This is a genomic window from Streptomyces antnestii (assembly GCF_004005495.1).
Classification (GTDB): domain Bacteria; phylum Actinomycetota; class Actinomycetes; order Streptomycetales; family Streptomycetaceae; genus Streptomyces; species Streptomyces antnestii.
Genome location: NZ_RZYA01000017.1, coordinates 114,727 through 171,705, shown reverse-complemented (window position 1 = coordinate 171,705; position 56,979 = coordinate 114,727). Strand labels below are relative to the sequence as shown.

General features: G+C 70.6%; 50 protein-coding genes and 1 pseudogene (2 of these 51 cut by a window edge). 32 read left to right on the top strand and 19 right to left on the bottom strand.

Features of this window, described 5'->3' with window-relative positions; all coding sequences use genetic code 11:
• The 4 genes from EOT10_RS29670 to hutH all read left to right on the top strand — a co-directional run.
• Nucleotides 1-1,002 carry the 3' portion of an adenylate/guanylate cyclase domain-containing protein gene (locus EOT10_RS29670; protein WP_127831430.1) on the top strand. The gene continues 111 nt to the left of window position 1, outside the view, so the window shows 1,002 of its 1,113 coding nt (coding positions 112-1,113); the start codon falls outside the window, past its left edge; its stop codon occupies nt 1,000-1,002.
• 40 nt (nt 1,003-1,042) lie between these two features.
• Nucleotides 1,043-1,831, top strand: a complete 789-nt coding sequence (locus EOT10_RS29665) for an enoyl-CoA hydratase/isomerase family protein (protein WP_431313336.1) — start codon at nt 1,043-1,045, stop codon at nt 1,829-1,831.
• A 65-nt stretch (nt 1,832-1,896) separates the two neighbouring features.
• Complete coding sequence (locus EOT10_RS29660) at nt 1,897-3,048, top strand: GGDEF domain-containing protein (RefSeq protein ID WP_127831429.1); 1,152 nt, start codon at nt 1,897-1,899, stop codon at nt 3,046-3,048.
• 38 nt (nt 3,049-3,086) lie between these two features.
• Nucleotides 3,087-4,631 (top strand): histidine ammonia-lyase, encoded by a 1,545-nt coding sequence (gene hutH, locus EOT10_RS29655; protein ID WP_127831428.1) that lies wholly within the window; start codon nt 3,087-3,089, stop codon nt 4,629-4,631.
• A gap of 1 nt (nt 4,632) precedes the next feature.
• Here the strand turns inward: hutH and EOT10_RS29650 are convergent, their stop codons facing one another.
• On the bottom strand, nt 4,633-4,914 hold the full coding sequence (locus EOT10_RS29650; RefSeq protein WP_127831427.1) for a hypothetical protein: 282 nt from the start codon (nt 4,912-4,914) through the stop codon (nt 4,633-4,635).
• Between the two features lie 109 nt (nt 4,915-5,023).
• Here EOT10_RS29650 and EOT10_RS29645 point away from each other — a divergent pair, with 109 nt between their 5' ends.
• The 6 genes from EOT10_RS29645 (at nt 5,024) to EOT10_RS29620 (ending at nt 13,599) form a co-directional block, all read left to right on the top strand.
• A complete protein-coding gene (locus EOT10_RS29645) occupies nt 5,024-5,377 on the top strand; it encodes a hypothetical protein (RefSeq protein WP_189492226.1) in 354 nt (117 codons plus the stop codon).
• A gap of 262 nt (nt 5,378-5,639) precedes the next feature.
• Entirely contained in the window at nt 5,640-6,911 is a 1,272-nt protein-coding gene (locus tag EOT10_RS29640; RefSeq protein WP_189492223.1) for a L,D-transpeptidase, read from the top strand.
• 134 nt (nt 6,912-7,045) lie between these two features.
• Nucleotides 7,046-8,500, top strand: a complete 1,455-nt coding sequence (locus tag EOT10_RS29635; protein ID WP_127831425.1) for an ABC transporter permease — start codon at nt 7,046-7,048, stop codon at nt 8,498-8,500.
• A gap of 50 nt (nt 8,501-8,550) precedes the next feature.
• A complete protein-coding gene (locus EOT10_RS29630) occupies nt 8,551-9,237 on the top strand; it encodes an ABC transporter ATP-binding protein (protein ID WP_127831424.1) in 687 nt (228 codons plus the stop codon).
• A gap of 137 nt (nt 9,238-9,374) precedes the next feature.
• On the top strand, nt 9,375-12,701 hold the full coding sequence (locus EOT10_RS29625; RefSeq protein WP_223281289.1) for a S8 family peptidase: 3,327 nt from the start codon (nt 9,375-9,377) through the stop codon (nt 12,699-12,701).
• A 127-nt stretch (nt 12,702-12,828) separates the two neighbouring features.
• Complete coding sequence (locus tag EOT10_RS29620; RefSeq protein WP_127831422.1) at nt 12,829-13,599, top strand: group II truncated hemoglobin; 771 nt, start codon at nt 12,829-12,831, stop codon at nt 13,597-13,599.
• Nucleotides 13,600-13,614: 15 nt separating this feature from the next.
• Here EOT10_RS29620 and EOT10_RS29615 read toward each other — a convergent pair whose 3' ends face one another.
• A complete protein-coding gene (locus EOT10_RS29615) occupies nt 13,615-14,637 on the bottom strand; it encodes a helix-turn-helix domain-containing protein (protein ID WP_127831421.1) in 1,023 nt (340 codons plus the stop codon).
• 138 nt (nt 14,638-14,775) lie between these two features.
• Between EOT10_RS29615 and EOT10_RS29610 the strand changes: the two genes are divergently transcribed.
• The 4 genes from EOT10_RS29610 to msrA all read left to right on the top strand — a co-directional run bounded on the left by EOT10_RS29610 (nt 14,776) and on the right by msrA (nt 17,546).
• Entirely contained in the window at nt 14,776-15,828 is a 1,053-nt protein-coding gene (locus tag EOT10_RS29610) for an NAD(P)-dependent alcohol dehydrogenase (RefSeq protein ID WP_127831420.1), read from the top strand.
• Between the two features lie 158 nt (nt 15,829-15,986).
• Nucleotides 15,987-16,343 (top strand): DUF1330 domain-containing protein, encoded by a 357-nt coding sequence (locus EOT10_RS29605; protein ID WP_127831419.1) that lies wholly within the window; start codon nt 15,987-15,989, stop codon nt 16,341-16,343.
• A 69-nt stretch (nt 16,344-16,412) separates the two neighbouring features.
• Entirely contained in the window at nt 16,413-16,844 is a 432-nt protein-coding gene (locus tag EOT10_RS29600; protein ID WP_127831418.1) for a helix-turn-helix domain-containing protein, read from the top strand.
• Nucleotides 16,845-17,033: 189 nt separating this feature from the next.
• Entirely contained in the window at nt 17,034-17,546 is a 513-nt protein-coding gene (gene msrA, locus EOT10_RS29595; RefSeq protein ID WP_127831417.1) for a peptide-methionine (S)-S-oxide reductase MsrA, read from the top strand.
• A gap of 274 nt (nt 17,547-17,820) precedes the next feature.
• Here the strand turns inward: msrA and EOT10_RS29590 are convergent, their stop codons facing one another.
• Nucleotides 17,821-18,930: a hypothetical protein gene (locus EOT10_RS29590; protein ID WP_127831416.1), complete on the bottom strand. Its 1,110-nt coding sequence runs from the start codon at nt 18,928-18,930 to the stop codon at nt 17,821-17,823.
• An 89-nt stretch (nt 18,931-19,019) separates the two neighbouring features.
• Between EOT10_RS29590 and EOT10_RS29585 the strand changes: the two genes are divergently transcribed.
• Entirely contained in the window at nt 19,020-20,192 is a 1,173-nt protein-coding gene (locus EOT10_RS29585) for a cystathionine gamma-synthase (RefSeq protein WP_127831415.1), read from the top strand.
• Nucleotides 20,193-20,198: 6 nt separating this feature from the next.
• Here the strand turns inward: EOT10_RS29585 and EOT10_RS29580 are convergent, their stop codons facing one another.
• The 3 genes from EOT10_RS29580 to EOT10_RS29570 form a co-directional block, all read right to left on the bottom strand.
• Nucleotides 20,199-20,450, bottom strand: a complete 252-nt coding sequence (locus tag EOT10_RS29580) for a hypothetical protein (RefSeq protein ID WP_127831414.1) — start codon at nt 20,448-20,450, stop codon at nt 20,199-20,201.
• Complete coding sequence (locus EOT10_RS29575) at nt 20,447-20,926, bottom strand: sigma factor-like helix-turn-helix DNA-binding protein (protein WP_189492220.1); 480 nt, start codon at nt 20,924-20,926, stop codon at nt 20,447-20,449. The genes EOT10_RS29580 and EOT10_RS29575 overlap by 4 nt, the downstream gene beginning before the upstream one ends.
• A 104-nt stretch (nt 20,927-21,030) precedes the next feature.
• Entirely contained in the window at nt 21,031-21,531 is a 501-nt protein-coding gene (locus EOT10_RS29570) for a MarR family winged helix-turn-helix transcriptional regulator (protein ID WP_127831446.1), read from the bottom strand.
• Between the two features lie 167 nt (nt 21,532-21,698).
• Here EOT10_RS29570 and ilvA point away from each other — a divergent pair, with 167 nt between their 5' ends.
• The 3 genes from ilvA to EOT10_RS29555 all read left to right on the top strand — a co-directional run bounded on the left by ilvA (nt 21,699) and on the right by EOT10_RS29555 (nt 24,993).
• A complete protein-coding gene (gene ilvA / locus EOT10_RS29565) occupies nt 21,699-22,928 on the top strand; it encodes a threonine ammonia-lyase (RefSeq protein ID WP_127831413.1) in 1,230 nt (409 codons plus the stop codon).
• A 200-nt stretch (nt 22,929-23,128) separates the two neighbouring features.
• Nucleotides 23,129-24,142: an ATP-binding cassette domain-containing protein gene (locus tag EOT10_RS29560; protein ID WP_127831412.1), complete on the top strand. Its 1,014-nt coding sequence runs from the start codon at nt 23,129-23,131 to the stop codon at nt 24,140-24,142.
• A gap of 29 nt (nt 24,143-24,171) precedes the next feature.
• Nucleotides 24,172-24,993 (top strand): ABC transporter permease, encoded by an 822-nt coding sequence (locus EOT10_RS29555; protein WP_127831445.1) that lies wholly within the window; start codon nt 24,172-24,174, stop codon nt 24,991-24,993.
• Between the two features lie 89 nt (nt 24,994-25,082).
• Here EOT10_RS29555 and greA read toward each other — a convergent pair whose 3' ends face one another.
• Both greA and EOT10_RS29545 read right to left on the bottom strand, forming a co-directional pair.
• Nucleotides 25,083-25,580, bottom strand: coding sequence for a transcription elongation factor GreA (gene greA / locus EOT10_RS29550; protein ID WP_127831411.1), 498 nt, complete (start codon nt 25,578-25,580; stop codon nt 25,083-25,085).
• A 177-nt stretch (nt 25,581-25,757) separates the two neighbouring features.
• Entirely contained in the window at nt 25,758-26,162 is a 405-nt protein-coding gene (locus tag EOT10_RS29545; protein ID WP_127831410.1) for a DUF4307 domain-containing protein, read from the bottom strand.
• 191 nt (nt 26,163-26,353) lie between these two features.
• On the opposite strand from EOT10_RS29545, the gene mca reads away from it, so the two are divergent.
• Both mca and EOT10_RS29535 read left to right on the top strand, forming a co-directional pair.
• Nucleotides 26,354-27,214 carry a mycothiol conjugate amidase Mca gene (gene mca, locus EOT10_RS29540; RefSeq protein WP_189492229.1) on the top strand — a complete coding sequence of 287 codons (861 nt, stop codon included), beginning with the start codon at nt 26,354-26,356 and terminating at the stop codon, nt 27,212-27,214.
• A complete protein-coding gene (locus EOT10_RS29535; RefSeq protein ID WP_127831408.1) occupies nt 27,207-27,461 on the top strand; it encodes a hypothetical protein in 255 nt (84 codons plus the stop codon). The genes mca and EOT10_RS29535 overlap by 8 nt, the downstream gene beginning before the upstream one ends.
• A 428-nt stretch (nt 27,462-27,889) precedes the next feature.
• On the opposite strand, the gene EOT10_RS29530 is transcribed toward EOT10_RS29535, so the two are convergent.
• The gene (locus tag EOT10_RS29530; protein ID WP_127831407.1) at nt 27,890-31,093 is read right to left on the bottom strand and encodes a tetratricopeptide repeat protein; all 3,204 of its coding nucleotides are present in this window, start codon (nt 31,091-31,093) and stop codon (nt 27,890-27,892) included.
• Between the two features lie 189 nt (nt 31,094-31,282).
• Between EOT10_RS29530 and EOT10_RS43215 the strand changes: the two are divergent.
• Nucleotides 31,283-32,131 (top strand): annotated as a pseudogene (locus tag EOT10_RS43215) (recombinase family protein); the annotation flags it as partial.
• A 554-nt stretch (nt 32,132-32,685) separates the two neighbouring features.
• The gene (locus EOT10_RS42175; protein WP_127831405.1) at nt 32,686-34,710 is read left to right on the top strand and encodes a thioredoxin domain-containing protein; all 2,025 of its coding nucleotides are present in this window, start codon (nt 32,686-32,688) and stop codon (nt 34,708-34,710) included.
• A gap of 7 nt (nt 34,711-34,717) precedes the next feature.
• Here the strand turns inward: EOT10_RS42175 and EOT10_RS29515 are convergent, their stop codons facing one another.
• From EOT10_RS29515 to trhA, 3 genes are all read right to left on the bottom strand, one after another.
• On the bottom strand, nt 34,718-35,332 hold the full coding sequence (locus tag EOT10_RS29515) for a TetR/AcrR family transcriptional regulator (RefSeq protein WP_127831404.1): 615 nt from the start codon (nt 35,330-35,332) through the stop codon (nt 34,718-34,720).
• Between the two features lie 5 nt (nt 35,333-35,337).
• Nucleotides 35,338-36,879, bottom strand: a complete 1,542-nt coding sequence (locus tag EOT10_RS29510) for a DHA2 family efflux MFS transporter permease subunit (RefSeq protein ID WP_127831403.1) — start codon at nt 36,877-36,879, stop codon at nt 35,338-35,340.
• Nucleotides 36,880-37,002: 123 nt separating this feature from the next.
• Nucleotides 37,003-37,692 (bottom strand): PAQR family membrane homeostasis protein TrhA, encoded by a 690-nt coding sequence (gene trhA / locus EOT10_RS29505; RefSeq protein ID WP_431313335.1) that lies wholly within the window; start codon nt 37,690-37,692, stop codon nt 37,003-37,005.
• Between the two features lie 205 nt (nt 37,693-37,897).
• Between trhA and EOT10_RS29500 the strand changes: the two genes are divergently transcribed.
• Nucleotides 37,898-39,730, top strand: a complete 1,833-nt coding sequence (locus EOT10_RS29500; protein WP_127831401.1) for a phosphoenolpyruvate carboxykinase (GTP) — start codon at nt 37,898-37,900, stop codon at nt 39,728-39,730.
• A gap of 183 nt (nt 39,731-39,913) precedes the next feature.
• On the opposite strand, the gene EOT10_RS29495 is transcribed toward EOT10_RS29500, so the two are convergent.
• Both EOT10_RS29495 and EOT10_RS29490 read right to left on the bottom strand, forming a co-directional pair.
• Entirely contained in the window at nt 39,914-40,327 is a 414-nt protein-coding gene (locus EOT10_RS29495; protein ID WP_127831400.1) for an SCO4983 family protein, read from the bottom strand.
• Nucleotides 40,328-40,397: 70 nt separating this feature from the next.
• Nucleotides 40,398-41,609: a pyridoxal phosphate-dependent aminotransferase gene (locus EOT10_RS29490; protein ID WP_127831399.1), complete on the bottom strand. Its 1,212-nt coding sequence runs from the start codon at nt 41,607-41,609 to the stop codon at nt 40,398-40,400.
• 135 nt (nt 41,610-41,744) lie between these two features.
• Here EOT10_RS29490 and EOT10_RS29485 point away from each other — a divergent pair, with 135 nt between their 5' ends.
• A complete protein-coding gene (locus tag EOT10_RS29485) occupies nt 41,745-42,578 on the top strand; it encodes a hypothetical protein (protein ID WP_127831398.1) in 834 nt (277 codons plus the stop codon).
• Nucleotides 42,579-42,738: 160 nt separating this feature from the next.
• A complete protein-coding gene (locus EOT10_RS41420; RefSeq protein ID WP_189492217.1) occupies nt 42,739-45,381 on the top strand; it encodes a WD40/YVTN/BNR-like repeat-containing protein in 2,643 nt (880 codons plus the stop codon).
• Between the two features lie 31 nt (nt 45,382-45,412).
• Here EOT10_RS41420 and EOT10_RS29475 read toward each other — a convergent pair whose 3' ends face one another.
• Nucleotides 45,413-47,026, bottom strand: coding sequence for an N-acyl-D-amino-acid deacylase family protein (locus EOT10_RS29475; protein WP_127831397.1), 1,614 nt, complete (start codon nt 47,024-47,026; stop codon nt 45,413-45,415).
• A 219-nt stretch (nt 47,027-47,245) separates the two neighbouring features.
• Nucleotides 47,246-48,544, bottom strand: coding sequence for an amino acid deaminase (locus EOT10_RS29470; protein ID WP_127831396.1), 1,299 nt, complete (start codon nt 48,542-48,544; stop codon nt 47,246-47,248).
• A 244-nt stretch (nt 48,545-48,788) separates the two neighbouring features.
• On the opposite strand from EOT10_RS29470, the gene EOT10_RS29465 reads away from it, so the two are divergent.
• The 4 genes from EOT10_RS29465 (at nt 48,789) to EOT10_RS29450 (ending at nt 52,716) form a co-directional block, all read left to right on the top strand.
• On the top strand, nt 48,789-49,868 hold the full coding sequence (locus EOT10_RS29465; RefSeq protein ID WP_127831395.1) for a sugar kinase: 1,080 nt from the start codon (nt 48,789-48,791) through the stop codon (nt 49,866-49,868).
• Nucleotides 49,865-50,695 carry an IclR family transcriptional regulator gene (locus EOT10_RS29460; protein WP_223281288.1) on the top strand — a complete coding sequence of 277 codons (831 nt, stop codon included), beginning with the start codon at nt 49,865-49,867 and terminating at the stop codon, nt 50,693-50,695. Before EOT10_RS29465 ends, EOT10_RS29460 begins: the two co-directional genes overlap by 4 nt.
• A complete protein-coding gene (locus tag EOT10_RS29455; protein ID WP_127831394.1) occupies nt 50,692-51,102 on the top strand; it encodes a RidA family protein in 411 nt (136 codons plus the stop codon). The genes EOT10_RS29460 and EOT10_RS29455 overlap by 4 nt, the downstream gene beginning before the upstream one ends.
• Nucleotides 51,103-51,231: 129 nt before the next feature.
• Nucleotides 51,232-52,716 carry a GntP family permease gene (locus tag EOT10_RS29450; protein WP_127831393.1) on the top strand — a complete coding sequence of 495 codons (1,485 nt, stop codon included), beginning with the start codon at nt 51,232-51,234 and terminating at the stop codon, nt 52,714-52,716.
• A 63-nt stretch (nt 52,717-52,779) separates the two neighbouring features.
• Here the strand turns inward: EOT10_RS29450 and EOT10_RS29445 are convergent, their stop codons facing one another.
• Nucleotides 52,780-53,136: a hypothetical protein gene (locus EOT10_RS29445; RefSeq protein ID WP_127831392.1), complete on the bottom strand. Its 357-nt coding sequence runs from the start codon at nt 53,134-53,136 to the stop codon at nt 52,780-52,782.
• Nucleotides 53,137-53,290: 154 nt separating this feature from the next.
• Here EOT10_RS29445 and EOT10_RS29440 point away from each other — a divergent pair, with 154 nt between their 5' ends.
• Together EOT10_RS29440 and EOT10_RS29435 are read left to right on the top strand one after the other, a co-directional pair.
• Complete coding sequence (locus EOT10_RS29440; RefSeq protein WP_223281287.1) at nt 53,291-53,803, top strand: hypothetical protein; 513 nt, start codon at nt 53,291-53,293, stop codon at nt 53,801-53,803.
• A 158-nt stretch (nt 53,804-53,961) separates the two neighbouring features.
• Nucleotides 53,962-55,356: a cellulase family glycosylhydrolase gene (locus EOT10_RS29435; RefSeq protein ID WP_431313337.1), complete on the top strand. Its 1,395-nt coding sequence runs from the start codon at nt 53,962-53,964 to the stop codon at nt 55,354-55,356.
• Here the strand turns inward: EOT10_RS29435 and EOT10_RS29430 are convergent.
• Together EOT10_RS29430 and EOT10_RS29425 are read right to left on the bottom strand one after the other, a co-directional pair.
• Nucleotides 55,353-55,544, bottom strand: coding sequence for a hypothetical protein (locus EOT10_RS29430; protein WP_127831390.1), 192 nt, complete (start codon nt 55,542-55,544; stop codon nt 55,353-55,355). The two genes, EOT10_RS29435 and EOT10_RS29430, sit on opposite strands and share 4 nt — an antisense overlap.
• Before the next feature lie 11 nt (nt 55,545-55,555).
• On the bottom strand, nt 55,556-56,407 hold the full coding sequence (locus EOT10_RS29425) for a helix-turn-helix domain-containing protein (protein ID WP_127831389.1): 852 nt from the start codon (nt 56,405-56,407) through the stop codon (nt 55,556-55,558).
• Nucleotides 56,408-56,646: 239 nt separating this feature from the next.
• On the opposite strand from EOT10_RS29425, the gene EOT10_RS29420 reads away from it, so the two are divergent.
• A protein-coding gene (locus EOT10_RS29420) for an ATP-binding protein (protein WP_127831388.1) crosses the window boundary here: on the top strand, nt 56,647-56,979 show its 5' portion. Its footprint extends 57 nt past the window's final position; only the first 333 of its 390 coding nucleotides appear in the window; it begins with the start codon at nt 56,647-56,649; its stop codon lies off the right edge, out of view.

Genomic DNA, 56,979 nt, shown 5'->3' with positions numbered 1-56,979 from the left:
CTTGGTGCCGAGCGGCGGTATACGCCCTTCCAGGCCGCCCGCAGCGCCGGTGTCTCCATGGAACTCGCCTCCCGGTTCTGGCGGGCCATGGGGTTCGCGGACATCGGGCAGGCCAAGGCCCTGACCGAGGCTGATGTGCTTGCCCTGCGGCGGCTCGCCGGGCTTGTCGAGGCCGGGCTGTTGAGTGAGGCCATGGCCGTTCAGGTCGCTCGGTCCACCGGGCAGACCACGGCGAGGTTGGCCGAGTGGCAGATCGATTCGTTTTTGGAAGGGCTTACTGAGCCGCCCGAGCCCGGGATGACCCGTACCGAGGTCACCTATCCGTTGATGGAACTGCTCCTGCCCGAGTTGGAGGAGTTTCTGGTCTACGTGTGGCGGCGGCAGCTTGCCGCGGCCACGGGGCGCGTGGTGCAGGCCGCCGATGACGAGGAAATGGTCGACCGGCGGCTCGCTGTCGGGTTTGCCGATCTTGTGGGGTTCACGCGGCTCACCCGGCGCATGGAAGAGGAAGAGCTCGGCGAGCTGGTCGAGGCCTTCGAGACCACCGCCGCCGACCTTGTCGCCGCCAATGGGGGGCGGCTCATCAAGACCCTCGGTGATGAGGTGCTGTACGCCGCCGATGACGCCGGGATCGCTGCCGAGATCGCTCTGCGGCTCATCGAGACCATGGCCAATGACGAGACCATGCCCGAGGTGCGGGTCGGTATGGCCTTCGGGACCGTGACTACTCGCATGGGTGACGTTTTTGGGACGACTGTGAATCTTGCCAGTCGGCTCACATCGATAGCGCCCCGGGACGCCGTGCTGGTGGACGGTGCCTTTGCCGAGGAGTTGCAGCGGTCCGGTGAGGCGCCGGTGAGTGAGGCGGAGGCTGCTGCTCTCGCGGAGAAGGAGGGCGAGGACGCGCCCTCGTACCGCTTCGCCCTGCAGCCCATGTGGCAGCGGCCCGTGCGTGGGCTCGGGGTTGTCGAGCCCTGGCTTCTTACTCGGCGGCCGATCTAGGATTCTCCCGCTGTTAACTGTCGTTAACCGGGAGGTCGCTGTGAGCCGGTTCGGAGAGTTCGTTTTGGTGCGGCGGCATGGATTTGTCGCCGAGCTCGTTCTCGATCGGCCCAAGGCCATGAACGCCGTGTCCAGTGCCATGGCTGTGAGTGTGGCCGAGGCTTGTCGGGCTTTGGGCGGCGAGCGTGATGTGCGGGCTGTTGTTTTGTCTTCTTCGTCCGATCGGGCTTTTTGTGTGGGGGCCGATCTGAAGGAGCGGAACTCCTTTTCCGATGCCGAGCTCGTCCGGCAGCGGCCTGTGACGAGGGCTGCTTATGGGGGTGTTCTTGAGCTGCCCATGCCTGTTGTCGCCGCCGTGCACGGGTTCGCTCTGGGGGGCGGCTTCGAGCTTGCTCTTGCCTGCGATCTCATCGTTGCTGACGAGACCGCTGTTGTGGGGCTGCCTGAGGTGTCTGTCGGGGTTATTCCGGGGGGTGGCGGTACTCAGCTGCTGCCTCGGAGGGTGGGGGCTGCTCGGGCTGCCGAGCTGATCTTTTCCGCGCGGCGGGTCGAGGCCCGCGAGGCGCTGGAGCTGGGGCTCGTCGATCAGGTGGTGGGGGCGGGGGACGATCGGGAGGCCGCCTTGGAGCTTGCCGGGCGGATCGCCGGGAATTCGCCCGTCGGGCTCCGGGCTGCCAAGCGGGCGCTGCGGGTGGGGTACGGGCTTGATCTGCAGGCCGGTCTCGAGGTCGAGGATGCTGCCTGGCGGTCTGTGGCGTTCTCGGGGGATCGGGCTGAGGGTGTCGCCGCCTTCAATGAGAAGCGGGCGCCTCAGTGGCCCGGTGAATGAATATTCGTAGCCTCGTATGCGTCCTGAATGTATCGAGGTGGGCTTTTCACTCCTAATCTTGGGTTATGGGAGAGGAAGTCCGATTGCGGGCCGTGGTCGCGATGGCGCAGGGGATGGCCGCGGCGCAGTCTCCGCGTGAGTCCTGGCGGGCGGCGGCGCTCGGCGCCTGCCGCGCGTTGTCCGGCACCTTCGCGGCACTGTCCGTGTGGGAGCGCGAGCGGGGGCGGCTGCGTGTCCTCGTGAACGTGGGCGAGCGGGCTGAAGGGGAGGTCGAGTTCCCGGAGGACGAGACCTATCCCGTCCACCAGTTCCCGGAGATCACCGAGTTCCTGCACGAGCAGTGGGTGGGCGGGGGCGCTCCGCGTGCCTGGGTCGAGACCGCCGGGGGGACCGTGGAGGGGGGTGGTTACTGCCATCAGCGCGTCGCTGCCCTGCGCCGGCGCGGGCGCGGGTGCTGTGTCGTCGCCCCGATCGTGCTCCACGGGCGCGCCTGGGGGGAGTTGTACGTCGCCCGGCCGGAAGGCGCTGAGGTCTTTGGGGCTGGCGATGCTGCCTTTGCGACGGTGCTTGCCAGTGTTGCTGCTGCGGGGATTGCTCAGACCGAGCGGCTCGAGGAGGCTCGGCGGCTTGCTTTTACGGATGCCCTGACCGGGCTTGCCAATCGGCGTGCCGTCGACATGCGGCTCGATGAAGCCATTGAGCGGCATCGGGTGGGGGGTGATGTCGTTTCGCTTGTTGTCTGTGATCTCAATGGGCTCAAGCGCGTCAACGATTCGTTGGGGCATGCGGTTGGGGATCGGTTGCTGGAGCGGTTCGGGTCCGTGCTGTCGTTGTGCGGGGCCATGCTGCCCGGAACTCTTGCCGGGCGGCTCGGGGGCGACGAGTTCTGTCTGGTGACCGTGGGGCCCGACGCCGACGACGTGGTGCGGGCCGGCGAGGAACTGTGCCTGCGCGCCTCCGAGTTGGAGTTGGGCGACGGGGTTGCTTGCGGCATTGCTTCTACCGGTGATCCGATCGGTGACGTGTTCACTGCTCGGCGGCTTTTTCGGCTTGCCGACGCCGCTCAGTACCGGGCCAAGGCCCTGCGGGCCGTGAAGCCCGTGGTGGCCGGGCGCGACGGGCCCGACGATCCCGTCGTGCGCCTCGCCGACTCGCCCCCGCCCGCCCTCGGCGGCGGTGAACGGCGGCGGATCCGCGGGCGGGACACGGGGGCCTGAGGGGTCTGAAGGGTCTGAGGGGTCTGAAGGGTCTCGACATGGATGTGCGTCTTGTAGTGGTGGGGGCTTCCGGGGTCAGTGCCGGTGATGTCGTCGCCGTCGCTCGGGGTGACGCTCGTGTCGAGATCTCCGCCGAGGCCCTTGGCGCTCTTGGCGCCGCCCGCTCGGTCGTGGACGCGCTCGCCGCCGGGCCCGAGCCCGTGTACGGCGTCTCCACCGGGTTCGGCGCCCTCGCCACCCGGCACATCGGCCAGGACCTGCGCGCCCGGTTGCAGCGCAACATCGTCCGCTCACACGCCGCGGGAATGGGGCCGCGCGTGGAGCGGGAGGTCGTGCGCGCGCTGATGTTCCTGCGGCTCAAGACCCTTTGCTCGGGGCGTACGGGGGTGCGGCCCGTCGTCGCGCGGTTGATCGCCGACGTGCTGAACGCCGGCATCACGCCCCTCGTGTACGAGTACGGGTCCCTCGGCTGTTCCGGCGATCTCGCGCCGCTCAGCCACTGCGCCCTGACCCTCGTGGGCGAGGGGGAGGCGGAGGGGCCCGACGGGGTCGTCGCGCCCGCCGGTGAGCTTCTTGCCGCCCATGGCATCGCCCCTGTCGAACTGCGCGAGAAGGAAGGGCTCGCCCTGCTGAACGGCACCGACGGGATGCTCGGCATGCTTGTACTGGGTTTGGATGATCTGGAGGGGCTTTATAAGGCGGCTGATGTCGCTGCTGCCCTGTCGCTCGAGGCTCTGCTGGGGACGGAGCGGGTGCTCGCGCCCGAACTGCAGGCCGTGCGGCCTCATCCGGGGCAGGCCGCCAGCGCCGCCAACATGCTGGCCGTGCTGAGGGGTTCGGGGCTCACCGGGCACCACCAGGACGACGCGCCGCGCGTGCAGGACGCGTACTCCGTGCGCTGCGCCCCGCAGGTCGCCGGGGCCGGGCGGGACACCATGGCCCATGCGCGGCTCGTCGCCGAGCGCGAGCTCGCCGCCGCCATCGACAATCCCGTGGTCCTTGCGGACGGGCGCGTCGAGTCCAACGGCAACTTCCATGGCGCGCCCGTCGCTTACGTCCTTGATTTCCTGGCGATCGCCGCCGCCGATCTCGGGTCCATCGCCGAGCGGCGTACCGACCGACTCCTCGACAAGAACCGGTCCCACGGCCTGCCCTCGTTCCTCGCCGACGACCCCGGCGTCGACTCGGGCCTGATGCTCGCCCAGTACACCCAGGCCGCCCTCGTGAGCGAGATGAAGCGGCTGGCTGTGCCGGCTTCTGCGGACTCCATTCCGTCTTCCGCCATGCAGGAGGACCATGTGTCCATGGGCTGGTCCGCCGCCCGCAAGCTGCGGGCCGCGGTCGACGACCTGACACGGATCCTCGCCGTCGAGCTGTACGCGGCCACCCGCGCCATCGAGTTGAGGCAGGGGCTCGCCCCCGCCCCCGCGTCGCGTGCGGTCATCGAAGCCCTGCGCGCCGCGGGAGTTCGGGGGGCGGGGCCCGACCGGTTCCTCGCGCCCGACCTCGCCGCCGCCGAAGCGTTCGTACGGGGCGGGCATCTCGTCGCGGCCGTGGAGGCGGTCACGGGGCCGCTGGTTTAGTTCAGTACGCCGTGCGGCCTCTTCTGACCGAGTACGTCAGGAAGCCCGCGCCGATGCCGAGGAACGCCGTGCCGCCGATCAGGTACGGGGTCGTGTCGACCGTTCCCGTGTCAGCCAGGCGCAGTTGGCTGTCGGACTGTGTGTGCACCGCTGTCGCGGTCTGCTGCTGGTCTGCCTCCGCTGTCTTCTCGGGCGTCGCGTTGGCGGACGGAACGAACCACAGGGCAGCCAGAAGCGTCCCGGCTGCGGTGGCGGTGAGCAGCGATCGTCGTGCGGCGGACACGGAATCGATCCCCCTTGTGGTGCTGGCGAATTGGCCGTGTGAGCCGATGTTAGTGAAAGGTGCGGGTCACAGGAAAGTCACGGGAGGCCCGAGGCTTACGCTCCGTCGTATGAGCACCCCTGAGACATCACGATTTGTTCGGCTCCAGGTCGATTTGGTCCTGGAGATCGAGGACGGCACGGCCATCACCGGGGCCGCGTTGCAGCGCATCGCCGAGGACGTCGACATGCCGGCCGACGAGCGGTCCCACGCCGAGTCGGCCGTCAACGAGGACGAGGCGGAGGCACTCGCCTATCTGGTCGACCCCTTCGACCTGGTCGGAGACGTTCCCGGGGCGGAACTCGTCCAGGCCTCCTGGTCCAGTGAACAGGTCGACTACGACCCCGATTCGCCCGACTGGGACCTCGACGTGGATGATGACGAATCCGGCGACGATCTCGACGACGACGCGGCGCGGGGGTAGACGGCGACGGTTCGGACTGCGTGATCGGGGAACCCCGGTCGGCAACCGCCGGCCGGGGTTTCGTCGTCTCACAGGGGGTACCAGAACAGTTCTGTTATCACTGGTGCACGCCTGGTCACGGGAGTTTCCGACGTGGCGTCCCCCACATCGGGGGCCGAAAGGGAACGGGACGAACCGGTCATGGCGTTACATGGGCTGCGGGGATTCCTGCCAGGGATCGGGGCCCACCGGTCTTTTGGGGTTGTTGGGGAAATTGGCGACGATGGAGAAGCGTGTGATGACGGACAGTAAGCGGCGCAAGGGTCTGATGGCCGCGTCCGCTCTGGTCGGCGGAGTGCTGGTGCTCTCTGCGTGCAGCGGGAGCGACGGCAAGGCCAGCGGGGCCGAGGGCGGCGGCAAGAAGTCGTCACAGGCCCAGGTCGACGAAGCCGCCGCGCAGAAGACGTCGGAGGCGCTGATCAAGATCGCGCCGAAGGACGGCTCCGACAACGCCAGCATCAACAACGCCGCCGCGGTCACCGTGCGCAAGGGCACGCTCACGAACGTGACGATGACGACCGTCGACGGTACGGCCGTGCAGGGGCAGATATCCGCTGACAAGAAGAGCTGGAAGCCCGCCGGCCAGCTCCAGCGCGCCACGGTCTACAAGATCGCGGCCGAGGCCAACGACTCCAGCGGCCGCACGGCCCACGAGAACGCCTCGTTCACGACGGTCTCGCAGGCCAACAGCTTCATCGGCAACTTCACGCCCGAGGACGGCTCCACCGTCGGCGTCGGCATGCCGGTCTCGGTCAACTTCGACAAGGCGATCACGAACAAGGCCGCTGTCCAGAAGGGCATCACGGTCACCTCCAGCAGCGGCCAGCAGGTCGTCGGCCACTGGTTCGGCAACCAGCGTCTGGACCTGCGTCCCAAGGACTACTGGACCGGCGGCTCGACGGTCACGCTGAAGCTGGACCTCGACGGCGTCCAGGGCGCGAACGGCGTCTACGGCGTGCAGCAGAAGACGGTCACCTTCAAGGTCGGCCGCAACCAGGTCTCGACGGTCGACGCGCAGACCAAGACCATGACGGTCACCCGCGACGGCAAGGTCGTCAAGACCATCCCGATCTCCGCGGGCTCGCCGGAGAACAAGACGTACCAGGGCCAGATGGTGATCTCCGAGAAGTTCAAGGAGACCCGGATGGACGGCTCGACGGTCGGCTTCAAGGGCAACGACGGCAAGGGCGAGTACGACATCAAGGACGTGCCGCACGCGATGCGCCTGTCGACCTCCGGCACCTTCATCCACGGCAACTACTGGGGCGCCAAGTCGATCTTCGGCAGCGCCAACACGAGCCACGGCTGCGTCGGCCTGTCCGACACGAAGGGCGCCAACGACCCGAAGACGCCGGGTTCCTGGTTCTACAACAACTCCATCGTCGGTGACGTCGTCATCGTGAAGAACACCGGCGACAAGACCATCCAGCCGGACAACGGCCTCAACGGCTGGAACATGGACTGGGCGCAGTGGACGGCCGGTTCGGCCGTCTGACAGCACCGCTGAGCCGTCCGCGAAGGCCCGCACCCCGGTGACGGGGTGCGGGCCTTCGCGTGCTTCCGGGAGTTCTCATCGACCTCTTATCCCGGACTTATCCGATCGTCACGGTGCGTCCTTAGCTTCACGGCATGTTCTTCACCTATCTGAGGCGCGAGCTGCGCCGCCGCAGAAAGGCGGCCCTCGTCGTCGCCTCCGGGCTCGCGCTCGGCATCGCGCTGGTCATCGTCGTCAATTCCGTGTCCGCCGGCATGAACCAGGCCCAGGACAAGGTCCTCCAGTCCCTGTACGGCCTCGGTACCGACATGACCGTCACCAAGGCGGCCACCGCGCCCAAGGCCGGCGAGGGCGGCCGGCCGCGGTTCGAGTTCGGCGCCAAGGACGACGGCAAGGAACAGAGCAGCGACCGCGTCATGGTGCAGGGCTTCCAGACCCTGGCCGCCTCCACGGTCGACAAGGTCGCCTCCCAGAAGGGCGTCGCCGACGCCGTGGGCGGCCTCAGCCTCCAGGTGATGAAGGTCGACGGCCAGTTCAAGCGCGGGCAGTTCAAGCAGGACCCGGGCAGCGGTGGCGCGACCCGTCAGGGCGGCCCGGGCGGCGAGCCGCGCGGCCGGGTCGAGGGCGGCGGCGCCTCCTTCGACGTCAACTCCTACAGCGTGTACGGCACCGACGTCACGAAGGCGGGCCTCGGCCCGCGCACCTCCTCGAAGATCACCGAGGGGCGCGCCTTCAAGACGTCGGAGGCCGATGCCAAGGTCGCCGTCGCCGACGCGTCGTACGCCAAGGAGAAGAAGCTCGCCCTGGGCGACAGCGTCAAGATCAAGGGCGTCACGTATGAGGTCGTCGGCATCGCCACGCCCGACAGTGGTGACGCCGCCGCCGATCTGTACCTGCCGCTGAAGCAGGCCCAGACCCTCGCCGGGGCCAAGGGCAAGATCACCACGGTCTATGTGAAGGCGACCGACTCGCAGCAGATCTCCGCCGTCAAGCGCGGTATTCAGAAGAACATCTCCGGTACGACGGTGACCACTTCGGCCGATCTCGCCGACACCGTCTCCGGGTCCCTCTCGACCGCCTCCAACCTGGCCGCCAACGTCGGCAGGTGGCTCTCCATCGCCGTGCTCGTCGCCGCGTTCCTGGTCGCGGGCCTGCTCACCTCGTCGGCCGTCTCCCGCCGCGTACGGGAGTTCGGCACGCTCAAGGCGCTCGGCTGGAAGTCCGGACGCGTCACCCGCCAGGTCGTCGGCGAAGCCGTCGTCAACGGGCTCGTCGGCGGCGCACTCGGCATAGCCGTCGGCCTCGCGGGCGCCTACGCCGTCACCGCCATCAGCCCCACGCTGACTGCCCAGCTCGGCTCCGGTGCGGGCGGTGGCGGCGGTCGGGGGCCCGGTGTGGTCATGGGAGGTCCCGGCATCAGCCAGGCGGCCGGCAAGAGCCTCGACATCGCCCTCAGCGCGCCCGTCAGCGCCACCACCATCACGCTCGCCGTCGGCCTCGCCGTCGCCGGCGGCCTGATCGCCGGCGGGTTCGGCGGCTGGCGCGCCTCCCGGCTGCGGCCCGCCGACGCCCTGCGCCGCGTCGAGTAGCCGCACCGCGCGGCCTCCAGAACACCTCTACGTACCGCAGGAGTTGCACCATGTATCAGCTGAGGGGCGTCACCAAGCAGTACCGCCGGGACAAGGCCACCGTCGACGCGCTCGTCGATGTGGACCTGACCATCGGCGACGGCGACCGGCTCGTCATCCAGGGCCCCACCGGAGGCGGCAAGTCCACCCTGCTCCAGATGCTCGGCGGGCTCGACCGGCCGACCTCGGGCAGCATCGAACTCGACGGCGTCGACCTGGCGAAGCTTCCGGAGGCCCGGCTCACCACGTTCCGCGCCGAATCGATCGGGTTCGTCTTTCAGAGCTTCAATCTCATTCCCACGCTGAACGCCCAGGAGAACGTCGAGACCGCCCTCGTACCGCTCCGTCTCAAGGCCGCCGAACGGCGTGAACGCGCCGCGCAGGCCCTGGAGTCGGTCGGCCTCGGCGAGCGGCTCGGGCATCTGCCCTCCGAGATGTCCGGCGGCCAGCAGCAGCGCGTCGCGATCGCCCGCGCCCTCGTCAAGAACCCCAAGGTGCTGCTCGCCGACGAACCCACCGGCAACCTCGACGAGTCCATGCGCGACGAGATCATGGACGTCCTCGAAACCCTGTGGAAGGAGCACGGGCTGACCTTCGTCATGGTCACCCACGACTCGTCGATCGCCCGCCGGGCGCCGCGGATCGCCACCATCCGCAAGGGCCGCATCACCCTCACGGAAAATTCGAAAGCTGTCTGATTTCCGTCGTACCAGTGCAGAACCGGTGACCCCCCTGCATCATCTCTATGCAGGGGGGCCGTTCGGCGTCTCTCATCGGTGAACTACCGTCACCAGGGGGAAAGTTGCACAGACAGGCACGAATAACCACGAAGAGAATGAGCGCGGCGACCGTGGCCGCCGCCGCGGCCGTCGTCCTCACCGCGGGACTGACCACCCCGGCCGCGGGCGCGCCCCCGGCCGCCGCGTCCGGCGGGGCCGCGCAGATCGCGCCGAAGCAGCAGATCACTCTCATCACCGGCGACCGCGTCACCCTCGACGCGAAGGGGAAGCCGGTCGGCTACCGGCACGCCAAGGGCCGCGAGCACATCCCCGCCCAGACCCGCACCGTCGGCGGCCACACCCTCGTGGTGCCCGCCGACGCGCAGCGCCTGGTCGCGAGCGGCAAGCTCGACCAGCGGCTCTTCGACGTCACCGAACTCTCCAAGTCGGCCAACCGCAAGGCCCAGAAGCGCGGCCTCAAGGTGATCGTCGGCTACAAGGGCGCCGCGACCGCCGCCCGCGCGGACGTGCGCGACGCGGGGGACACGACGGTCCGCAGGACCCTCAAGTCGCTGAACGCGGACGCCGTCACCACGCCCAAGCAGGACGCGGGCAAGCTCTGGGACGCGCTGACCACGGCCAACGGCGGCACGGCCTCCGGCGTCAGCCGCGTCTGGCTCGACGGTGTGCGCAAGGCCAGCCTCGACAAGTCCGTCCCGCAGATCGGCGCCCCCAAGGCGTGGGCCGCCGGCTACGACGGCAAGGGCGTCAAGATCGCCGTCCTCGACACGGGCGTCGACGCGACCCACCCCGACCTCAAGGGCCAGGTCGTCGCCGAGAAGAACTTCTCCACCTCCGCCGACGCGGTGGACCGTTTCGGCCACGGCACGCACGTCGCGTCCATCGCCGCCGGTACGGGAGCCAAGTCGGGCGGCAAGTTCAAGGGCGTCGCCCCCGGGGCCAAGCTGCTCAACGGCAAGGTCCTCAGCGACGACGGCTACGGCGACGACTCCGGCATCCTCGCCGGCATGGAGTGGGCGGCCGACCAGGGCGCCGACGTCGTCAACCTCAGCCTCGGCGGCGGCGACGCCCCGGGCATCGACCCGCTCGAGGCCGAGGTCAACAAGCTCTCCGCCGAGAAGGGCATCCTCTTCGCGATCGCCGCGGGCAACGACGGCGAGTTCGGCGACTCGACCGTCGGTTCCCCGGGCAGCGCGGACGCCGCCCTGACCGTCGGCGCGGTCGACGACAACGACAAGCTCGCCGCCTTTTCCAGCCGCGGCCCCCGCGTCGGCGACGGCGCGATCAAGCCGGACGTCACCGCCCCCGGCGTCGACATCACCGCGGCCGCCGCCCCGGGCAGCGTCATCGACAAGGAGGTCGGCGAGAACCCCGCGGGCTACCTCACGATCTCCGGTACGTCGATGGCGACCCCGCACGTCGCGGGCGCCGCCGCGATCCTCAAGCAGGAGCACCCGGACTGGAAGTCCGCCGAGCTCAAGGGCGTCCTCACCGGCTCCACCAAGGGCGGCGCGTACACGCCGTTCGAGCAGGGTTCGGGCCGCATCCAGGTCGACAAGGCCATCAGCCAGACCGTGTTCGCCGAGCCCGTCTCGGTGAGCTTCGGTGTCGCGCAGTGGCCGCACACCGACGACACCCCGATCACCAAGAAGGTGACGTACCGCAACACCGGAGACAAGGACGTCACCCTCGGCCTCACCGCGTCCGGCACCGGCCCGAAGGGCCAGGCCGCACCGGCCGGCTTCTTCAAGCTCGGCGCGACGACGGTGACCGTCCCCGCGGGCGGCACCGCCTCCGTGGACCTGACCGCGGACACGAAGCTCGGCGGCACGGTCGACGGCGCGTACTCCGCGTACGTCGTGGCGACGGGCGGCGGCCAGTCCGTGCGGACCGGTGCCGCCGTGCAGCGCGAGGTCGAGTCGTACGACGTGACGCTCAAGCACATCGGGCGCGACGGCAAGGACGCGCAGGGCTACGAGACCAGCCTGGCCGCCCTGACCGGAGTCGCGAAGGGCCAGTTCATCGAGGCCTACGACCCGAACTCGGGCACCGTCACGGTCCGTGTCCCCAGGGGCAGTTACATCCTCAACGAGTTCCTGGCGGCCGACCCCCAGGACTTCACGAAGGGCGCCGACTGGCTCGCGCAGCCGAAGCTGGACGTCACCAAGAACACGACGGTCACGCTCGACGCCCGCACCACGAAGCCGGTGTCCGTCACCGTGCCCGACGCCGCCGCCAAGGGCATCCTGGCCGCACCCGAGTTCAGCGTCGACACCGCCGACTCCTCGTCCAGCTACGGCTGGATCCTGGACTCGTACGCCAACTTCCGCACCGCGGGCCTCGGCCCGGAGCCGACCGGCGTCAAGCTCCGCCAGCAGTGGAGCACGTCGTGGACGAAGGGCGCGGACACCGAGTACGACACCGTGTCCGGCGGCTACGTCACGAAGCTCGCGACCGGCTACACCAAGCACTACGGCGCGGCTGACCTCGCCACGGTGAAGGTCGGGCTCGGCGGCGCCGCCAGGGACAAGACCGGCTCGGTCGGCGCCCTCGGCATGCTGCCCGTGAGCGACGGCGGCTGGACCGTCGCCGTCGACCAGAGTCTCCCCGGCACCCGGACGCTGCACCTGTCCACCGGCGACAAGGTGAAGTGGGGCCTGGACTTCGTACAGAACGGCCCCGAGGACAGCCACGGCTTCCCGACCGAGGAGGCCGCCTACACGCTGGGCACCCCGCAGTCGTTCCAGGGCGGCAAGGCGTACGAGAAGACGTTCAACACCGGCGTCTTCGGCCCCCGCATCGGCGGCGGCTACGGCGTCTACCGCGACGGCAACGAGATCTACGGCAACCTGCCGATGTACGCCGACGGCAAGACCCACGCCGGCTACTCGCAGTACCTCTCGGTGAAGACCACCCTGTACAAGGGCAGCACCAAGATCGGCGAGAACGACGACCCGCTGGTGGGCGACAAGCCCTTCAAGGTCGCGTCCGGCGACGCCGCGTACAAGCTGACGACGTCCATCCGGCGCAGCGTCAAGATCGCCGCGGCCTCCACCCGCGTCGACGCCAGCTGGACGTTCCACTCGAAGCGGCCCGCCTCGTCGTCCCAGTCGGTCAAGCTGCCGCTCTCCACGGCCCGCTTCAACGCTGCCGTCGGCCTCGACAGCACCGCCCCCGCCGGCCGGACCCAGTCCGTCCCGGTCACCGTCCAGGGCGCGGCCGCCGGCACCAACCTCCAGTCCCTGTCCGTGTACGTCTCCTACGACTACGGCCAGACCTGGAAGAAGCTCACCGTCAAGAACGGCAAGGTCAGCGTGAAGAACCCGGCCAAGGGTCAGGCCGTCTCCTTCCACGCCAAGATCGCCGACAAGAAGGGCAACAAGTCGACGATCTCGATCTACAACGCGTACTACGGGAAGTAGTTCAAGTAGCTCAAGTAGGGCAAGTGGTGTAGGCGGGGGCGTGGTTCGTTACGCCCTGCGCTGACAGTGCGGGTGGCCCGTCCCGGGTTCATGACCGGGGCGGGCCGCTCGTGTTCTGCTGGACTTCATGACGACGCAGACAGTCGAGTACATCCGCTACCGGATCCCCGAGACGCAGTCCGCCGAGTTCCTCGCGGCCTTCACCCGCGCCGCCGCTCAGCTCGCCGCCGCCCCCCAGTGCGTGGACTACGAACTGGCCCGCAGCGAGGAGGACTTCGAGCACTACATCCTCCGTATCACCTGGACCTCGACCGAGGACCACATCGACGGCTTCCGCAAGTCCGACCTGTTCCCCGACTTCCTCGCCGAGACCCGGCCGTACGCCGCGAACACCGACGAGGCGCGCCACTACAAGCCCACATCGGTACGCGGCACCGGAGCGTCCGTGCCGAGCCTGTACGACTGGGCCGGCGGCGCCGACGCCTTCGCCCGCCTCACCGACGTCTTCTACGCCAAGGTCGTCGAGGACGACCTGCTCGGCCCGCTCTTCGCGGACCTCCCCGCCGAACACGCCGACCACGTCGCCCTGTGGATCGGCGAGGTCTTCGGCGGCCCCGCCGGCTACTCCGAACAGCAGGGCGGCCACGGCCACATGGTCGCCAAGCACGTAGGCAAGAACATCAGTGAGCCGCAGCGCCGCCGTTGGGTCGAACTGATCCAGGACGCCGCCGACGAGGCGGGGCTCCCGACGGACGCCGAGTTCCGCTCCGCCTTCTGCGCCTACGTGGAGTGGGGCACGCGGCTCGCCGTGTACTTCTCGGGCCCGGACGCGGCCCGGCCCGCCGAACAGCCCGTACCCCGCTGGAACTGGGGGGCCGCGCCGCCGTACCAGGGCTGATCCCTTCGGTGCCGGTCAGTCCTCGTGCGGGGCCGTGCCCGCGCGTACCGCGTCCGTGCCCCAGCTCGCGAGGAGACGCAGCGCCTCGGCCGACGGGGAGCCCGGCTCCGCGTGATACAGGACGAGGAACTGCTCCTCGTCGTCCGGCAGGTGCAGCGTCTCGTACGAGAGGGCCAGGTCGCCGACGAGCGGATGCCGCATCCGCTTCACGCCGTGGCTCTTCTCCCGGACGTCGTGCGTCGCCCACAGCCGCCTGAACTCCTCGCTCTTCACGGAGAGTTCACCCACCAGGGCCGACAGCTCCGGGTCGTCCGGGTGGCAGCCCGCGTACAGGCGCAGATAGCTGACCATGTCGGACGCCTTGGAGTCCCACTCCAGGAACAGATCGCGATAGGCGGGGGACAGGAAGCAGAGCCGCGCCCAGTTCCGCTCGCGCGGCGGCAGCTCGCCCCAGTCGCCGAACAGGGCCGCCGCCATCCGGTTCCACGCGAGGATGTCCGAGCGCGGCCCGCCGATGTAGGCAGGCACACCGTCGAGCGTGTCCAGGAGCTGACTCAGCGCGACGCGTACGTGGAGCGGTCGCGTGGAGCGCTTCGTCTTCTTGTGCTGCTTCGGCTTCGCGAGATGCGTCAGGTGCGCGTGCTCGGCGGCGGACAGGCGCAGGGCGCGCGCGATCGCGTCGAGCACCTCCGCCGACACGTTGCGTCCGTTTCCCTGCTCCAGACGCGTGTAGTACGCGACGGACACGCCCGCCAGCTGGGCCAGCTCCTCGCGGCGCAGACCCGGTACGCGGCGGTGCCTGCCGAAGTCGGGCAGGCCCACGTCCTCCGGCTTCAGGCGCGCCCGCCGGGAACGCAGGAACTCGCTCAGCTCGGCCCGCCGGTCCAGCGGCTCCGCGGGGGCGGGGGCGGCGGGCTCGCTGGGGGCCGACGGCTCTCCGGGGGGCGACGGCTCTCCGGGCGTCGACGGCTCTCCCGGGGCCGGGGTGGCCCGGGTGGCCCAGGGGGCCGGGGTGGCGGGGCTGCCCTGATCGTCCATGACCTCCAGTATCACCGGACCGTTCCTGGTCCTACGAATGTCTTCCTGACCCCGCCAGTGGTAGGACCGGCGTGCGTACGCAAAGCGGGGCGAGGCCCTGGGCCTGTCGGACCCCTCCGGCGGGTGCAGGCTTGACGCATGACCTCCCAGACCACCACCGTCAGCGCCTACGCCGCACCCTCCGCCAAGGCTCCGCTGGAGCGCACCACCATTCCGCGCCGCCCGGTGGGCGAGTTCGACGTCCTGATCGACATCAAGTTCGCCGGCATCTGCCACTCCGACATCCACCAGGCCCGCGACGGCTGGGGCGAGGGAATCTTCCCGATGGTCCCCGGCCACGAGATCGCCGGCATCGTCACCGAGGTCGGCCCGGGCGTCACCAGGTTCAAGGCCGGCGACCGCGTGGGCGTCGGCTGCCTCGTCGACTCCTGCCGCGAGTGCGAGAACTGCAGGGCCGGCCAGGAGCAGCACTGCACGGGCGGCTCCGTCGGCACGTACAACGCCATCGGCAAGGACGGCGAGCCCACCTACGGCGGCTACTCGCAGAGCGTCGTCGTCGACGAGAACTTCACCGTCCGCATCCCCGACGGCCTCTCCCTGGACGAGGCGGCGCCGCTGCTCTGCGCGGGCATCACGACCTACTCGCCGCTCAAGCACTGGGGCGCGGGGCCCGGCAAGAAGGTCGCCGTGATCGGTCTCGGCGGCCTCGGTCACATGGGCGTCAAGATCGCGCACGCCCTCGGCGCCGAGGTGACCGTGCTGTCGCAGTCCCTGCGCAAGAAGGACGACGGCCTGAAGCTGGGCGCCGACCACTACTACGCGACCAGCGACCCGAAGACCTTCGAGGAGCTCGCGGGCTCCTTCGACGTGATCCTCTCCACGGTGTCCGCGCCGCTGGACTTCGGCGCGTACCTCGGCCTGCTGAGGACCGGCGGCGCCCTGGTGAACGTCGGCGCCCCCGAGGAGCCGATCGCGCTCAACCTCTTCTCCCTGATCGGCGGCAACAAGACCCTCGCCGGGTCGATGATCGGCGGTATCGCCGAGACCCAGGAGATGCTCGACTTCTGCGCCGAGCACGGCCTGGGCGCCGAGATCGAACTGATCGAGGCGAGCCGGATCAACGAGGCGTACGAGCGCGTGCTCGCGAGCGACGTGCGGTACCGGTTCGTGATCGACGCGGCGACCATCTGATTCCCGCGCGGATTCTCGCGGCGACCATCTGATCCCCGCGGGGATTCCCGCGGCGACCATCTGATTCCCGCGGTCATTACCTGAGGCGTAATCGACGGTCCGTCCGTCCCCCGGCAGGATCGGGTCATCTTCGAACCGAACCTGCCGGGGAGGACCTCATGACCGCCTACGCCATCGCAGCCCTGCGCAACACCACCGTGCCGAACGAAGAGGTGTTCGGCTACATGGAGCGCATCCAGTCGACCCTCGACCCGTTCGGCGGCCGCTTCGTCGTGCACGGCGCCCAGCTGGAGGAGATCGAGGGGGCGTGGCCGGGCGGTGTCGTCGTCATCTCGTTCCCGGACAAGGCCGCCGCCCACGGCTGGTACGACTCCGACGCCTACCAGGAGCTCATCCCGCTGCGGACGCGGAACCTGGAGGGCGAGGTGATCTTCGTGGAGGGGGTTCCGGAGGGGTACGACCCGTCGAGCACGGCGGCCCGGATGCGGGCGGAGGCGGGGCGCGCGGTGTCATGAGAGCGGGGGGTTTTCTGCCGGGGGCAGAACGCGGTGCCGTGCGGCGTGCGCCCCTCCTACGCTCACCCTGTGAGCAGCCACGCGTCGAACCACGCCCGCGTCATCCCTCTGCGTCCGGCCATGAACCCGGCTGTGCGTCCGGCACTGAGCCCGGTCCCCGAGGAGCCTGCCGGGGAGCCCGCCGGGGCGCCGCCCAAGGAGCCGCTCTGGCGGGACATCGTGGGTGATGTCCTGCGCCGCGAGCGCCTCGCCCAGGAGCGCACCCTGAAGGACGTCGCCGACGCGGCCAGGATCTCCCTGCCGTACCTCTCCGAGATCGAGCGCGGCCTCAAGGAGGCGTCGTCCGAGGTACTGGCGGCGGCGGCCCACGCCCTGGGCCTCGGGCTCGCCGACGTCCTGGCGCTCGGCCGCTCCGAACTGCTCCGCCTCGCGGCCCCGGCGCCACGGCCCACCGCCCGCCGGACGCCCCCGCGCCAGGGCGAGGTACGCCTCGCGGCGTGAGGACGCCGTCTCGGACGGGGTGGTCCTCGGCCGTGGGCTCGCTCGTGGCTCGTGGGCTCGTGGGCTTATGCGACGGGCACGGAATCGGCTGGAGGGCTCGTGCGTTGAGGGCAGTGGGTATGGGATGCGGTGGTGTGTGAGCCGGGAGTCCGCCCGAGTTTTCGGAGTGACAGATATGGGAGGGCCGTAATGGCTGCGCAGACGCAGAAGGCCGTGCTGGCCGGTGGGTGTTTCTGGGGGATGGAGGAGCTGGTCCGCCGGCTTCCGGGGGTGACGGCGACCCGGGTCGGATACACCGGGGGTGACGTGCCCAACGCCACGTACCGTGACCACGGCACGCACGCCGAGGCCATCGAGATCCTTTTCGACCCCGAGAAGACCGACTTCCGCGCGATCCTGGAGTTCTTCTTCCAGATCCACGACCCGAGCACCAAGAACCGCCAGGGCAACGACATCGGGCTCAGCTACCGCTCGGCGATCTACTACGTGGACGACGAGCAGAAGCGGATCGCCGAGGACACCATCGCGGACGTGGACGCCTCCGGACTGTGGCCCGGCAAGGTCGTCACCGAGGTGGAGCCGGCCGGCCCCTTCTGGCAGGCCGAGCCCGAGCACCAGGACTACCTGCAGCGGTACCCGGACGGCTACACCTGCCACTTCCCCCGCCCGGGATGGCGCCTGCCCACCCGCGCCGAGGGCTGACCGCGCCGACGGCCGGCCGCCGGGAGGGCTGACGGCGAGGCAGGCCGGCCCGGCATTCCGGACCGGTCCGGCCGGCTGGTCCCAGGGTGTGTCCGGCGGATCACGGCCGGGGTCGCGACTCCCCCGGCTACCGCTGGGAGGTATCGCCGTTCGCACGGCACCTCGTCGCGTTGCCGAAACGACCGGACAGCTCCGCTGTCAGGACGCTCCGGCGCCTTGCGATGCACCGCACCGGACGCCGCGACCTGTCCGACCCTGATCCGCCGCACACGCTCTAGTGGCGCAGTGTCGCCGGGCTGCCGCCGTTCGCCTCGTAGCCCGCGACCGCCAGGGCCCGGAAGACCGCGTAGGACTCGGCCGGGTCCGAGCCCGCCGTCCAGGGGAGCGCTCCGACGTGACCGTCGACGTGCAGCAGCTGCTGCATCGCCTCGGCCCAGCGCTCGGAGCGGACCAGGAAGAACACCAGGAGGTGCCGGACGTGGGCGAGCATCGGGTCGTCGGGGCGGGCGGCCTGCACCGCGAAGAGCGCGCCGTGAAGGGACTTGGTGACGACCTCGCTCTGGTAGAAGCTGCGCACCAGATTGACCTCGGGCAGGTGCTCGTAGAGCGCGAAGAGGGGGAGCGCGGCGAGGAGTGAGCCGCTCGGGGCGCGCGCCGCGGCGGCCTCGGCGAAGGAGAAGGCGAGCTCGCGCGAGCCGTGCCACTTCTCGCACCAGTACCGCAGGCCCGCCAGATGGGCGCCCATGTGGCCCGGCGCCGTGTCGAGGATCTTGAGCCAGAGCTGCTCGAAGTCGTGCTGCGCGTAGTCGAGGCCGCGGGCGACCGCGAGATGGGTGATGTGGGGGACCGGGTCGCCGGGGGCGAGGAGCGCCGCTTCCTCGCAGGCCGTCCTGGCCTCTTCGAGGATGATCCGCCGCTCGTCGGCCTGGGACGCGCCGCCCGCGGTCCGCCAGGCCTGCTGGACCAGGAACTCCGCGAACACCTGTGCCCCGCCCGGGTCCTTGGGATCCTGGGCACGCCACGCGTGGAGCCATCCGGCGCCGAGCCGCGGCGTCTGCGCGAGCTCCAGGGCGGCGGCCCCGGCGATGGCCTGCACCCGCTCCCAGCGCTGCTCGGTCTCCTTGCCGGTGCCGGCGAGGAGCTGCGCCGCGGCCGTGTAGTCCTGGTTGCGCTGGACGATGGACATCACGTCCAACAGGTCCTGGTCGGGGCCTGGGAGGCGCACGTCCAGGTCCTCCTGGCGCACGAAGCCGTACTCCGCCGGGTCCGCGGCGTCCGGAGATCCGGGCGCGACCTGGCGGATCCCGCCGCGCCTGCGCAGCAGGACCGGGCCGAGCACCGCCCCCAACATGACCACTGCCATCAGGACCCAGAGAATTCCCATGCCTACAAGCGAACCAGAAGGGTCCGACAATTGGCGAACCAGGCCCGGAACAGCCGCCGAGGGGCCCCGGCGCACTACGCTCGGGCCACATGAGCGACACGCACAACAGCCAGAGCGCCCACGCCGGTCACGGGTTCGAGACCGTGGCCATCCACGCGGGTAACACGGCCGACCCCCTGACGGGCGCCGTGGTCCCCCCGATCTACCAGGTCTCCACGTACAAGCAGGACGGCGTCGGCGGTCTGCGCGGCGGCTACGAGTACAGCCGCAGCGCCAACCCGACCCGGACCGCCCTCGAGGAGAACCTCGCCGCCCTCGAAGGCGGCCGCCGCGGTCTCGCGTTCGCCTCCGGGCTCGCCGCCGAGGACTGTCTCCTGCGGACCCTGCTCACCCCCGGCGACCACGTGGTCATCCCGAACGACGCGTACGGCGGCACGTTCCGTCTGTTCGCGAAGGTCGTCTCCCGGTGGGGCGTGGAGTGGTCGGTCGCCGACACCAGCGACCCGGCCTCCGTGCGGGCCGCGCTCACGCCGAAGACCAAGGTCATCTGGGTCGAGACGCCGTCCAATCCGTTGCTCGGCATCACCGACATCGCCGCCGTCGCACAGATCGCGCGCGAGGCGGGCGCCCGCCTCGTCGTCGACAACACCTTCGCGAGCCCCTACCTCCAGCAGCCGCTCGCGCTCGGCGCGGACGTCGTCGTGCACTCCCTGACGAAGTACATGGGCGGCCACTCGGACGTCGTCGGCGGCGCGCTGATCGTCAACGACGCCGATCTGGGCGACGAGTTGGCGTACCACCAGAACGCGATGGGTGCCGTCGCCGGGCCGATGGACGCGTGGCTCGTGCTGCGCGGCATCAAGACGCTGCCCGTCCGCATGGACCGGCACAGTGAGAACGCGACGAAGGTCGCCGACATGCTGACGCGGCACGCGCGCGTGACGCGCGTCCTGTACCCGGGCCTCGCGGAGCACCCCGGTCACGAGGTCGCCGCCAAGCAGATGAGGGCGTTCGGCGGCATGGTGTCGTTCCAGGTCGAGGGCGGCGAGGAGGCGGCCGTCGAGGTCTGCAACCGCGCCAAGCTGTTCACCCTGGGCGAGTCCCTGGGCGGCGTCGAGTCCCTGATCGAGCACCCGGGACGCATGACGCACGCCTCGGTCGCCGGTTCGGCCCTGGAGGTTCCCGCCGACCTCGTCCGCCTGTCCGTGGGCATCGAGTCGGCCGACGACCTGATCGCCGACCTTCAGCAGGCACTCGGCTGACCCGGTTCACCACCCCGTGAGCGGTGGAGTCGTCTTTGACGGCGGCTCCACCCAGGGCCTGGCCAGCAGGACCCATACGAAGAACGCGGTCAGCGCCAGGCACAGCGCCAGCCACGTCAGCCGCCGCAGCACCCTCCTGCGGCGCAGCATCCGTCCGCCCCGCCGCACCGCCTCGGGGTGGATCTCGGGCGGTACCGCGCCCTGCGCGCCGTCCAGGATCGCGCGGACCTCGCGCTCCATGCGGGCCTGCCCGTTCATGACGGCACCCTCTCCAGGGCCGCGGCGGGGGCGGGACCGCGCGGGGGGTGCAGGACGAGCGCGACGGCACGCGCGTGGATCGTCCGTACGCGCTCCATGGGGAGCCCGAGCAGCGCGGACACCTGTTCCTCGCCGACTCCCTCGTAGAGGCGCAGCACCAGGATCAGCCGCTCCTGGGGGCCCAGGTGACGAAGGACGCCCCCGTACCCGCGGTGCTGGTGCCACGCCGCGCGCGCGAAGCGCAGGGCGAGCTCCTGGCGGGCGCGGTCGTAGGGGTCCTCGCCGCGCAGCCGGTCCCAGGAGGCGTACGTCCGCGCGAGCGCCGCCGTGATCAGCTTCCGCGCGCGCGGATTGTCGTCGGGCGGCTCCGTGGTGAGCAGTGTGGCCGCATGGAGCAGCCGCCCTGCCGCGCCCGCGACGAATGCCTCGAACTCCCGGGCGCGGCGGGCGTCCTGGGACGCGCGCCGTTCTCGCACCGCACCTCCAGCCGGACCGGTGGCCGGTCACCGGACGGAACGGGCCCCGGCCGCGCACGACGACGGGGACCCGGTCTCATATGAGGGCAGGCACGGCCCCGGGGTCAAGAGCCGGGAGCGGCTTCCCCGGACGGGGCGCCATGACCCGTCTGCCGCGCGGAGAGCGCGACGTTGAAGCGCGTCAGGAGCGCGCAGAACTGCTCGCGCTCCTGCGGGGTCCAGTCCTGCGTCAACTCGGCCATCAGAGACCGCCTGGACGTGCGTACGTCCTCCAGGCGGGCGAGCCCGCGAGGTGACAGCTGCAGGACGACCGCACGTCCGTCCTCCGGGTGGGACGTCCGCTTGACGAGGCCGGTGTCGACGAGCGGCGCGACCTGACGCGTCACCGTCGAGGAGTCGATACCCATGCTCGCGGCGAGCGCCTTGACGCCCATCGGGCCTTCCTTGTCCAGGCGGTTGAGCAGCAGATACGCGGCTCGGTCCATCGAGTTGCGCACCTGCCCGACCCCGCCGAGCCGGGTCTGTTCGGCACGGCGGGCGAAGACCGCCACCTCGTGCTGCAGGGTTTCGAGGAGGCCGGTGTCGCCGGCGGTCGTCATGTCCATCGTTTCCGGTGGTGTGGGCATGGCCGGGGGCTCACTTCATGCAGGGGGTGTTGGGTTGGGGGACAGGGTACGCGGCCGGAAGGCGGGTCGTACCGACGCTGCGCAAACCAGTCTCGGACCGTGGTCACGGCAGGAGGCGTACGGCGTGAGCTGCGAGACTTGCCGTCATGAGCTACAGCACAGCTGACTCCTTGCCGACGGTGACCCTGGACGACGTGCGCGGCGCGCAGAAGATGCTGTCGGGGGTCGCGCGGATCACGGCGATGGAGGGCAGCAGGTACCTCTCCGGCCTGGTCGGGGCGCCGGTGCACCTCAAGTGCGAGAACCTGCAGCGGACCGGCTCCTTCAAGCTGCGCGGCGCGTATGTGCGGATCGCGGGCCTGCTCCCGGAGGAGCGGGCCGCCGGGGTGGTCGCCGCGAGCGCCGGGAACCATGCGCAGGGTGTCGCGCACGCCTCCTCCCTCCTCGGCGTACGGTCCACGGTCTTCATGCCGGTCGGCGCGCCCCTGCCGAAGGTCGCGGCGACCCGTGACTATGGCGCGGAGGTGCGGCTGCACGGGCAGGTGGTCGACGAGACGCTGGCGGCGGCGCAGGAGTACGCGCGGGAGACGGGCGCCGTGTTCATCCACCCGTTCGACCACCCGGACATCATCGCCGGGCAGGGCACGGTCGGCCTGGAGATCCTGGAGCAGTGCCCCGAGGTGCGCACGATCGTCGTGGGCATCGGCGGTGGCGGGCTCGCCGCGGGGGTCGCCGTGGCGGTCAAGGCGGTGCGTCCCGACGTGAAGGTGATCGGGGTGCAGGCGGCGGGCGCGGCGGCGTACCCGCCCTCGCTCGCGGCCGGGCACCCGGTGTCGATCCCGTCTCCGGCGACGATGGCCGACGGCATCAAGGTGGGGCGGCCCGGCGACGTGCCGTTCCAGCTGATCGAGGAGCTGGTCGACGAGGTCCGTACGGTCTCGGAGGACGAGCTGTCGAGCGCGCTGCTGCTGTGCCTGGAGCGGGCCAAGCTGGTCGTCGAACCGGCCGGGGCGAGCCCGGTGGCGGCGCTACTGAGCGACCCGCAGTCCTTCGAGGGTCCGGTCGTGGCGCTGCTGTCGGGCGGCAACGTCGATCCGCTCCTGATGCAGCGGATCCTGCGGCACGGCATGGCCGCCGCCGGCCGTTATCTGTCGTTCCGGCTGCGTCTGACGGACCGGCCGGGCGCCCTGCACACGCTGCTCGGCGTGCTGTCGGCGGTCGACGCGAACGTCCTCGACGTGGGCCATGTGCGCACGGATCCGCGGCTCGGGCTCACGGAGGCGGAGGTCGAGCTGCACCTGGAGACGAAGGGGCCGGTGCACTGCGCCGAGGTGGGCGCGGCGCTGCGGGAGGCCGGTTACCTCGTCATCGACTGACGGGGCCGGCGAGGCTTCGCGGGCGCCGTCGACGGATTACGTAAAACCGGTTGATGAGACGCGATGTATCGCGATACCGTGTGTGCCACGTCACCACTCCGTATGTCTCCGCACTGCCGGGCGCACCAAGACCGGCAAACCTAAGCTTTTCCTGAGCAAGGCAACCAAATAGGTCACCCACAACCCATGGGGGAAGCCACATGCCAGGCGCCATCTATGCCGAAGGTCTGGTGAAGACCTTCGGCGACGTCAGGGCTCTGGACGGCGTCGATCTCGATGTCCCGGAGGGCACGGTCCTGGGACTCCTCGGACCGAACGGCGCGGGCAAGACCACCGCCGTGCGCTGTCTGACGACGCTGCTCACACCGGACAGCGGCAAGGCCGTCGTCGCGGGCATCGACGTTCTGAAGCATCCCAACGAAGTGCGGCGCTCGATCGGTCTCTCCGGCCAGTTCGCCGCGGTCGACGAATATCTGACGGGTCGTGAAAACCTGCAGATGGTCGGCCAGTTGTACCAGATGAAGGCCAAGGCGGCGAAGGTCCGGGCCGCCGAGCTGCTCGACCGGTTTCATCTCACCGACGCCGCCGACCGGCCCTCCAAGACGTACTCGGGAGGCATGCGCCGCCGGCTCGACCTGGCGGCCGCACTCGTCGTCTCGCCGCCCGTCATGTTCATGGACGAGCCGACCACCGGCCTCGACCCGCGCAACAGGCTCCAGCTGTGGGAGGTCATCCAGGAGCTGGTCGCCGGCGGCACGACCCTGCTGCTGACCACCCAGTATCTGGAGGAGGCCGACCACCTGGCGCACGACATCTGCGTCATCGACCACGGCCGCGTCATCGCCCGCGGCACCTCCGACCAGCTCAAGGCCCAGACCGGCGGCGAGCGCGTCGAGGTCGTCGTGCACGAGCGGGAGCACATCACGACCGCCGCCGAGGTCCTCGCCGGCTTCGGTAAGGGCGAGGCCACCGTCGAACAGCACACCCGCAAGCTCACCGTCCCCGTGTCCGGCGGCGCGAAGCTGCTAGCCGAGGTCATCCGCGAGCTCGACGTCCGCGGGATCGAGATCGACGACATCGGACTGCGCCGTCCCACCCTCGACGACGTCTTCATCTCCCTGACCGGCCACGTGGCAGAGGAGAAGGTGGACGAGAACGGCGCGGCGGCGGCCGCCGCGCAGCCCCGTAAGCGCAAGAAGGAGGCCGGCAAGTGAGCGCCGTCACCCAGACCCCGACCCGGCCCCTGACCCCGCGCCCCGCGGGCGGTCCCGCGCAGTCGGCCCGGGACTCCCTCGTCGTTGCCAAGCGCAACCTGATCCGGATGTCCCGCATCCCCGAGATGGTCATCTTCGGACTGATCCAGCCGATCATGTTCGTGGTGCTGTTCAGCTACGTATTCGGCGGCTCGATGAACATCGGGGGCACCACCGACTCCGGGGTCTACCGCGAGTTCCTGATGGCCGGCATCTTCGCCCAGACCGTCACGTTCGCCACGGCGGGCGCCGGCGCGGGCATCGCCGACGACATGCACAAGGGCCTCATCGACCGCTTCAGGTCCCTGCCGATGGCCCGCGGTGCCGTTCTCACCGGACGTACCCTCGCCGACCTCGTCCAGACGGCCCTGACCCTGCTCGTCCTCGCGATCGTCGCGCTCCTCGTGGGCTGGCGCATCCACGAGGGCATCCCGAAGGCCCTCGGAGCCTTCGGACTCCTGCTCCTCCTCGGCTACGCGTTCACCTGGATCGGCGCCCTCATCGGCCTGTCCGTACGCACCCCGGAGGCGGCCACCTCGGGCGGCCTGATCTGGCTCTTCCCGGTCACCTTCATCTCGAACGCGTTCGTGGACTCCAGCCAGATGACGCCCTGGCTGCGCCACATCGCCGACTGGAACCCGTTCAGCGCCACGGTGCAGGCGTGCCGCGAGCTGTTCGGCAACCCCGGCGTCTCCCACTCCGGCGCCTGGCCCATGCAGCACTCCGTGTGGGCCTCGCTCCTCTGGTCGGTCCTGATCATCGTGGTCTTCCGGACCCTCTCGGTCCGCAAGTACCGCAACGCGACGGCCTGACCCCCGATCGAGGCATCCGAATCCGGGGCGCTGGACACACGAAGGCCCCCGGCGCGTCACGCGCCGGGGGCCTTCTCCGAAAGGCAGCCTCAGCCGGAGTACGGCTTCGCGTCGAGGACCTTCACCGAGGCGAGCTTGCCGTTCGGCAGCTCGTACTGGGCGTCCTCACCGATCTTCTTGCCATTGACGCCCGCGCCCAGCGGGGACTGGGGCGAGTACGTCTCGATCTCGGCGCTCGCGTATTCGCGCGAAGCGAGCAGGAACGTCAGGGTGTCGTCCTCGTCGCCGTCGAAGGCGATCGTGACGACCATGCCGGGGGCGGCGACGTCCGCGGTCGCGGGCGCCTCGCCGACCTTGGCCTTCTCCAGGAGCTGGGTGAGCTGGCGGATGCGGAGCTCTTGCTTGCCCTGCTCCTCCTTGGCCGCGTGGTACCCGCCGTTCTCGCGCAGGTCGCCCTCCTCGCGGGCCGCCGCGATCTTCACGGTGATCTCGGCGCGCGCGGGACCAGACAGGTACTCCAGCTCGTCCTTGAGCTTGGTGTACGCCTCCTGCGTGAGCCAGGTGACGTCTTCGCTGGTCTGGGTCACAGGTGCTCCTCGTAGGTACTGGGAATACAAAGCATCGCCCTACCCAGAAGCATGTGCTCTCAGGGGTGGGCGAAACCACGAGCCTAACAATTCAGGCGCCGAAGGGGGAGGACATATGCCATCAGAAATTCGTCGACGCAGGTCAGGCGCCGAAAGCCAGTGCCACAGGCGGTTCGGTCAGCCCTCGTGGCAGCCGAGCAGCTCGGCGCTGGTGCCCCGGGACGTGGTGCGCAGCGTGACGACCTGGTCGATCCGGCTCTCCCGCTGGTCGAAGCGGAAGTCCGCGCGGCCCACCTCGGCGCCGTCGGCGGACAGCGACCGGATGGTGCAGTAACCCTTCGTGCCGGTGTCCTTACGGACCTCGAGATGCACCTTCACCGCGGCGTCGGACGCCTTGAAGGTGATCACCTCGGCACTGATCTTCGTACCGAAGACGTAGTGGTAGCCGAACCAGCCGACCAGGACCACCATCAGGGCGCCGAGCACGGCGCCGACGATCTTCAGGGTGCGGTCCGCGCGTTCGTCGGCGGAACGGGAGGGGCCGTAGCGGCCGTCGGGGAGCTGTTCACTCACCGCACTCATGATCGATCCTCTCGGGCGGGACGGGTGATGGACCGGCCCCGGACAGACTGCCGGAATTTTCCGCCCCCCGGTTCGGTCACTATAGAAGCCGCCCATTGCGCTGTACGACCGAGGGCGCCTTGATCACCGTATTCACCGAATTCACCGAGTCATCGACTGAGGATCTTGTCTTGACTGAGCAGCTGCGACTGATGGCCGTTCACGCCCACCCCGACGACGAGTCGTCGAAGGGCGCGGCCACCATGGCCAAGTACGTGTCCGAGGGGGTGGACGTGCTCGTCGTGACCTGCACGGGCGGGGAGCGCGGCTCCATCCTCAACCCCAAGCTCCAGGGCGACAAGTACATCGAGGAGCACATCCACGAGGTACGCAAGAAGGAGATGGACGAGGCCCGCGAGATCCTCGGCGTCAAGCAGGAGTGGCTCGGCTTCGTCGACTCCGGCCTGCCCGAGGGCGACCCGCTGCCCCCGCTGCCCGACGGCTGCTTCGCGCTCGAGGACATCGACAAGGCGGCCGGTGAGCTGGTGAAGCAGATCCGCTCGTTCCGCCCGCAGGTCATCACGACGTACGACGAGAACGGCGGCTACCCGCACCCCGACCACATCCAGACCCACAAGATCTCGATGGTGGCGTTCGAGGGTGCGGCGGACACCGAGAAGTACCCGGAGTCCGAGTACGGCCCCGCCTACCAGCCGCGCAAGCTCTACTACAACCAGGGCTTCAACCGGCCGCGCACCGAGGCGCTGCACCAGGCCATGCTCGACCGCGGCCTGGAGTCGCCGTACGCGGAGTGGCTCAAGCGCTGGGACGAGTTCGAGCGCGTCGAGCGGACGCTGACGACGCACATTCCGTGCGCCGAGTTCTATGAGATCCGCGACAAGGCGCTCATCGCGCACGCCACGCAGATCGACCCCGACGGCGGCTGGTTCCGGGTCCCGATGGACGTCCAGAAGGAGGTCTGGCCGACCGAGGAGTACGAGCTCGCGAAGTCTCTCGTCGATACCTCCCTCCCCGAGGACGACCTCTTTGCGGGCATCCGCGACAATGCCTGACATGAGCGCAAGCGCAAGCCTGGCAATGACGCACCTCGTCCCCCTCGCCCAGGAGGTCGACGAGAACAAGGTGACCCCCGGCGTCCTCGGCTTCATCGTCTTCGCGGTGATGGCCATCGCCGTCTGGGGCCTGATGAAGTCGATGAACCGGCACATGGGCAAGGTCGACTTCAAGGAGAAGCCGGACGCGGCCACGGACCCCGCGGGGGCCTCCGGCAACACCCCGGGCTCCCCGGCGAAGGGCTGACACCCCGCTGAACGAACCGCCCGGCACGGAACGGTCCGCGCCGGGCGGTTTCGCGGTGCGCGGCGGCTCGCCGCGCCGGGCTTCGCGGTGCGCAGCGTCCCGCTACGCAGGGCTTCGTACGGGGCAGCGGCTTGCCGCCGGGCGCCCCTGGCGCGTTACCGGTCAGCAGATCGAGCCGTCGGGCGACACGGCGGTCTCAGCAGCTCGCGCTGACCACCTCCCCATTGCTCGGCGTCCCGCCGACCGCCTTCCTGCTGCTCGGCGTCCCGCCGACCGCCTTCCTGCTGCTCGGCGTCCCGCCGACCGCCTTCCTGCTGCTCGGCGTCCCGCCGACCGCCTTCCCGCTGCTCGGCGTCCCGCCGACCGCCTTCCCGCTGCTCGGCGTCCCGCCCCGCCCTGCCCCGCGCGGAGCGCCTCGCGCCGGGCGTCTAGCGGCCCGCGGGTACCTCCACGCCCATCACGTCACGGGCGTGGCGGCCCGGGACCATGCCGAGGCGCCAGGCCTGCCAGCCCGCCTCCAGGTCCGCGCCGCGCTCCAGGAGGAGCTGGTACGCCTCCACGTAGTCGTCGAGCTTGGCGTCCCGGCCGGCGTGCGTGGTGCGGGCGAGCTGTGACAGTTCCTCCTGCGCCACCGCCGTGCCGATCTCCGAGCCGCCGGGCGACGCGTACGGCAGGAGCGTGCAGCGCAGGAAGACCGCCCAGTCCTCGCCCCGCCGGTCGCCGTACGACGCGAACAGTGCCGCCGCCTCCTCGCACAGCGTCAGCGCCTGGGCCGCCCGCCCGTTGCCCGCGTCCACCACCGCCAGCTCCAGGCACGTCCACCCCTCGCCGTGCGCGACGCCGATGCGCTGGAAGTCGGCGCGGGCGTCGACCAGGAGCTGGCGCGCGAAGCCGGAGTTGCGCAGCGAGCCCGTCTGCGCCGCCCGCTGGTCCCGGGTGACCCGGGCCGAGTGATGCCGGGCGCACGCCAGCCCGTACACGTCCCGCATCCGCGAGAACATCGTGCGGGAACGCTCCAGCTCGCGCACCGCCCGGTCGAGGTCGCCGCTCTCCTCCAGGGCCTGGCCCAGGTAGTAGAGCGTCCACGCCTCGCCGCGTGCGTCCTCGTTGTCACGGTGACGCGCGGCGGCCTGCCGCAGCCCGTCGACCCCCGCCGACGCGTCACCGTCCACCAGACGCGCCCGCGCCAGCTGCGTCAGCGCCCACGCCTCGCCCCGGCCGTCGCGCGTACGCCCGTACAGGTCGAGCGCGACACCCAGCTCGCGCTCCGCCTCCGGCACGTCGCCCATCCGCAGCCGCAGCTGCCCCAGCTGGAAGTGCGCCCACGCCTCACCGTGCACGGACTCGTTCTCGCGGTGCAGGGCCAGCGCGTCGGTCAGCAGGCGGAGCGCCTCGGCCGGCTGGGCCCGGTCGCGCTCCACCGCGGCCAGCGCGTGCATCGTCCAGCCCCGGTCACCCGCCGTCTCCTCCGTCGTCTGCAGGTCGAGGGCCTCGCGGAGCTTCGCCGCGGCCTCCTTGAGCTGGCCCTGGTGGTGCAGCGTGATGCCCAGCGAACACAGGGCGCGGGCCGCGCCCGCGTTGTGGTGCGCCTCGAAGTACAGGTCCACCACGGACGCCAGCGTCGTACGCGCCTTGTCCAGCTCGCCGAGCTGGCGCGCCGCGATACCCGTACGCCACTGCACAGAGCGCACGAGAAGCCCCTGGTCGACGGCCTGCGTCAGCTCGCTGATCTCACCGAGGCGGTACAGGTCGCCGCGCAGCAGGCAGTAGTCGCACAGGGCGCCGAGGAGATTCAGGACGGCCGCCTGGTCGACGCCCTCCGCGCCCCGCAGCGTCGCCGTGATGAAGCTGGACTCGTCGTCGAGCCAGCGCAGCGCCGCGTCGAGCGACGTGAACCCGTGCGGGCCGATCTGCCCGGCCCGCGTCGACTTGTTGCCGTCGACGAGCCGGATCACCGAGTCGGCGAGCTCCGCGTAGTTCTGGATGAGGCGTTCCTGCGCTGCCGTCCGCTCGGCCGGCTCCTCCTCGTCCAGGAGCCTGGCCTGCGCGAAGGACCGCACGAGGTCGTGCAGCCGGTACCGGCTGCCCCGCACATGGTCGATCAGGCCCGCCCGGGACAGCGCCGTCAGATGCCGCGTCGCCTCCGCCTCGTCCGTCGCGAGCAGCGCGGCCGCCGCGGCCGCGCCCAGCGAGGCCCGCCCGGCGAGCGCGAGCCGCCGCAGCAGCCGCCGGGCCGCGTCCGACTGGTCGGTGTAACGCAGCCACAGCACCCGCTCGACCGGCTCCACCGGCCCGTACGCACCCAGGTCGGACGCCAGCGCGCGCGTCGTACGCGGCCCGATCGCGGAGCCCGCGATCCGCAGCGCCAGCGGCAGCCCTCCACACAACTCCCGTACCGCGTCCGACGATTCGGCGTCGTACGGCCCCGACGCGTCCTCCGCGGCCTCCCGCAGGAGCTCCTCCGCGCCCGCCGCGTCCAGCGCCTCCACCGGCACCTGGTGCACCCACGCCGGCACGTCCGCCGGCAGGTCAAGCGGCTTGCGCGCCGTCACCAGGACGAGGCTGTCGGACCGCTCGGGGATCAGCGTGCGCACCTGCTCCGCGTCGCCCGCGTCGTCCAGGACGATCGTCACCGCGAGGCCCGTCAGATGCTGGTGGTACAGCTCGCTCAGGCGGCGCACCTGCTGCTCCTGCGAGGAACGCTCCCGGAAGAGCAGCTGCTCGCGCGGCGCGCCGAGCCGGTTCAGGAGGTGGAGCAGCGCGTCCCGGGTCGACAGGGGTGCCTCCGGCGCGTCGCCCCGCAGGTCCACGACGCACGCGCCGCGGAACTGGTCGCGCAGCTCGTGCGCCGCCCGCACCGCGAGCGTCGTACGGCCGGCGCCGGGCGCGCCGTGCAGCACGACGACGGTGGGCCGGGTCTCGGTGCTCGCCCGCGCCGCGTGCACCCACTGCGCGATCCGCTGCATCTGTGTCCGGCGACCCGCGAACGGCCCCTGTGGCTCGGGGAGTTGACCGAACGACTGCTCCAGCACGCTCCGCCGCCGGGCCGCCGCGCTCTTGTCCGTACGGCGCAACTGGGGCGTCGGCTTCTTCGCGCCGGTACCCGCCGTGGCCGCGAGGACGCGCTGCTGATCCAGGAAGGGCCGGATCCCCCGCACGTCGAGCGCCGTCAGCCACTGCAGTCTCAGCTGTTCCGGCCCGCCGGGCTGGCTCCGCGCCCCGGCGCTGCGGCTCGCGGCGGGCACGTGGGAGGCCGTCACCTTCGCGACGGTCGTGGCGGCGCCAAGGACGGCGACGGCCGCCCCCGCACCGACCGCCGTCCCCGTGCCCGTACCGAGCAGCAGGTCCGCCACGCACGCACCGGCCGCCGCAACGGCCGTGACCAGCAGAGGAGTCGACCCGCCCTCCTTCGCGAACCGCTCCCCGAATGACATCTGCCCGGCCTCGGCCTCGTCCAGGGCGTGCGTGAACTGCGCGTACTCCTCGGCGGCGGTCTCCGCCATGGCGTCGAGCGCACCCCGCGCACGCGACAGCAGCACCCCGCCGTCCGCCCGCCCACCCGAACGCCGCACCTCCTCCTCGACGGCCCGGGCCAACAGCCCCTCGGCATCCGCCCGATGGCTGTCTCGCATCTCAAGTCCCCCTCCGGCGCCAACACTTCCGCGGTCAAGTGTGCTGCGGAGCAGGCGCGAATACGAGAGGGATCCCGCAGGCCTCCAACAGGGCCTACGTGAATGTGTGTTGACCGTGGATGCCAGGTGGTGACCTTGTGCCAGTTCGCTCGTTTTTGCGTATGTCGGACAAACGGATGAGGTGGCGGCGTGCGCAATGGTGTCGGACTGGACGGGGGTGCTTCGGCGCCCACGGGCGTCAGGGGGCTCGCGTCCTATGCGCGCGCTTCAGAGGACTTTCGCAAGCGAGATGCGCAAGCGGTCCAGAATCAGCACAGGATCAACGCCCTGTCGGCGCGCGCGGCGGGCTGTGCCGTGGTCTCGTACTACACGGACAATGGGCGCAGCGCGACGAAGGCGGGCAGTCCCCGCCCGGCTTTCGACAGGTTGCTCTCGGACCTCAGGGGCGGTGCCGCGCCCGACGGCTCACCGCTGGGCGGGGTTGTCTGTGTCGCGGATGACCGCCTCTACCGTCACGCAGTCGACTTCGCGCGCTTCTTCGAGGCGCTGACGTGCGAGCCCGGACGGATCTACGTCGATCAGAACGGCGTGCGCGATCCCTACTCGCGGGAGGGCCTGGCACAGGCCCTCGATTCCCTCGATGCCGCGTCCGCGGAGACAAGGGTGCGGTCGCAGAGGGTGCGCAATTGGCACTGGTCGCGCGCGATCGACGGCGCTCCCCACAGTGGGCCGAGGCCCTTCGGGTGGCAGGAGGACCGGATCACTCTGCACCCGGTGGAGGCGGAACTCGTGCGCAAGGCGATCGCCGACCGCATCGGCGGGACGTCGATCAACACGATCGTTCGCGAGTGGCGGGCGCTGGGCGTCACCGGGACGCGCGGCGGTACACCGACTCCCCATTCCGTCACGCAGATCATCACGGCGCCAAGGGTCTGCGGATACCGGGCCAACCGCGGAAAGCTCCTGCTGGATCCGGACACGGGGATGCCCGTGGTCGGGCAGTGGAACGTCATCGCGACTCCCGGCCAGTGGCGGGAAGTCTGCGCCACCTTCGAGGCAGGGAGCCTCTTCATGCATCGCGGAAGTGGTGCGCCACGACTCGCCGGCACGAAATCGGCCCGGGCCTATCTGGCAAGCGGGTTCCTGCGCTGCGGCGGCGAATTCGCGGAGTGCGGCGCCTGCGGGCGCAAGCTGAGCGGTGGACGGAACACCAACAGCAGACGCAGTCCGTACGGATATGTGTGCACGCAGGGGCGCGGATGCGGGCGCTGTGCCATCAGTGGTCCTCTCGCGGACGATGCCATCGCAAGGCTGCTCTTTCCTGAGAGGCGGGACGGGCCGGTTCAGCTTCCAGCGTCCGTTCGGGAGCGGTGGACTTCGGGAGAGATGGAGCTGGACGAGCGGCGGAAGTCATCGCTTCCGTTTTTGACCACCTCGTGGTCGTGCCTGGCGAGAAGGGCAACCGTGTCTGGGACTACTCGCGTGTCAGGCCGGTCTGGCGTTGGGCAGACGGAGTGGTTGCCTCCAGGGAAGCCAGGTGAAGCGTCGTCCGCGTGGACGCCCGCACGGGAACGTCGTGCAGGATGGGTGGTATGCCGAACCGACTGGCCAACGAGACGTCCCCGTACCTCCTCCAGCACGCCGACAACCCCGTCGACTGGTGGCCCTGGTCGGCCGAGGCCTTCGAGGAAGCCAGGCGGCGGGGGGTGCCGGTGCTGCTCAGCGTCGGCTACAGCAGTTGTCACTGGTGCCATGTCCTCGCCAGCGAAAGTTTCGAGGACGAGGCGACCGCCGCCGTCATGAACGAGCGCTTCGTCAATATCAAGGTCGACCGTGAGGAGCGGCCCGACGTCGACGCCGTCTACATGGAGGCCGTGCAGGCCGCTACCGGGCAGGGCGGGTGGCCCATGACCGTGTTCATGACGCCGGACGCGGAGCCCTTCTACTTCGGTACCTACTTCCCGCCCGAGCCCCGGCACGGCATGGCGTCGTTCCGGCAGGTGCTCGACGGTGTGGGGCAGGCGTGGGCGGAGCGCAGGGGTGAGGTGGCCGAGGTCGCCGCGAAGATCGTGGGCGACCTGGCCGGGCGTGAGCTGCCGTACGGGGACACGCAGCCGCCCGGCGAGGGCGAGCTGGCGCAGGCGCTGCTCGGGCTTACGCGGGACTACGACGCGGCGCACGGCGGGTTCGGGGGCGCCCCCAAGTTCCCGCCGTCGATGGTGATCGAGTTCCTGCTGCGCCACCACGCCCGCACCGGCGCCGAGGGCGCCTTGCAGATGGCCCAGGACACGTGTGAGCGGATGGCGCGCGGCGGGATCTACGACCAGCTGGGCGGCGGTTTCGCGCGCTACGCGGTCGATAAGGAATGGGTGGTTCCGCACTTCGAGAAGATGCTCTACGACAACGCCCTGCTCTGCCGCGCCTACGCGCATCTGTGGCGGGCCACAGGGTCGGAGACGGCCCGGCGGGTGGCGCTGGAGACCGCGGACTTCCTGGTGCGTGAACTGCGGACGAACGAGGGCGGGTTCGCGTCCGCGCTCGACGCGGACAGCGAGGATGCCGAGGGGCGGCACGTCGAGGGCGCGTACTACGTGTGGACGCCCGCGCAGTTGCGTGACGTGCTCGGCGGTGAGGACGCCGAGCGGGCCATGCGGTACTTCGGCGTGACGGAGGAGGGGACCTTCGAGAAGGGGGCCTCGGTCCTTCAACTGCCGGATGGCGATGAGGTGTTCGAGGGTGAGTGGGTCGAGGGGGTGCGGCGGAGGCTGTCGGAGGCCCGTGCCGCGCGGCCCGCGCCCGGGCGGGACGACAAGGTCGTCGCGGCCTGGAACGGGCTCGCGATCGCCGCGCTCGCCGAGACCGGCGCCTACTTCGGCCGGCCGGACCTGGTCGACGCGGCCGTCGCCGCCGGTGATCTGCTCGTGCGGGTCCACCTGGATGCCCAGGCCCGTATCGCCCGGACGAGCAAGGACGGTCGGGTCGGGGCCAACGCGGGGGTCCTTGAGGACTACGCCGATGTCGCCGAGGGCTTCCTCGCGCTGGCGTCCGTGACCGGTGAGGGGGTCTGGCTGGAGTTCGCCGGGTTCCTGCTCGATCACGTGCTCGCCCGGTTCGCCGACCCGGAGTCCGGGGCCCTGTACGACACGGCGGCGGACGCCGAACAGCTGATCCGCAGGCCGCAGGACCCGACGGACAACGCGGCGCCGTCCGGCTGGAGCGCGGCGGCGGGCGCGCTGCTGTCGTACGCGGCGCAGACCGGTTCGGAGCCGCATCGCACCGCCGCCGAGCGGGCCCTCGGGGTCGTGCGGGCGCTCGGTCCGCGGGCGCCGCGCTTCATCGGGCACGGGCTCGCCGTCGCGGAGGCGCTGCTCGACGGGCCGAGGGAGGTCGCTGTGGTGGGCGAGGTGGGGGGTGAGCTGCATCGCGCCGCGCTGCTCGGGACGGCGCCGGGTGCGGTCGTCGCGGCGGGCCGGGAGGGCGGCGGGGAGCTGCCGTTGCTGGCGGACCGGCCGCTCGTGGACGGGCGCCCGGCCGCGTACGTGTGCCGCAACTTCACCTGTGACGTGCCGGTGACGGATCCGGAGCGGCTGGCGGAGGCGCTGGTCAGCGGTCGGTAGGCAGCCGCTACAGGCCGTTCGCGAACGTGTCGAGCGTGCGGGTCATCAGGTCGCTCAGGTCGTCCTGGTGACCGTGCTCGGCCCAGTACAGGGTGGTCTCCATGAGCGCGCCGACGAGCGCCATCGAGTAGACACGGACCTCCAGGTCCGCGGGGTCGCGGTCGGTGCGTTCGGCGAGCACCCGGCACAGGAGCTGGCCGGTGACGGACATGGACTCCATCATCCGCGAGCGCACCGCGGGCACCTCGACCTGGAGCCTGGTCCGCAGCCGTGTCATTTCGGCGTCCTCGTCGAACCCGAGCTTCAGGGCCTTGGTGATCACGTGCTTCATCGACTCGATGATCGGCTCGTCCGCGGGCCGCGACCGCAGTTCGCTCTCCAGAACCGGGTCGTACTCGTCCGTGAGGACGATGTCCTCCTTGGTCGGGAAGTACCGGAAGACGGTGGACGGCGACACCTCGGCGGCCTCGGCGATCTGCTCGACCGTCGTCGCGTCGTACCCCTGCTCGGCGATCAGCCGGTACGTCGCGTCCCTGATCGCGACGCGGGTCTTGAGCTTCTTGCGTTCGCGGAGCCCGAGCCCGGCGTGGTCGGAAGGGGTGCTGCGTGCTGAGGCGGCCATGTGCGTCATTGTCGGCCATGGGCCCGGGCCGGGGCCACGTCGGTGACGGGGGCGGCGGCCGGCCGCGGGTCCGGCAGGAACGCCGCGGCGAGCAGCGCCGTGACCAGGGACGCGATCCCCACGACGACCAGGACGAGATTCATGCCGTGGACGTACGCGGCGTCGGCGGCGGCCGCGAGGTCCGGGTCGCCCAGCTGTGCGGCGACCGCGTGGGCGGCGACCACGGAGTCGTGGGCCGCGTCCGGCGCGGCGGGGCCGAGCCGGTCCCCGTAGACCCCGGCGAGCAGTGCGCCGAGCAGGGCGATGCCGATGGCGCTGCCCGTCTGGCGCACGGTCATGAGGAGTCCGGAGCCGCTGCCTGCCCGGTCCCCCGGCAGGGTCTCCAGGGCCAGGCCCATGGCCGGCACGACGGCGAAGGCGAAGCCGATGCCGGCGATCGTCAGCCACAGCGCCGTGTAGCCGTAGCCGGAGTCGACGGTGGTGCGGCTGCCGAGGAACGCGGCGAACGCGAGCACGACGAGCGCCGCGCTGACGAGGGCCCGCGGCCCGAACCTGTCGAGGAGCGGCGGTGTGCCCTTCGCGGCGAGCAGCATCCCGGCCATCATCGGCAGGATCCGCACGCCGGTGCCCATGGCGTCGTGTCCGAGTACGGCCTGCAGATACTGCGGCAGCACGAACATCAGGCCCGACAGGACGAACATGCCGAGCGTCGCGGCGAGGGTGTTGAGGAGGAAGCCGCGGCGGGCGAGCAGGGTGAGGTCGAGCAGGGGGCGGGCGCTGCGGCGCTCGCGCAGGACGAGCGCGGTGACGAGGGCGGCGGAGGCCGCGAACAGGCCGAGGATCAAGGGGTCGGTCCAGCCGCGGTGCGGCGCCTCGATGATCGCGTAGATCAGGGCCCCGAGGCCGGTCGCGGTGAGCGTGGTGGAGACGACGTCGACCCGGGGCGCGGCGGGGTCGCGGGTCTCGGGAAGCAGGAACAGGCACGCGGTGATCCCGAGGGCGACCATCGGGACGTTGATCAGGAAGACCGAGCCCCACCAGAAGTGGTCGAGGAGCCAGCCGCCGAGGATCGGGCCGAGTGGCAGGCCGAGTGCGGAGGCGGCGGAGATGACGCCGACGGCCTTGGTGCGCTCGTCGGCGGCGAAGAGCGAGGGCAGCACGGACAGGGCGAGCGGCAGTACGAGCGCCGCGCCGACGCCCATCAAAGTGCGGGCGGCGATCACCCAGTGCACGTCGGACGCGAGTGCTCCGGCGAGTGAGCCCGCGAGGAAGACGCCGAGTCCGGCGATGAGCATCCGGCGTCGCCCGAACCGGTCGCCGAGGAGGCCCGCCGGGAGCATCAGGGCGGCGAACACGACGATGTAGGCGTCGGCCATCCACTGCTGCTGCCCCGTGCTCGCGCCGAGGTCTCCGGCCAGCGTCGGCAGCGCGACGTTGAGGATCGTCATGTCGAAACCGAGCACGAGCATGCTCGCGACCAGGGCCCCGAGGGCCCACCAGCGGCGTGGGTCACGCCGGACCTCATCCTGCTGAGTGACAGTAGCCATGAAATGAGAGTAACTCTTAAGTGATAGTCACTGTCAATATCTATCTCCCCTCGTGGTGCGCGCACGAAAAATGGCCGCGGCTGGAGAGCCGCGGCCATTGACGACCGGAAGGGAGGGGAGGTGTTACGCGTGCCGGTAGGCCACCAGCGAGATGCCGACGTAGTGCACGATGAACGCCGCGAGCGTCAGCGAGTGGAACACCTCGTGGAAGCCGAACCAGCGGGGTGACGGGTTCGGGCGCTTGATCCCGTAGATGACGCCGCCCGCGCTGTAGAGCAGCCCGCCGACGATCACACAGACGAGTACGGCCGTGCCGCCCGTGTGGAGGAAGTCGGGCAGGAAGAAGACGGCGGCCCAGCCCATCGCGATGTAGCAGGGGGTGTAGAGCCAGCGCGGGGCGCCGACCCAGAAGACGCGGAAGATGATGCCGGCCGTGGCCGCCGCCCAGATGCCCCACATCAGCCATTCGCCCTTGGCCTCGGGGAGCAGGAGCATGGTGAGCGGGGTGTAGGTGCCCGCGATGATCAGGAAGATGTTCGCGTGGTCGAGGCGGCGCAGTACGCCGTCGGCGCGCGGGCCCCAGTTGCCGCGGTGGTAGAGCGCGCTCACGCCGAAGAGCAGGCAGGCCGTGAGGACGTAGATCCCGCACGCGATCCGGCCCCGGGTGGAGTCGGCGAGGGCGGTGAGGACGAGACCGGAGATGACGACGGCCGGGAACATGCCCGCGTGCAGCCAGCCGCGCAGCCGTGGTTTCACCGGGACGGGCTCTGTCGCGGTCACTTCGGGTGGCGTGGCGGCAGTCATGGACGGCATCGTACCTACGGGACCGTAGGCGGCGAATCTGAGTGGCAATGCTCACTTTGCTCCCCTGTGAGGCCCTCTGGACATATGCGCGGTTGCGTCGGATGATCAAATGAGTGCAGTCGGCACCGGATGAGCGCCAGAGGGATTCAGTGAAGCGTCCGGGTCGCAGCCCCCAAGGGGCAACAACACCAAAACCCCTCATTTAGGAGCAATCGTGGCGCGCGACATCGCGGCTCCCGTTTCTTTGGGCACCGTCCCCACCAAGCACCAGGAACTGATCTCGTGGGTCAACGAGATCGCCGAACTGACGCAGCCGGACAACGTGGTCTGGTGCGACGGGTCCGAGGCCGAGTACGAGCGCCTCGCCGAGGAACTGGTCGACAAGGGAACGTTCAAGAAACTCGACCCGATCAAGCGCCCGAACTCCTACTACGCGGCCTCCGACCCGACCGACGTCGCACGCGTCGAGGACCGGACCTTCATCTGCTCCGAGAAGGAGCAGGATGCCGGCCCGACCAACCACTGGAAGGCCCCCGCCGAGATGCGGGAGATCTTCGCCGGTGAGAAGGGCATCTTCCGCGGCTCGATGAAGGGCCGGACGATGTACGTCGTCCCGTTCTGCATGGGCCCCGTCGGCTCGGAGCTCTCCGCCATCGGCGTCGAGATCACCGACTCCGCTTACGTCGCCGTCTCGATGCGCACCATGACCCGCATGGGCCAGGCCGTCCTCGACGAGCTCGGCACCGACGGTTTCTTCGTGAAGGCCGTCCACACCCTCGGCGCCCCGCTCGCCGAGGGCGAGGCGGACGTTCCGTGGCCGTGCAACTCCACGAAGTACATCTCGCACTTCCCGGAGTCCCGTGAGATCTGGTCCTACGGCTCCGGCTACGGCGGCAACGCCCTGCTCGGCAAGAAGTGCTACGCCCTGCGCATCGCGTCCGTCATGGCGCGTGACGAGGGCTGGCTCGCCGAGCACATGCTCATCCTCAAGCTGACTCCGCCGCAGGGTGAGGCGAAGTACGTCGCCGCCGCCTTCCCGAGCGCCTGCGGCAAGACGAACCTCGCCATGCTGGAGCCCACGATCTCCGGCTGGACCGTCGAGACCATCGGCGACGACATCGCCTGGATGCGGTTCGGCGAGGACGGCCGCCTCTACGCGATCAACCCCGAGGCCGGCTTCTTCGGCGTCGCGCCCGGCACCGGCGAGCACACCAACGCCAACGCCATGAAGACGCTGTGGGGCAACTCCGTCTTCACGAACGTCGCGCTGACCGACGACGGCGACGTGTGGTGGGAGGGCATGACGGAGGAGACTCCGGCGCACCTCACCGACTGGAAGGGCAACGACTGGACCCCCGAGTCCGGCGTCCCCGCCGCGCACCCGAACGCGCGCTTCACCACCCCCGCCTCGCAGTGCCCGATCATCGCGCCCGAGTGGGAGGACCCGAAGGGCGTGCCGATCTCGGCGATCCTCTTCGGCGGCCGCCGCGCCTCCGCGGTGCCGCTGGTGACCGAGTCCTTCGACTGGAACCACGGCGTGTTCCTCGGCGCGAACGTGGCGTCCGAGAAGACCGCCGCCGCCGAGGGCAAGGTCGGCGAGCTGCGCCGCGACCCGTTCGCGATGCTCCCGTTCTGCGGCTACAACATGGGCGACTACATGGCCCACTGGGTCGACGTGGCCAAGGACAAGGACCAGTCCAAGCTGCCGAAGATCTACTACGTGAACTGGTTCCGCAAGAACGACGCGGGCAAGTTCGTGTGGCCCGGCTTCGGCGAGAACAGCCGCGTCCTGAAGTGGATCGTGGAGCGCCTCGAAGGCAAGGCCGAGGGCGTCGAGTCCCCGATCGGCATCCTGCCGACGCGTGACTCGCTCGACACGGAAGGCCTCGAACTGGCCGACTCCGACCTCGACTTCCTGCTCACGGTCGACAAGGAGGTGTGGCGCGAGGAGGCCTCCCTGGTCCCCGAGCACCTCAACACCTTCGGTGACCACACGCCCAAGGAGCTGTGGGACGAGTACCGCAACCTGGTGCAGCGCCTCGGCTGAAACTGACTGACTCCCGGGTCAGTAGTCGCACGGTTCACGACAGGGCCCCGCACAACGGTGTGCGGGGCCCTGTCGTGCGCCGGGCCATGCTTCACCCGTTCGGCGACGGTGACCGTCAAGCGTTGAGTCACCCGTGGGGTCCGGGATCGACCGGACCCCACGAGGACGTCAGAGGGCCGGCGCTCAGGCGCTGACCAGGCGGGCCGCGGAGGCGTGGGCCTCCATGCGGCGGGCGGCGAGGATCGCGGCCGCCGTGTCCGCGCGGGACGCGGCGACGACCAGGGCGCGGCCCGCGAGCGCGTGGGCGCGCTGGTGCAGGGCGGCGGCGTGCGGTTCGTGGATCGCGGAGGTCACCGCCGAGCGCACCGGGGAGGCGCCGCCGCGCAGGCGGGCCACCTGGTGCGCGAGGGAGTCGGCCGCCGCGTCGAGGTCTCCGTCCCCGTCCGGCGTGAGCGCGCGCAGCTCGTCGGTGACGGCGAGCAGGGCGGCCAGGTGCCCGGCGAGCTGGATGTCCAGCTCCTCTTCGCGGGAACGGTGCGGGAAGTCGCCGGGGTCGGCCATGGCATGGACCGACTTGGTACGGATCGGCTCGTACATGGGTGGCCTCCAGGCGGGTAGCTTGAAGGCCATCCTAGCTTAGATTCAGTCTAAAGTTGAGTTCTGTCACTCACGGCTGGCTGTAGCCGTCCAGGAAGCGGCCGATACGGGTGATGGCCTCCGTGAGCTGGCCGACCGTCGGCAGCGTGACGACCCGGAAGTGGTCCGGCTCCGTCCAGTTGAACCCCGTACCGTGCACGACCATGATCTTCTCGGCGCGCAGCAGGTCGAGGACCATCTGCCGGTCGTCCTTGACCTTGAACACCTTCGGGTCGAGCCGCGGGAACAGATAAAGGGCGCCCTTCGGCTTCACGCACGTCACGCCCGGAATCTGCGTCAGCAGGTCGTACGCCGTGTCCCGCTGCTCCTTCAGGCGCCCGCCCGGCAGCACCAGGTCGGTGATCGTCTGACGCCCGCTGAGCGCCGCGACGACACCGTGCTGGCCCGGCATGTTCGCGCACAGGCGCATGTTCGCCAGGATCGTCAGGCCCTCGATGTACGAGTCGGCGTGCGCGCGCGGCCCCGAGATCGCCATCCAGCCCACGCGGTAACCGGCCACGCGGTACGCCTTCGACATGCCGTTGAAGGTGAGCGTCAGCAGGTCGGGGGCGATGGCCGCGGTCGGCGTGTGCGTCGCGCCGTCGTAGAGGATCTTGTCGTAGATCTCGTCCGAGCAGACAAGCAGGTTGTGGCGGCGGGCGATGTCGGTCAGGCCGCGCAGCATGTCGTCGCTGTAGACGGCGCCCGTCGGGTTGTTCGGGTTGATGATCACGATCGCCTTGGTGCGGTCGGTGACCTTCCGCTCCACGTCGGCGAGATCGGGCATCCAGTCGGACTGCTCGTCGCAGCGGTAGTGCACGGCGGTGCCGCCGGAGAGCGAGACCGCGGCCGTCCACAGCGGGTAGTCCGGCGACGGGACGAGGACCTCGTCGCCGTCGTCGAGCAGGCCCTGCATCGCCATGACGATCAGCTCGGAGACGCCGTTGCCGATGAAGACGTTCTCGACGTCCGTCTCCACGCCCAGCGTCTGGTAGTGCATCATCACCGCGCGACGGGCGGCCAGCAGGCCCTTCGCGTCCCCGTACCCGTGCGCGTCCCCGAGGTTGCGGAGCATGTCCTCGAGGATCTCGGGCGGGCACTCGAAACCGAAGGCGGCCGGGTTGCCGGTGTTGAGCTTGAGGATGCGATGGCCGGCTGCCTCCAGACGCATCGCCTCCTCGAGCACCGGGCCCCGGATCTCGTAACAGACATTGGCGAGCTTCGTCGACTGGATCACCTGCATGTCCGTGAGCTTACGGCCGGGTATCGTCGGGCGCTCCGTGTTTTAGGACACGTGGGGCATCGCGGGCGGTCCGCTTTGGGCTGATATCGCCGACGGCTACGCGGGAAGCCCTCAGGTTCTCTACAATCCGCCCTCATGTCCTGGCAGCACCCCACGCCCGGCGGCGACGACACACCTCCGAGGGTCTACGGCGTCTACGACGCGGACGCGACGGCGAGCGTGTACGAGCAGTACGCGGACCCGGCCGCGGCGCACGGCTGGTACGAGGCGAACGGGGTCCCGACGGCCGGTCCGGCGTACGCCGACGCGCCCGCGAATGCGCACGACGGCCCCACATACGCGTATGACGACCCCGCGCACGCGCCGCACGACGACCTCATATCCACCGCGCCGATGGCGGCCGTTTCCGTACCGGGAGTACCCGGCGTACCCGGCGCCTACGACAGTGCCCACGACGGCGCGCACGACGGCTATGGCGACGCCCCCGGCGACGACGCGGTCTTCGTCGACGGCTCCGGCCGCAGGCGGCGGCTGATGCGGCGCATCGCCGTCGGCATGGGTGCGGCCTGCGTCGTCTTGCTCGGCGTCGTCGTCGCCGGGCTGTTCGACTCGGGCCCCGCGGGCGGACCACTGCCCTGGGGGCACGGCAAGGGCGACGGCAAGGCGCCCCGTGCCGAACACTCGCCGTCGGCGTCACCCGCCGCGCACCCCGGCACCTCCGCAGGTCCGGCCGCCTCCGCCGCCACGGCGGGCGGGCCTGTGTCCGGTTCGCCGAGCCATGACGCGAGCCCCAGCCCGAGCGGGAGCGCCGGCGGCACGGCGGGCGACGGCGGGGCCACGACCGCCCCCGCCACCGGCAGCGCGCCCACGACCTCGGCCCCCTTCACCACCGCCCCGGCCCGGGGGAACGCCGGCGGCAAACCGGGGCGCGGCCACGGCTCCCCGGGATCGACGAAGTGGCCCAAGTGAGCCGGCGGACCCGGCCCGTCTGACGCGTATTCGTCAAAGTCCTCGTAAACCCGGGGAGTTGACCCGGAACGCGGGAGTACGTTTCCGGCGCTCGGCAACAGGAGACCCAGCGTGGCCGTGTGGGGCGCCACCGCTCCGTGCCGAAGGAACCGGAGACACGATGCACGCGTTTTCCGAGGGGCGCAGACCGGGCAAGAGGGCCAGAACGGCCCTCGCCCTCTGCGCGGCGGCACTCCTTGCCGCGGGGACGGGATCCGTCGCCGCGTACGGAGTGGTCGACAGCGCTGGGCACGGCCGCCACGACGTGGCGGGCGAGGACTCCCAGGAGCTGATGGAGTCCATCGACTCGTACAACGATCCGAGGCTCTCCCCCAGCGGCCAGGTCACGGCGGGCGCCTACGCTGACGCCTGGAAGCACATCAAGAACATGCCGGTGAAGTCCGGCACCTGGAGCGAGGTCACCACCTCCCCGTACAACGAGGACGCGCTCCACTACCGCGACCACTCCGCCTCCAACTCCGGGGGCGGCGCGGGCCGTTCGGCGGGCCGCATCGCCGCGCTCGCCACCGACCCGGCCCACAAGGGCGTCGTCTACGCGGGCGCGGCCGGCGGCGGCGTGTTCCGCTCCACGGACGACGGCGCGACCTGGACGCCGATCGCCGACCACCTGCCCGCCCTGTCGGTGGGCGCGCTCGCCACCGCCCCGGACGGCTCCCTGTGGCTGGCCACCGGCGAGGCGACCACCGCGTCCGACAACTACCTCGGCAGCGGCGTCTACCGGCTCGCCGACCCCGTGCACGGCACGTTCGCCGAGAGCGACAAGGTCGGCGGCACGGAACTCGACAGTTCCTCGGTCCACACCGTCACCTTCGACCAGGCGGCCGGCTACGTCTTCGCGGCCTCCTCGCACGGGCTCTTCCGGCGCCCGCTCGCGGCCGGGCAGTCCACGGCCTGGACCATGGTCCTCGCGCCCTGCGCGGGCGTCGGCGTGAGCGGCATCGGCTGCGGCGTCTCCGCCCAGTACGCGGACATCGCCGACGACATCGCCGTACAGCCCGGCAGCGACGGCAAAAAGCTCCTCGCGAACGTCGCCTGGCGCGGCGGGGCCGACTACAACGGCTTCTACTACTCCGACGACGCCGGCATGACCTGGAAGCGCGCCAACCCGACGGGCGCGATCAACCCCGCCGAGATCGGCAACGCGTCCTTCGCGTACGCCGCCGACGGCAGCAAGCTCTACGTCTCCATGGAGTCCCCCAAGCTCCTCAACAAGGCGAAGGGCGGCGGCGTCTCCTCCGTCCTCGCGGGCGTGTACGTCAGCGAGAGCGGCAACGCCGACGGCCCCTTCAAGCAGATCGCGACCCCCGCGAAACTCTCCGCGAGCGGCTCCGCGATGAAGCTGAACGCGATCGGCGCGGGCTACCAGCCCGGCACCCAGTCCTGGTACGACCAGGTCGTCGCCGTCGACCCGACCGACCCGGACCACGTCTACCTCGGTCTCGAAGAGGTCTTCGAGACGCGGGACGGCGGCTCGAACTGGCACGCCGTGGGCCGGTACTGGAACTTCGGCCTGTCCTGCTTCTCGTACGACCAGGCGGCCAACACCTGCGACGGCGACGTCATGCACTCCGACCAGCACGCCATCGCCTTCTCCCGCTGGCAGGGCGGCACCCCGCAGGTCTACGTCGGCAATGACGGCGGCGCCTACGCCCGGCCCGTCGCGCAGCGCACGCCCGGCTGGCGCAACCTCAACGAGTCCGGCACTCTCCGCAACCTGCAGTACTACTCGGTGGGCGCGGGCCGCATGACGGACGGCAGTGGTGACGCGGTCTGGGGCGGCCTCCAGGACAACGGCGTCTCCCTGCTCGCGCCGAAGGGATCCACGTACCAGGGGCAGAAGCTGAACCCCGACGGGCAGATGGTGGCCCCGTTCGGCGGTGACGGCGGCGACCAGCTCGTGAACCCGGCCAACGGCTGCGAGACGGTCGGCGAGTACACGAACCTCGCCCTCCAGATCACCCGCAACTGCGGCTACACGGCCAGCGACACCGGGGCCGAGGACGTCATCACCGACATCGCCCCGGGCGACCCGAACGCCCGCTTCATCGCACCGTTCTCCGCGGACGACAAGGACGCCGGTTACTGGGTCGCGGGCGGCCAGTACATCTGGGGCGACACCAAGACCTGGGACACCACGAGCGGAGCCGACTGGACCAAGCTCTACGACACGGGCGCGGGCCACTCCACGACCGCCGTCGCCAGCCGTGACCGCGTCGTGTGGGGCGCGTGGTGCGGCTCGTGCAACCCGGGCGCCTCGTTCGGCCGGGGCATGGTCACCAACTACGGAGGCACCTGGCACCAGGTGAACCTCCCGGCCGACTTCCCCAACCGCTACATCGCCGACGTCGCCATCGACCCCTCCGACGCCTCGGGCGGGACGGTCTACGCCGTCGTCAACGGCTTCTCGCGGCACTGGAACGAAGGCCCCGGCGCCGGCTACGGCCACGTGTGGCGCACCACCGACGGCGGCGCCACCTGGCACGACGTCAGCGGCGACCCGGCGGCCACGGACTCGTTCCCGGACGCGCCCGCCAACTCCCTGCTGATCACGCCGTCGGGCACGCTCGCCGTCGCCACGGACCTCGGCGTCTTCACCGCCGCCCGCGGCGCGGACGGCCACTGGCAGCGCCTCGGCACCACCCTGCCGACCGCGCCGGCCGTCTACCTGTCGCCGAGCCCGGACGGCCGCCAGCTGTATGTGGCGACGCACGGACGGGGGATCTGGAAGACGCCGATGCCGTAAGGGCATTGGTTGAGGGCGGTGCGCGGGGGCCTCACGGCGTCCGGCGTACCGCCCGCCCCGCCAGCACGTCCGTCCTGCGCCCGTCCTCCATCACGAACTTCCCGTCGATCAGGACGTGCGGAATGCCCACCGGCAGCGTGCGCGGGGCCTCGAACGTCGAGCCCGCCGCGACCGTGTCCGGGTCGAAGAGGACCAGGTCGGCACGGTAGCCCTCGCGGACCAGGCCCCGGTCGGGCAGCCGCAGGCGCGCGGCGGGCCGTGACGTGAGGTGCGCGACCGTCTCCTCCAGGGACAGCACGCCCAACTCCCGTGCGTAGTGGCCGAGATAGTGCGGGAACGTGCCGTACGCGCGCGGGTGCGGCTTGAAGCCCTGGAGGATGCCGTCGCTGCCGCCGGTGTGCACGCGGTGGCGCATCATCGCCCGCACGTTCTCCTCGTGGCCGACGTGCTGGAGGATCGTCGAGCCCAGCCTGTCGTTGATGAGCAGACGGCGTGCGGTCACCCACGGCTCCTCGCCGCGCATGTCGGCCGCCTGCTGCACGGTCTTGCCGACGCACGACGCGAGACCCGGGTCGGACACACCGGAGATCTCGATCGTGTCCCACTCGATCGGCACGCCGTGACAGCCGTCGGCGCCGATGACCTCCATGTGGTGGCGGATCTTCGCGGCGGTCTCGTCGTCCTGGAGCCGCCGCATGATCGCGTCGGGCCCGCCCTCGCTCGCCCAGCTCGGCAGCATCGCGACGAGCGTCGTGCTGCCGGGGGTGTACGGGTACGTGTCGAGCGTGATGTCGGCGCCGTCGTCGAGCGCGTCGTCGAGCAGCGCGATCAGCTCGGGCGCCCGGCCCTTGTTCACGCCGAAGTTCATGGTGGCGTGCGCGAGGTGCAGCGCGCAGTCGGCCTCGCGCGTGAGCTCCACCATCTCCCGGTACGCGTCGAGCGCCCCCGCGCCGTACGAGCGGTGGTGCGGGCAGTAGTAGCCGTCGTACGAGGCCACGACCCGGCACAGCTCGGTGAGTTCGGCGTCCTTCGCGTACATGCCGGGCGTGTACGTGAGCCCCGACGACATGCCGACGGCGCCCTGCTGCATGCCTTCGGCGACGAGCCGCTTCATGTGGTCGAGCTCGGCCGGGGTGGCGTCCCGGTCGTCCCAGCCGACCGCGTACATGCGGACGGTGCCCTGCGGGATCAGATACGCGGCGTTGACCGCGATGCCGCGACCGCCGTGGGATCGGTCCAGGCGGTCCAGGTACTCGCCGACCGTGCGCCAGTCGAAGTCGATGTCCGACCCGTCGCCGTTCCAGCCTGTGATCGCGCGGCGCACCTCGGCGAGGGTGCGGTCGTCCACGGGCGCGTAGGACAGCCCGTCCTGGCCGAGCACTTCGAGCGTGACGCCCTGCGCGGCCTTCGCGCTGTGGTCAGGGTCGCGCAGCAGCGCGAGATCGCTGTGCGCGTGCATGTCGATGAAGCCGGGGGAGAGGGCGAGCCCCTGGGCGTCCAGGGTGCGGGGTCCTGACGGGCGGGGGCCGGCCTCTTCCTCCCGGTGGATCGTGGTGATCCGGCCGTCCTGGACGCCGACGTCGGCGCGGTATTCCGGGGCGCCGGTCCCGTCGATGACGCGCGCGTCGCGGATGACCAGGTCCATGGGGGGTGCCTCTCTTGGGTGCGGGTGTTCGGGTGCGGGTTCGTCGTGGCTGGTCGCGCAGTTCCCCGCGCCCCTGAGATGCGTGCGCTCCGCGCAGCATTTCCCCGATGGGGGAAGGCGCGGCGAAGCCGCAAGCCTTCAGGGGCGTGGGGCTGTGTCCATCAGCGGCTTCGCCGCGGGGCGCGACCAACCCCCACCGGCCCGCAGCAGACCAACGGCCTAAAAGAACGTCCGGACGAAGTCCACAACCGTGCCATCCGCCTCGACGAGAGGAATCAGCTGCCACTTGTCGAACGACGTGCACGGATGCGAAAGCCCCATGCCGAGCCAGTCGCCGACCGCCAGGTCCCCGCCCCCCTCCGTGCGGAGCCACCCGTGCTGGTCCGACAGGCCCGTCACGCTCACCCCGGTCGCCGCGCGGATCTCGCCCGTGCGGGCGTCCCGGACGACCTGCGCCTCGGGCAGGTCCAGGTCGTACGCCGCGTCGCGCTTGCCCGCGTTCGTGAACGCCTGATGCGGGGTCGGGCGCGAGACGACCTGCGCCCACAGCCGGAACGCCGGGTGCAGGGCGCCCTCCTCGGGGACCCGGTTGAACGGCGTGAGGTGCTTGTAGTGGCCGTCGTCGTGCGACACGTACGCGCCCGAGCGCAGCAACTTCCGTACGGGAGCGGAGAGTTCGGGGATCTCGGAGAAGGCCTCGGCGACCGCGTCGAACCAGGCGCTGCCGCCCGCGCTGACCACGATCTCGTCCAGGTCCGCGAACCGGCTCGCCTTGTCGAAGTCGACGAGCAGCGCCGTGAGCCGGCGCAGCCACGCCCCGACGGTCTCCGGCGACGCGTTCGGCACCTCGCCCTCGTACCCGGCGACGCCGACCAGGCGCAGCGTGTCCGCCGCGGCGACGGCGTTCGCGATGTCGAAGCACTCGGCCTCGGTCCGCACGCCGGTGCGGGCCCCGTCGCCGGCGCCCAGTTCGACGACCACGTCGACCGGCCGGGACGCGCCCGCCTCGGACAGGGCGGCGTCCATCAGCTCGACGCCGCGTACGGAGTCGACGTAACAGATGAAACGGAAGTCCGGGTCGGCGTCGAGTTCGCCCGCGAGCCAGTGCAGCGCCGGGGCGTCGACGAGCTCGTTCGCCAGGAAGATCCGCTGGATGCCGAAGGCGCGGGCGACCCGCGCCTGGTGCGGCACGGCGAGGGTGATGCCCCACGCGCCGTGCTCGATCTGGCGCTGGAAGAGCTGCGGCGCCATCGAGGTCTTGCCGTGCGGGGCGAAGGACAGGCCGTGGCGGGTGGCGTAGGTCTCCATCAGGGCGAGGTTGTGCTCCAGGTGCTCGGCGGAGAGCGCGAGGACCGGGGTGGTGAAGCCTCCGGTGAACAGGTTGCGGCGCTCGGCCGCGAGCTCGCCGACGGTCATGCCCTCCGCGTCCGGGGGCAGCCCCTTGAAGCGGTGGTCGACCCGCTCGTGTGCCAGATCCCTGAGACGTTCGGCGGCGTTGACGGCGTTGTCGGCGGCCATGGAGCCTCCTCGATCGAAGACGCCGTTGCAAGATATGCAACGGTCATTGCGTATGTCGCTTACTGCTGTCTAACATCCGAGCCAACGCCGGGTCAACGGAGCCGTTGATCCAGCCGGGCCCTGAGCCCACCGGGCCCTGAGCCCTACGCCACATGCGCCCCGCCACATGCGCCCCGCCGCATGAGTACCCGTCGCATGAGTACCCGTCGCATGAGTACCCGTCCCATGAGGAGCCCGAAGCACCGTGACCGCCACCGGACCCGCCGCACGCACGCACCACGCACCCGTGGCTGTCGTCGATGCCGTCGATGTCGTCACGGTCGGCGAGTCCATGGTCACCTTCGCGCCCTCCGTACCCGGGCGCCTCGCCGACGTACCCTCCTTCCACCGCGGTATCGGCGGCGCCGAGTCGAACGTGGCGTGCGTCCTCGCCGCCGCAGGGCACGCCGTCCGCTGGGTCAGCCGCGTCGGCGCCGACGGCTTCGGAGACCACCTCGTCGAGGCCATCGGCGCGTACGGCGTCGACACCTCCGCCGTACGACGCGACCCCGCCCGCCCCACCGGCATCTACTTCCGCACCGCCGGCGACCGCGCCACCGACGCCCACGAGGTCGCCTACTACCGCGCCGGGTCCGCCGCCTCCGCGATGACCACCGAGAACATGGACCTGGCCGCGATCCGCTCCGGCCGCGTCCTGCACCTCTCCGGGATCACGCCCGCGCTCTCCGCCGGCTGCCTCGGCCTCACCGCGGACCTGACGGCGCGCACCCGGGCCGCCCACCCCCTCGGCCCCCTCGTCTCCTTCGACGTCAACCACCGCCCCGGCCTGTGGCCCCGCCCCGACGACGCCCGCGTGCTCCTCGACCTGGCCCGCGGCGCCGACCTCGTCTTCGTCGGCGAGGACGAGGCCGAGGACGCCTGGGGCATCACCGGCGGCCCCGACGCCATCCGCGCCGCCCTGCCCGAACCCGCCACCCTCGTCGTCAAGCGCGGCGCCGACGGTGCCATCGCCTACGACGAGCACGGCGCCCGCCATACCGAGCCCGCCCCCCGCGTCGACGTCGTCGCCGCCGTGGGAGCCGGTGACGCCTTCGCCGCCGGCTACCTCTCCGGCGTCCTGCGCGGCCTCCCCGTCCGCGCCCGCCTGCGGCACGGCCACCTCATGGCCGCCGCCGCCCTCACCGCCCCCGGCGACCTCGCCGCGCCCCCGGGCCGCGCACACGCCGACCGCCTCGCCGACCTCGACGACACCGCCTGGGGCACACTGCACCTCGGCCCCGGCTGGACCGCCGGCGGGGCCGTGGAGGAGGTACGTACGTCATGAGCCAGACCGTCGACCGCGCGCTGAGCATCCTGCCGCTGCTCGCCGAGGGACCCGCCGACCTCGGCCAGGTCGCCGACCGCCTCGGCGTCCACAAGTCGACCGCCCTGCGGCTGCTGCGCACCCTCCACGAGCACGGCCTGGTCTACCGCCAGGCCGACCAGCGCTACCGCCTCGGCGCCCGCCTCTTCGCCCTCGCCCAGGAAGCCGTCGAGAACCTCGACGTCCGCGAGATCGCCCACCCCCACCTCGTGGCACTCAACGAGAAGGTCGGACACACCATCCACCTCGCCGTGTACGAGGAGAACGAGGTCCTCTACATCGACAAGGTCGAGAGCCGCTACCCGGTGCGCATGTACTCGCGCATCGGCAAGCCGGTGGCCATCACCGTCGCCGCCGTCGCCAAACTGCTCCTCGCCGACCTCTCCGAGCCCGAGCGCCGCGCCGTCGCCGAGAAGCTCGACTACCCCGCCTACACGGCCCGTTCGACCCCGAACGCCCCCGCTTTCCTGCGGGAGCTGGAGAAGGTACGCGAACAGGGCTGGGCCACCGACCTCGGCGGCCACGAGGAGTCCATCAACTGCATCGGAGCGCCCATACGGGGCGCGGACGGCCGCGTCGTCGCAGCCATGTCGATGTCCGCGCCGAACGTGGTCGTCACGGCCGAGGAACTCCTCACCCTGCTCCCGCTGGTGCGCCGCACGGCCGACGCGATCAGCCGGGAGTACTCCGGTGCCGTACCCGTCTCCAAAGAAACCCCCGCAAAAGAGACCCCCGCAAAAGCAGCCCCCTCCACCCCCTCCACCCCCTCCAAGGAAGTCACACCATGACCGAGAAGACCGCGCTCACCCCCGCCACGCACACCACCCCGCCCGCGAAGTTCTCGCACGGCGTCAAGAAGGGCAACATCCTTCAGGTCGCGGGCCAGGTCGGCTTCCTGCCGGCCGTCGAGGGCCAGGCCCCCACCCCCGCCGGCCCGACCCTGCGCGAGCAGACCCTCCAGACCTTCGCCAACGTCAAGGCGATCCTCGAAGAGGGCGGCGCCACCTGGGACGACGTCATGATGATGCGCGTCTACCTCACGGACGTCGACCACTTCGCCGAGATGAACGCGATCTACAACGCGTACTTCGAGGAGCAGGGCCTCAAGGCCCCCGCCTCCGCCCGCACCACGGTCTACGTCGGCCTCCCCAAGGGTCTCCTCATCGAGATCGACGCGCTCGCCGTCCTCGGCTGAGGGCTCTTTCCCGCAGGTTTCCGTAAGCCGCCCGTCGTCCCGGCGCGGCGCCCGCACCCCAAGGGCGCCGCGCCGCGATCCCCCCTGCCTTGATCCCGAAAGATCCATGGAATTACGAGGTCCCCCCTCATGCCGCTCATCCCCCTCGCAGCGACCGCCCCCGCCCCCACGCCACCACCCCACACCGGCGGTCTCCTCACGATCATCCCCGGCACCGCGGGCCTGCTCACCTGCGCCGCCCTCGGCATCGTGCTGCTGCTCCTCCTGATCATCAAGGTCAGGCTCCAGCCCTTCGTGGCCCTCCTGACGGTGTCCATAGCCGTCGGCCTCGCGGCCGGCCTCTCCGTCACCGAACTCTTCGGCACCGTCCAGAAGTCCGACGCCGTCTCCCTCATCGAGACCGGCATGGGCGGCACCCTCGGCCATGTGGCGATCATCATCGGCCTCGGCACCATGCTCGGCGCGGTCCTCGAAGTGTCCGGCGGAGCGGAAGTTCTCGCCTCCCGCCTCCTGAACCTCTTCGGCGAGAAGCGCGCCCCCCTCGCCATGGGCCTCACCGGCCTCATCTTCGGCATCCCGGTCTTCTTCGACGTCGGCATCTTCGTTCTCGCGCCGATCGTCTACGCGGCCGCCAAGCGCGGCGGCAAGTCGATGGTCCTCTACGCGATGCCGCTGCTCGCCGGCCTGTCCATGACGCACGCGTTCCTGCCGCCGCACCCCGGCCCCGTCGCCGCCGCGGGACTGCTCCACGTGCAGCTCGGCTGGGTCATCCTCATGGGCATCGTCTGCGGCATCCCCGCCGTGCTCGCCGCCTGGGGCTGGGCCGCGTGGATCGGCAAGCGCGTCTTCGTGCCCGTCCCGCACGACATGGTCGAGGCCGCCGACGAGGCGAAGGCCGCGCTCGCGGAGGAGCAGCGCAAGGCCGGCGTGACCCCGACCGAGAAGCCGGTCCCGCTCGGCACCGTCTTCACGATCATCGGCACCCCGCTGGTCCTGATCCTCCTGGCCACGTTCTCCTCGATCGCCTTCGCCCCCTCCACGGGCCGCTCCGTCATCGAGTTCTTCGGCCACCCCTTCGTCGCCCTGACGATCGCCCTGCTCCTCGCGTACTACCTGCTCGGCATCCGCCGCGGCTGGTCCCGCAAGTCCCTGGAGAAGGTGTCCACCGCTTCCCTGAAGCCGGTCGGCAACATCCTCCTTGTCGTCGGCGCGGGCGGTGTCTTCGGCGCGGTCCTCAAGGGCAGCGGCGTCGCCCAGGCCCTCTCCGACACGTTCAACAACGTGGGCCTGCCCGTCATCGTCCTCGCCTACCTGATCTCCCTGGTCCTGCGCGTCGCCCAGGGCTCGGCCACGGTCGCGATCGTCACGACGGCCGGCATCGTGGCCCCGCTGCTCACGGAAGGCCACCACTCCCAGGCCTTCACGGCCCTCGTCATCATGGCCATCTCGGCGGGCTCGATCTTCGCCTCGCACGTCAACGACGGCGGCTTCTGGATGGTCTCGAAGTACTTCGGCATCACGGAACGCGACACCCTCAAGACCTGGACGGTCCTCGAATCGGTCCTGTCCGTCGCGGGGTTCGCGGTGGCGGCGATCGTCAGCCTGTTCGTCTAACTCACCGGCAGGCCGAGGAGACGCCGGGCCCGGGAGGAAATCTCCCGGGCCCGGCGTCTCGCGTCATGCGAGCCCGGAACACCCGGCGCCGCCGGCGGGATCAGGCGCGTACACCCAGTACAGGGCGAAGAGCTGGACTAACAGCAGCAGCGCGACCACACACACGACGGCCACCCGGACTCCGCCGAAGCGCCGCGGGCCACGCAGACAGGCGAGCACCAGCGCGGCCACGGAACAGCCGGGCGCCGCCCACGCGGTGACGTACATCCGCGTCGAAGGCCCCAGGTAGGCGCAGTTCCGGAAGGTGTCCCCGCCGAACGACACATGCGCGGCAAGCAGCCCGGCCGACACGACGGCCAGCACACCGGCGGCGAGGAGAAGCGGGTAGCGGCTGCGGGGAGGGGTGTCTGGTCTCGTCATCGCCACCTGAGTAATTCAACAGCAGGGATCTGTCTACGTTTCCGTCTACGTTTCTGTCTGCGCTTCGGTCTACGTATTCCAGGGTGCGGCCGCGCGTGGATCTTCCCCGGAGGCGGGACTCCCGCCCCACAGACTCGTCCGCCATACTTCGCTCGTGGAGCAGCCCATAGACACCCAGAAAGTCACGCCCGTGGACGCCGCGGGCCCCGACCCGGCCTTCATCCCGGGGCTCACGCCGCCGCGCAAGGAGGCGGACGAGGCCGCGCGTGAACCGGAATCGGAGCTGAAGCCGGAGCCGGAGTCGGAGTCGGAACCGGAAGAGACCGCCCCCGAGTCCGACACCGAGGTCGAGAGCGACGCCGAGGCCGACGCCGACGCCGAGGACGCCAAGGTCGACGGCCCCGCCTTCTCCGCCTCCGACCGCCGCGGTTCGATCACCGCGGACGCGACCGGCATCGTCCTCCAACTGGACGACCAGGAAGCCGAGTTCCGCTGGGACGAGGTCGGCGCGGTCGAGGTCGGCACGTCCCGCCGCCGCCTCACCGTCACGGTCCACACCCCGGACAGCCGCTGGTACCCGAACGACGTCGAGGCCCCGGACAAGGCGCGCGCCCAGGCGTGGGCGGACGATCTCGACAAGGTCCTGGACGCATACTTCGAGGACTGACGGGCCTCACCCGCCCCCACCCCTCCAGTGACGAGACGCGCCACAAGTCGCGCCACAAGTCGCGCTGTTCAAGGGATTCCAAAGTCCCCTACCGCCCGGTAGAAAACGAGCGACCTGTCTTCGACGCCTTTCGTCTCGCCCTCCTGGAGCCCGACTTGCTGCGTGTGACTCTCGTGGCCGCTTTGGCGGCCGCGCTGCTCCCGGTGTCTGCCGCCAGTGCCGACACCGCGCGTCCCACCGTCCCGGTTCCGAACGCCCCTGCCTCCGCTCCCGCCCTCACCGACGAGTACGGCCGCACGCTCACGCTGCGCGGCTGGAACGTAGAGGACAAGGAGCACCGGGGTGACGCCGCCCTGTCCGCGATCACGGAGCAGACGTTCCGCGACATGCGGGCCAAGGGGTTCGACTTCGCGCGCCTGCTCATCTTCTGGGACGACCTGGAGCCGACCCGCGGCCACTACAGCCAGGCCTACCTGAAGAAGATCGAGCGCGTACTGGACTGGGCGGAGCGCTACGACGTGCGGGTCGTCCTCGACGCCCACCAGGACGTCTTCGGCCCCGTGTTCGGGCACCGCGGCATCCCGGAGTGGGCCACGCGCACCGACGGACTGCCCTTCCAGCGGCACCCCGACGACTGGTTCGCGGAGTACTTCGAACCGGCCGTGCAGCGCGCCTTCACCCACCTCTACGAGGACGAGGACCTGCGGCGGGCGCAGGCCCGCATGTGGAAGGTGGTCGCCGACCGCTTCGGCCACCACCCGGCCGTGCTCGGTTACGACGTCATCAACGAGCCGATGGGCGAGATGCATGCCGGCGAGGACCTGCCGACGGCGGCCCGTCGCATCGAACACGACCAGCTGACGCCGATGTACAACCGCGTGGCGGACGCGATCCGTTCGGAGGACCGGGACAGCTGGGTCTTCGTCGAACCGACGCCGATCGTCGGCGAGGGCGTACCGACAGGACTCGGTCGCGTGAACGACAAGAAGGTGGTCTACGCGCCGCACTTCTACAACACGGGCATGGAGGCGGGCGCGGACTACGACCCCGCGGCGGGCTGGGTCGAGACGTACGAGCGGGCGGTCACGCAGTACCCCGAGGAGTACAAGGTCCCCGTGGTCGTGGGCGAATGGGGCCCGCTCAACAACTCCCTCCCCAACATGGCCCGTTTCTACGGCGACGCGATGGCCTCACTCGGCCGCTACAGCTCCGGCTGGGCGGGCTACGTGTGGTGCTACGGCGGCGGCTACTGCGCCGTCGACAAGTCGGGCGCGTTCCGCCAGAACAAGGAACTCACCGCCGAACCGTACGCGGAGGCGGTCGCAGGCACGGTCCGCTCGTCGTCCTACGCCCCTGCCACAGGCGTCTACACCCTGACGTACGACGCCTCAACCCGCCCCCGGGGCCCCCGGACGACGGAGATCTCCCTGCCCTCGGAGCCCTGGGACATCACCGTCACCGGAAAGGCCACGGTGCACCGCCACGGCCCAGGGAGGGCCTGGGTGACGGCAGCGCCGGGGGCTCACGTGACGGTGACGGTGACGCACCGCTAGAGCAGGTGGTCGGCCTTGCCGGCCTTGATGTCGAGAATGAGGGCACGCAGAGCGTCACGACTGTCGGTGAGATACGTTTCCTCGGCCCCGGCGACGGCGATGTAGGCGTTGCCGTCGGGGTCGGTACCGAGGCGGAAGCAGTTGGCTCCCTCGCCGCAGTAGGGGTCTTCCCAGGTGATCGTCGGCACGGTGGCTTCTCCTAGAGGTCGGCGGCGAGCGCTCGGATGAGATCGCGAGACGCGGCGGCCGTCAGGGCGACCGCCGCCATCGCGTCCAACTGCGCGCGGTACTTGTGCAACTGCATCCCCGAGTCGATGAATTCCGGGCCGTGAGTGCTGTCGAGTTCCACCGTGTCCAGGTCCGGCACGGCACCCTTGGCGTAGACGACGGACTGACCGGCACCGGGGAAGCCTCCGGCCTTGAACGGAATGGCGCGTACGGTCACTTCGTCCCGTTCGCTCACGTCGAGGATGTGTTTGAGCTGGCGTCGGCTGACGCCGGGTCCTCCGAACTCCATCCGGAGTGCGGCCTCGTGGATGATCAGGTCGAGCCGTGGCGGTTCCGCCGAGTCCAGCACCTGCTGCCGGTCCATGCGATGGGCGACGCGCGCGTCCACGTCGGCCGCGGGGAGCGCGGGGATGACGTGCTTGAAGACGGCACGTGCGTGTTCCTCGGTCTGGAGAAGTCCGGGGAGGTGTACGGCGAGGGCGATGCGCAGCTCCCGCGCGTGCCACTCCAGCTCGGCGATGTCCAGGAATGCGGGCGGTAGCTGCCCCCGGTACTTCTCCCACCACCCCTTCCCGCGCTCGGCGGCCATCTCCGCCAGCGCGTCGACGAGGGCCTGGTCCGCGCAACCGTAGTTCCCGGCGAGGGTCCGCACTCGCTCCGGGCTGATACCGGACCGCCCTGACTCCATGTTGGGCACGTTGGTCCGGGGGACACCGAGCAGCCCGGCGGCGTACTCGGTGGTGATGCCTGCGGCGGTACGCATCTTGCGCAGTTCCGCACCGAGACGCCTCTGACGCTCGGTGGTGGTGCTCCTCGGCGGCATGGGGCCTCCTGTACGACGACGGGCTCAGTCTGCCTTTCGACCCCTGGAGAGTGAATCCCACAAGGAAGTAGTACACGTACTCCGCCTTGCGCTACATTCAGTAACACACGAGCTACACACGGCAGTTGGCAGTGCATCGCGCGGGGCTGCCCGCAACCTTCCTCCCTGAAAGGGGCGGCCCCGCGCCAGGGAGACGAGCCACCGACCGCCGCACCCCCACCGCAGACTGGGAGAACGCCATGCCCGCAACCCCTCCCCGCACCTGGGAGTGTCACCTCCACCTGACGAACGACCCCAGAGCCCCCCGTATCGCCCGCCACACGATCCGCACCGCGCTCCTGGACTACGGCAACTCGCCCGAACTCGCGGCCATGGCCGAACTGTTGACGTCGGAACTGGTCTCGAACGCCGTGAAGCACTCGGACGGCCCGCTCTCCGTATGGCTCCACACCGGCACGGGAGTGATCCGCATCGGAGAGATGGACAACGACCCGGAACTCCCGAACTCCCTGCCCTGCACGACGGACGCCCCCTTCGGCCGGGGCCTGTCTCTGGTGCAGGCGATGGCGGCG

Bases quoted from the DNA above. Each gene is read 5' to 3' on its own strand.
- EOT10_RS29660 (WP_127831429.1), top strand. From the start codon at position 1,897: ATGGGAGAGGAAGTCCGATTGCGGGCCGTGGTCGCGATGGCGCAGGGG.
- hutH (WP_127831428.1), top strand. From the start codon at position 3,087: ATGGATGTGCGTCTTGTAGTGGTGGGGGCTTCCGGGGTCAGTGCCGGT.
- EOT10_RS29645 (WP_189492226.1), top strand. From the start codon at position 5,024: ATGAGCACCCCTGAGACATCACGATTTGTTCGGCTCCAGGTCGATTTG.
- EOT10_RS29640 (WP_189492223.1), top strand. From the start codon at position 5,640: ATGGAGAAGCGTGTGATGACGGACAGTAAGCGGCGCAAGGGTCTGATG.
- EOT10_RS29635 (WP_127831425.1), top strand. From the start codon at position 7,046: ATGTTCTTCACCTATCTGAGGCGCGAGCTGCGCCGCCGCAGAAAGGCG.
- EOT10_RS29630 (WP_127831424.1), top strand. From the start codon at position 8,551: ATGTATCAGCTGAGGGGCGTCACCAAGCAGTACCGCCGGGACAAGGCC.
- EOT10_RS29625 (WP_223281289.1), top strand. From the start codon at position 9,375: ATGAGCGCGGCGACCGTGGCCGCCGCCGCGGCCGTCGTCCTCACCGCG.
- EOT10_RS29620 (WP_127831422.1), top strand. From the start codon at position 12,829: ATGACGACGCAGACAGTCGAGTACATCCGCTACCGGATCCCCGAGACG.
- EOT10_RS29615 (WP_127831421.1), bottom strand. From the start codon at position 14,637: ATGGACGATCAGGGCAGCCCCGCCACCCCGGCCCCCTGGGCCACCCGG.
- EOT10_RS29610 (WP_127831420.1), top strand. From the start codon at position 14,776: ATGACCTCCCAGACCACCACCGTCAGCGCCTACGCCGCACCCTCCGCC.
- EOT10_RS29605 (WP_127831419.1), top strand. From the start codon at position 15,987: ATGACCGCCTACGCCATCGCAGCCCTGCGCAACACCACCGTGCCGAAC.
- msrA (WP_127831417.1), top strand. From the start codon at position 17,034: ATGGCTGCGCAGACGCAGAAGGCCGTGCTGGCCGGTGGGTGTTTCTGG.
- EOT10_RS29590 (WP_127831416.1), bottom strand. From the start codon at position 18,930: ATGGGAATTCTCTGGGTCCTGATGGCAGTGGTCATGTTGGGGGCGGTG.
- EOT10_RS29585 (WP_127831415.1), top strand. From the start codon at position 19,020: ATGAGCGACACGCACAACAGCCAGAGCGCCCACGCCGGTCACGGGTTC.
- EOT10_RS29580 (WP_127831414.1), bottom strand. From the start codon at position 20,450: ATGAACGGGCAGGCCCGCATGGAGCGCGAGGTCCGCGCGATCCTGGAC.
- EOT10_RS29570 (WP_127831446.1), bottom strand. From the start codon at position 21,531: ATGGACATGACGACCGCCGGCGACACCGGCCTCCTCGAAACCCTGCAG.
- ilvA (WP_127831413.1), top strand. From the start codon at position 21,699: ATGAGCTACAGCACAGCTGACTCCTTGCCGACGGTGACCCTGGACGAC.
- EOT10_RS29560 (WP_127831412.1), top strand. From the start codon at position 23,129: ATGCCAGGCGCCATCTATGCCGAAGGTCTGGTGAAGACCTTCGGCGAC.
- EOT10_RS29545 (WP_127831410.1), bottom strand. From the start codon at position 26,162: ATGAGTGCGGTGAGTGAACAGCTCCCCGACGGCCGCTACGGCCCCTCC.
- mca (WP_189492229.1), top strand. From the start codon at position 26,354: ATGGCCGTTCACGCCCACCCCGACGACGAGTCGTCGAAGGGCGCGGCC.
- EOT10_RS29535 (WP_127831408.1), top strand. From the start codon at position 27,207: ATGCCTGACATGAGCGCAAGCGCAAGCCTGGCAATGACGCACCTCGTC.
- EOT10_RS29530 (WP_127831407.1), bottom strand. From the start codon at position 31,093: ATGCGAGACAGCCATCGGGCGGATGCCGAGGGGCTGTTGGCCCGGGCC.
- EOT10_RS42175 (WP_127831405.1), top strand. From the start codon at position 32,686: ATGCCGAACCGACTGGCCAACGAGACGTCCCCGTACCTCCTCCAGCAC.
- EOT10_RS29515 (WP_127831404.1), bottom strand. From the start codon at position 35,332: ATGGCCGCCTCAGCACGCAGCACCCCTTCCGACCACGCCGGGCTCGGG.
- EOT10_RS29510 (WP_127831403.1), bottom strand. From the start codon at position 36,879: ATGGCTACTGTCACTCAGCAGGATGAGGTCCGGCGTGACCCACGCCGC.
- trhA (WP_431313335.1), bottom strand. From the start codon at position 37,692: ATGCCGTCCATGACTGCCGCCACGCCACCCGAAGTGACCGCGACAGAG.
- EOT10_RS29495 (WP_127831400.1), bottom strand. From the start codon at position 40,327: ATGTACGAGCCGATCCGTACCAAGTCGGTCCATGCCATGGCCGACCCC.
- EOT10_RS29490 (WP_127831399.1), bottom strand. From the start codon at position 41,609: ATGCAGGTGATCCAGTCGACGAAGCTCGCCAATGTCTGTTACGAGATC.
- EOT10_RS29485 (WP_127831398.1), top strand. From the start codon at position 41,745: ATGTCCTGGCAGCACCCCACGCCCGGCGGCGACGACACACCTCCGAGG.
- EOT10_RS41420 (WP_189492217.1), top strand. From the start codon at position 42,739: ATGCACGCGTTTTCCGAGGGGCGCAGACCGGGCAAGAGGGCCAGAACG.
- EOT10_RS29475 (WP_127831397.1), bottom strand. From the start codon at position 47,026: ATGGACCTGGTCATCCGCGACGCGCGCGTCATCGACGGGACCGGCGCC.
- EOT10_RS29470 (WP_127831396.1), bottom strand. From the start codon at position 48,544: ATGGCCGCCGACAACGCCGTCAACGCCGCCGAACGTCTCAGGGATCTG.
- EOT10_RS29460 (WP_223281288.1), top strand. From the start codon at position 49,865: ATGAGCCAGACCGTCGACCGCGCGCTGAGCATCCTGCCGCTGCTCGCC.
- EOT10_RS29455 (WP_127831394.1), top strand. From the start codon at position 50,692: ATGACCGAGAAGACCGCGCTCACCCCCGCCACGCACACCACCCCGCCC.
- EOT10_RS29450 (WP_127831393.1), top strand. From the start codon at position 51,232: ATGCCGCTCATCCCCCTCGCAGCGACCGCCCCCGCCCCCACGCCACCA.
- EOT10_RS29445 (WP_127831392.1), bottom strand. From the start codon at position 53,136: ATGACGAGACCAGACACCCCTCCCCGCAGCCGCTACCCGCTTCTCCTC.
- EOT10_RS29425 (WP_127831389.1), bottom strand. From the start codon at position 56,407: ATGCCGCCGAGGAGCACCACCACCGAGCGTCAGAGGCGTCTCGGTGCG.